Origin of the sequence: Brumicola blandensis (assembly GCF_031846165.1) — a bacterium.
Taxonomy (GTDB): domain Bacteria; phylum Pseudomonadota; class Gammaproteobacteria; order Enterobacterales; family Alteromonadaceae; genus Glaciecola; species Glaciecola blandensis.
Map to the genome: position 1 here is coordinate 691,647 of NZ_JAVRIE010000002.1, position 53,559 is coordinate 745,205.

Consider the following 53,559-nt stretch of genomic DNA (forward strand, 5'->3'; position numbering starts at 1 on the left):
GTGCCAATACAGATGTCGGTAAGGTCAGATATCGCCATGGTGGTATTATGGCCGCGGTTGACCCTTTTAAAATTGTGGTAAAAGGTAAGCAAGCCCATGGCGCATATCCGTGGAAGAGTGTTGATCCAATCACAACATCCGCTCAAATTATTATGGCGCTACAAACGGTTGTCAGCCGAGAAATCAAAGTAATCGACGATGCAGCTGTTGTCACCATTGGTTCAATCCATGGTGGTAACCGTTCAAATATCATTCCGAATGAAGTCACAATGGTGGGAACTATTCGCACGCTAAATAAAGCAGCGAGAGACCATATGTATGAAGCTATCCCACGCAAAGTAAAAGGTATTGCAGATAGCATGCGTGCTGAAGCCGAAGTGACATTACCTTTAGATTATAGCTATCCCATTACATTCAATGATCATGCTTTGATGGATCAGGTTTTACCAACGTTGGTACGGACCGCTGGACAAGAGAATGTAATTAACTCTAAAGCGGTTACGGGTGCAGAAGATTTTTCATTCTTCCAACAGGAAGTTCCGGGTGTGTATCTTTGGGTTGGTGGGAAACCACTAGATGTGTCGGAAGAAGACTCACCGGCTCACCACACACCAGAGTTTGTTGTGGATGATAGTGGCATGAAGTTAGGCGTGAAGCTTTTAACAAACATGACGCTGGATTATATGAAGAGCGCAAAATAATTCAGCAATTTTCGCTATAAAAAAGCACGATATTGCGTATAATATCGTGCTTTTTTAATGGTCGCAGAAAAGTCGCATTGGCCCTTTGCGTTCCAAGCTAACTTAAAGTGGTAAATAAAATGGCACAAGTTGCAATTGTAATGGGTTCAACATCTGATTGGCCAACGATGCAAAAAGCAGCAATTATGCTTAAAACGTTGGGTGTTTCTTTCGAAGCGAAGGTCGTATCTGCTCACCGTACTCCAAACCTATTGGTAGAATTTGCTGAAACCGCAGCAGACCAAGGTGTCCAAGTCATTATTGCTGGTGCCGGTGGTGCTGCTCACCTTCCAGGTATGATCGCCGCACATACTCACTTACCCGTTTTCGGATGTCCGGTGCGTTCAAGTCAATTGAACGGATTAGACTCCTTGCTCTCTATTGTCCAAATGCCAAAAGGGGTTGCAGTAGGCACCTTGGCAATCGGTGAAGCAGGTGCTGCTAACGCTGGCTTGCTAGCTGCGCAAGTGATAGCACTGCAAGAACCTGCTGTTCGTGACGCCATTATTACGTTTAGACAGAAACAAACAGATACGGTGATGAGCAACCAAACTTTGGAATTAGACGATTGAGAGTCTTAGTTTATGGTTCTGGCCAGTTAGCCCAGATGATGTATTTGGCCGCAGCACCATTAGGCGTGATCGTCAGTGCTGTTGATGTCTCAAACGAGACTGTTGTGCACCCCGTGTCGAAAGAGCCGACAGGTGTGTCACTACAAAATGCCATTGAAGATGCCAACGCCATTACTGTCGAGTTTGAGCATGTTCCAGAACATTTGCTATTAGATGCCGATAAAAGCGGGAAACTATTTCCTAACGTCGCTTCTATTTTAGCTGGGGCTGATCGCGTTCGTGAAAAAGCATTGTTAAGCAAACATGAAATCCCGAACTGCCCCTATTTGATTATCACTGATGTGACTGACCTCGATAATGTGATAGCCAGTTTAGGCGAGCGCGTTATATTTAAAGCAAGCCGAGATGGCTACGACGGCTATGGCCAATGGCGAATGCAGTCTGCTGATCAGCTGGAAAAATTGAAATCAGAATTTGCAAAACTAGACTTAGTAAAAGTTCCATTGATTGCTGAAAGAATGATGCAATTTGACCGCGAGATATCACTTGTCGGTGCGAGAGATAGTGAAGGTAACGTATCGTGTTTCAGCTTAGCTGAAAACTTACACTTTGAAGGCCAGTTGCATGTGAGTGTTGCCCCAATCACAGACTTGAGTGATTCGCTGCAAAGCCAAGCGAATGAAATATTCGAGAAGCTAGCAACAGCAATGGATTACGTAGGTGTACTGGCTGTTGAATTATTCCAATGTGGCGAAGAACTCTTAGTTAATGAGATTGCACCAAGAGTGCATAACTCCGGCCATTGGACGCAACAAGGATGTGATACCAGTCAGTTTGAGCAGCATATCCGTGCTGTTTTAGGCTTGCCTTTAGGAGCTGTAGATGTGCGCGGTGTTAGCGCAATGGTTAACATTATTGGTTGTACAGCATTTAGCCGAGACCTTATCGGTATAGCGGGTGCGCACTTGCACTGGTATGGCAAAGAAGTTAGAACGAAGCGTAAGATGGGGCATATCAATGTTGTGGCAGACTCCCACAGTCACTTAGGGAATAAGCTAGCTCAACTTTTAGCGTTCTTACCGGTCGAACACTTCCCAGAACTTGAAGCTGAAGCAAATAGATTAAAAAATTACACTAAGTAAAGAGGATTGCTTGACAAAAGCTAGTGATTCCCTAAAATACGCGTCGCTCGAGTAAGTGCTCGAGCAACCCTAGTGTGCCGACTTAGCTCAGTTGGTAGAGCAACTGACTTGTAATCAGTAGGTCACCAGTTCGACTCCGGTAGTCGGCACCACTTCCCCCCTTTTTTCAATACAAACCTGGCATATCGATCTATTACTTTTCCATAGCTTCTCAGGTTTAGTATCAAATAATAATACCTTCGGTAAAAGATGTCGCTACTTCAATATAAGCGCTTGCTGAACGTAGCGTTTGGTCGTACTCTGCCCACTCTAGTATCTATTTTGACAGGATTTTTTCGTGAACATCAAACGTTTTGTAATAATCACTTGCGCGGCATTATTGTTTTTATCAGGTTGCGCGACACAACAAATTCATAATAAAAGTAGTGTGATGGACTACTTATATCCGAAAGATGTTGAGCTTCATCCTGAGCCAACGATGCCAAGATTAAAAGTACCGTTGAAAGTAGGTATTGCCTTTGTACCAGCCACACAAAGTTATCAGCGCGGAGCAAATTTGTGGAGTGGTCCCATGGACTCTATTAAGTTCCCAGAGTCTACCAAAACGAGCATCTTGAACCGTGTCGCTGATAACTTCAGAGCATTGGAATTTGTTGAGAAGATTGAGGTGATTCCGACTACCTATTTAACACCAGGTGGAGGCTTTACCAACTTGTCTCAAATTGGCACCATGTATGATGTCGATGTGATAGCACTCGTATCTTACGATCAGATGCAATTTACTGATGATGGTGCACTTTCATTGTCTTATTTAACGATAGTGGGTGCTTACACCATTTCTGGTTCGAAAAATGATACTAATACGCTGATCGATACTGTTGTGTTTGATATAGCCAGTAAGAAGATGCTTTTTAGAGCGCCAGGCATCAGTCAAGTAAAAGGAAGATCGACACCTATTAACTTAAATGAGGAACTGCGTGCAGATAGCCTTCAAAGTTTTAATGAGGCTGCGGATGAAATGATTGTGAATCTTGATGACCAATTAAAAATGTTCAAAGAACGCATCAAGAACAACCCAGAAGAAGTGCAGCTTGAGTATCGTGAGGGCTACAGTGGTGGGTCAACAACCATATCAGCAGTCTTTGTTTTGCTTGCTATTTCGTTTTACAGAAGACGTCAGAATATTCGCTAATATAGTCACTTTTCACATAAACAGACATGCTCACTAGAGCATGTCTGAAAGCGCCGTCAACTGTTTTGCAACATGCCACTCCAGTTTTTGCGTTCTCCCACGCTGTTTCTTTAACTTTGTCGTGAGCACGCTATATCCACTCAATGCTAATTCGTCGAGGAGTGCAGCATCAGGCGTACTAATTGATGCATAGGTTTTATCAATGAAGCCGTTTTGGTCTATGTGTATTTGCTGTTGCTTCGATATGTGGGGACCATTCCACAATGATGTCGTTTCATCAAAATCCGCAAAGGTGATTAAGAAGAGCTTACCATTCAGTTTGACAGGCTTGATGTCTTTGTCAGTTAAACCCGGAATTTTACCTCGCCCGTCAAATTCAAGGTTATTTACTCCTTCAGGTAGCTCGATTCTAAGTTCGTAGGTATTGGCCAGTGACTCAGATTGAGTGACTTTACCCAACAACCATTTTATCGCGCCCTTGGGAATATTACTGACGATCGGAATATTGCTAGCCCTTACCATATCAACCACTCTGCTCAAGACGGCCTTAATCCCCTTGTCGAGCATTCGTTGATATTCATCTTCTTCATCGGCATTAAGTTTCGGACAATCTGGAATGGTCACATCGGCGCTGATAAGCTCTGCAGCCAGAAGCGCTTTCGTGGCGCAAAACTTACCAATTCCTAGGTCGACTGCGCGAGTACGTTCATACATAAAGCCCCCAAAAGCGATGAGCTTGTCACCCGGTAGCGCGATCTTTTTGGCTTGCTTTAAAGTGGGTGCCGAGGGCTCCTCAAATGGACCAATTGCAATGAAACGAGTGGTATCAGACTTTCCACTCAATCGCATGCTTTGATCAATTTGAATGAAATTTAACAGCAGGAACCAAGCGTAAGAGGCGCTAGTGGGAACTTTACTGTCGAGTAACTTTTCAAGGTCACTGTCTATATTGGCATATGAAATCTCGAGTATTGGGTGCAGAAGTGTCTGAGGAACCGATTCAGAAGTTGCTAGAACCTCTCTGTAGACACGCTTTGCTTCTGCTGAAAGACTGAGCGCGCTTGGTGGTAAGAGGATATTCTTTAGATCTTTCTGCATAACAGCATCAAGCTGTTGGCAAATCAGCGATAGGAGAGAGACTGAAACATCAGTGTCGCTAGCTTGCTCGGCAAAACTCTGACGGATCTTATCTCTGAGTTCCATCTGTTTGCGTACGGCAAAGACTTTGTCACCTTCAATCGCGCGTGCTTGCATGAATATCGCATTACCGATGGTAGCAATATGACTGAGGAGTCGATCTAAAGAGGCTTTAGCTTCTAGGTCGATACCATCGATATTGCCAATGATGTTGTCTCCTAAGATAGGAGTTGTAAGAGTAAACCGTTTTTGAACGGGTACCATAAAGCTGGTTTTAATGTCTGTTACCGCCGGGTCGACAAAAATAATGCATCGCTCAGTATCAAGTCGTTCATCATGAGCATCAATAAAAGACGCTAACTTAAAGGCATCACGGATTGGTTCGTTATTAAACACACCGCCATCAATATAAGTAAAGTCAAATTGGTCTTCATTGGCTAACTCTTTTGGCCACAAAGGACCATATTCGAATTGATAACGCTCGAGTACAACGGGTTCAAAAGCCATAGGAAATGCACCAGAGGCTATTGCTGTAGATATAATTCGTTTCCATACATCTTTTTTATCACCACGCATGTCCCCAATAACATTATTCTTGGGATCACCCAGATGATAACGTGTCCACCGTTCTGGGTACTTTGTTTTATCGTTAATATAGTCAGTATCGCTTTGGTCTCCAAAATATAAATCAAAAATTCTAGTTTCTCGGTGGGTGACAGATGTCATACCGTCAGCCAGTACATACTGGCTGCCTGACGAGGCGTCGAACTCTTGCCTAGCATCTTGTAATATTGGGGTTAAATTGGAGAGTGAGCTGGCAAACAAGACTCGTTCAGCAAGTACCTCTTGGTTTTGCTGTGTGTCGATACTGGAGGTGTTTTTAAGTAATTCGCTGGCGATATTTTCTAATGCGGCTCTATTCAATAGTCCCGCAGAAAATTTTAAGGAGTGGGGGTTATCAACTTCGTTTGAAATGGGGTCAAGTAGGGCGTCCATGCTCACTTTTTCGACCCAAACTTGTTCTTGCATTGTTTGCATTACTTGGACCGCTTGGAGTGCTGCCTTTTTGTTAGTAGAGCTAGGAAGGTTAGTATAATCCTCACCAAATTCATCCTTGAGGGCGCGATCTGCCTGCTGCAGTTGCTCTTTAGTGCTAGATGATAGGGCTCTAAGCATAATTGCCAAAGAAATTGAGCCAGCACTCGCACCAGAAAATACGTCAATTTCGACCTTGTCGTAGAGGGCACCCTTGCGGTCTTGCCCATACAATATTGCGAGTTTAATTGTTTGTGATAATGCGCCAGCATTGAAGGTACCGAGAGAAACGCCACCTCCCATTGCAAAACCAAGTTTAAGAGTTGTCATGAGCCGTCCTTGTGTAAGAGAAGACTCAGTTTCGGATTTGAGTCATCTGTAAAAAGCGAATAGTTTTAAGACAACTCACATAAAACCGCTGCTCAAATTATAAACAATAAAAGATGATCGTATCAAGTGGATTAGATATGCTACGCACACATCGAAAAAATCGATATATATCGAAATATAAACAGTATTTTTATTCGCTCCGTTTGCTCATACACTCTACACAATTAAATAGAAAAGGAATGTATATGAAAGCCAAGTTTAGACCACTCTCAACGGGTATAGCAGCATTATCCTTGATGTCGTTCAGTGCAAGTAGCGTAGCTGATGCCAGTTTTTCTTTTACAACGCAAGCTAGCACTCAAAAATCAACACAAATTGTGTTGTTAGAAGATACCGATAAATTAACAGGCGTGTTGGCTCAGCTCGATGAATCGACCGATGGGAGAGTCACCAAACTTTTAGCGCTTAATGATTTTACCAGTGAAAAAGGAAATACCTTGCACCTGCAGATGGTAGGTGACATTGAGTCCTTATTAATCGTAGGAACTCAGGATCCCGATGGTCTTTTGGATGGCCCGGATCTGCAGAATTTAGGGGGCAAGATAGCTGCAGCCCTTAAATCAACAAGTAAGAAAGTAAATGCGACAATTCATCTTGATGGCTTAGGTGCAACGGTGGATACACCTAGCGCACATTTAGCTTATGGTTATCAGCTAAGAGACTATAGTTTTGACCGATACTTATCCGACAAAAGTGAAGGTGTGTCTGACATTACCTTGGTGACTGAAGACGCCCAACAAGCGCGAAAAGTGTTTGTTGATGACCTTACTCATGTTGCTAAGGGTGTTCATTTAGCAAGAGATCTAGCAACTGAGCCCGGTAAGAATATGTACCCACAGGCCTTTGTAGATGTAGTGAAAGCAAAGTTCAAAGGACTTCGAAATGTAAAAATAGAAGTGCTTGATATGCGAGATATCCAAAAACTTGGAATGGGTGCGCTAGAGGGCGTAGGCAAAGGATCGATTAACGATCCTCGTCTTCTTGTCATTCAATATACAGGCGCAGACAAAAAAGACCACCCAATAGCGTTAGTCGGTAAGGGGATTACCTTTGATACGGGTGGTATCAGTTTAAAACAAAATACGGGTATGTGGGCAATGAAATCTGATTTGTCTGGTGCCGCAGCGGTAGCAGGTACGCTTTATGCTGCAGCGCAGCGCGGCGAAGCGATTAACCTTGTGGGTTTGATGCCGTTAGCCGAGAACATGCCTAGCCAAGATGCTATTCGTCCGGGCGACGTGCTTGAAACCATGAAAGGTGTCAGTATTGAAATAATGAGCACCGATGCAGAAGGACGACTCATCCTTGCGGATGCCGTGCATTACGCACAGGTCGAGTTCAAGCCCAGAATGCTGCTGAATATTGCAACGTTAACAGGCTCTGCCGCTCGCGCGCTTAGCGATGAGTATGCAGCTCTTATTACCAGAGACTTTGAACTCTCGACTCAAATGATGGGAGTGGGTGAGCGTTCTGGTGAGCATGTTTGGCCGCTACCTTTACACCCAAATCATTTCGAGCAAATTAAATCCCCCATTGCTGATATTAAAAACTCAGGAGCAGGTAACCCAGGCGCGAGTATTGGTGCAGCAGTCGTCGGGACCTTTATAGATGAAGACCTACCTTGGGTGCACTTGGATATCGCTGGCGTTGATTGGCTGGATTCAGATATAGATGTCGCGCCAAAAGGGAGCCAAGGTTGGGGCGTGAGGTTTATGGACCAGTTGGTGAGAGAGCAGGTAAAGTAAAAAAGTGAGAAGCATAAAAAAGGGACTCGTTTGAGTCCCTTTTTTTGCTATATGATACGTTAATAATGTATCGAATTGTTTATTTTGCTTTTCTCAGTCTGCATATTATAAGCAGTGAAATACCGAACAAGCCTAGTACACCCGGCGCAGATGCTACTTCAAATTGTCCATTTGGATTGGAAGAATAAATAACATTATCGAATGCTTGGAACGAAGTATTCTGCGCGTAGGAAATAGATGAGCCTAAAAATGTTCCATCGTCGGTAGCTACGCCAAAAAAAGAGCCATTAGCATTAGTGCCGCTATCAAACCCAAACAAACCCACGTTTCCCTGAGTTGCGCCGTTCGGATGACCATAGTCCAAGCCAAACGCTGTGATATTAAAGTTAAAATTAAATACACCAGAGCTGTAGGTCCATACCCAGTCATTGTTGCCATTTATAAATGGGTTGCCGCTAGAGCTACAGCCTGCACTGTCAGCACAAGCATAATCGCTCATCGTCCAAGAATAATCAGCGTTGCTCAGATCAAGACCGGAACCACTTAAATTCGTATTTAAGTCATCGGTTGTTGATGCACCTACATAGGTTTCAAAGGCAGCGCGATCATTGAAGGTAATAATTGCAGCTTGAGAAAGACCCGTTAATAACAGTCCGCTTGTAATCACAAACACTTTGATAAAATTTTTCATCGAAGGTACTTCTTAGTGAGTTAAAAATAAGATTTAGCTAGAATTATGCCATATTTTAAATTATTGATTTTAAAAGATAATATTCTTTTTTCTGAATATGCTGTAAATTTCTCTGACACTCGAGAATGTATATTTCTCGTATAAATTGACAATAAAAAAGGCTCAATAGAGCCCTTTTACAGTATTACCGATATGCAACTTAATTTATGGTACTTTCGCTTTAACTAACAAGCTCCCGACATCCGCTTGGATAACTTCGACCATAGTACCTCTGTTCAAGTCTTCCAGTGCGTTCAATTGCCAGTTTATGCCAGAGTATTGATAACTCGGCTTTTCAGCCAACGGCAGCGCGACTACAATATCTGCAGGGAGCACAAAAGAATGACCTATCAAGTCAGATTTAGCCCGTTTGGTATCGGTTTTATTCTGAAGTGCGGAGAGTTTCTTCCAAAGTGCCAATGCGAAGACCAAAGTGAAAGCTGAAACTGAAATCAATGTAGATAAGAACGTTTCAGGAATTAAGCCTAACCATATGATTAAGGCTGTCACTATGGCCGCTAAGCCCGTAAAGAATAAGAAAAACGTGCTAAAACCCAAGACAACAATTTCAATGATTAATAGCACCACACCAATGATCAGAATCGATTCAATTAAGTTGTTAGCAAACCATTCCATATTAAGCCCCTTTACCAGTTAAGCTGCTAATGATGCTGGTAGCTTGAGCGACGATAGAGGCAGCTTCTGTACCAGAATCGGGTAGCAACACGACGCTAGATTCTTTTGCAATGGCTTGCTTAGCTTCAATTGCTTTGGTTGCCAGGTCGAGCTGTATCGCTTTTTGGCCCGCTTCTGTATTCGCTGCCTCACCGACCTTATTCAGAGCTTCGGCCTGGGCTTCTGCAACAGCTACTATCGCAGATGCTTCACCTTGCGCTCTTAAAATTTGCTCAGACTTTTCAGCTTCCGCCGCGAGTACTACTGAGGCTTTTTCACCTTCCGCACGGTTGATGGCAGCTTGTCTATCACCTTCAGATTCTAGGATTTGAGCACGTTTAACTCGCTCTGCTTTCATCTGAGCTTCCATCGCTTCCATTATTGAACCTGGTGGAATAATGTCTTTAATTTCATAACGCATGACCTGTATTCCCCAAGGTCCAGATGCTTGGTTTATTGCTGTTACGATATTTAAATTCAAGACATCACGTTCTTCAAAAGTTTTATCCAGTTCCATTTTACCTAGCTCAGAACGCATCGTAGTTTGCGCTAACTGAGTAACAGCAAATACGTAGTCTTCTACGCCATAAGTGGCTTTGTATGGATCCATCACACGGAAATATAAAACGCCGTCTACCATGAGTGAAATATTGTCTTTTGTGATTGCGCTTTGCTCTTGCACATCTACGGCTTGTTCTTTTAGAGAGCGGTCAGCAGATACACGATCGATAAATGGCATAATAAAGTTCAAACCAGCTTCTTTGGTTGATTGAAACTTACCGAAACGCTCTATGACATAGGCACGGTTTTGGGGAACAAACTTAATACTGCTTTTTAACAGCACCAAAACGAGGACAATGATCGCGACTTCAACAGTCAAAATATAATCAAATAACATTTCCATATACGACTTCCTTATGTTGTATTCATATTACTTTTTGGTATAACAATAGTGAATAATAGCATAAAAGGTTTTGATTTGCACTAGCTTTCGTCCTTGCTAAATCTACCTTCTCAATTGTGATAGTCAGGCTTGATGGGAGATATAGGCGGCGAGCTAATAAAATAGGCTCCTCAATTACCGCCGTGTTTCACCCTATTATGACTTATGTAAACCGGTACTTTCAGGGTTTAAAATGCGTACTTCTCTTTGAGGGAATGGAATTTCAATACCATTTTCTTTCAAGGTTTCAAAGATGGTTAAAAGTAAGTCTCCGCCTACACGATTTTTTCCGTCGTCAATACCTTCCATCCAAAACTCAACAAACATATTGACGCCAGAGTCACCAAAACTATCAATTTCACAATCTGGTTGTTCTTCAAATGGTAAGTCATCTCCACTCAATACTTTCGGGTGCTCAGCAACAGCCACTTTAATGAATTCAACCATTTCCCGAATATTTGTAGCATAAGGTACGGAGAAATCTACTCGATAGCGCTGCTTGGGATCTTTGTGCGACCAGTTAATTAACAGGTTCGAAATGAATGTTTCGTTCGGGACTAAGATATCTTTGCCATCATAGGTTTCCAATACGGTGTATCGCATTCGAAATTCGCGAACAAAGCCTGTTTGTCCGGTTTCTAATTCAACGTAATCACCTATGGTGAGTGAGCGATCGAGTAAAATAATGATGCCTGAAATGAAGTTCGACGCAATCGATTGCAAGCCCAAACCAATGCCGACACCAAGAGCGCCGCCGAATACTGCCAAGGTAGTCAGGTTAATTCCCATGACATTCAGTAGTAGTAAGACAATGATACAGAACAAGACGACTTCGAATAATTTAGAGAAGATTTCTTTAGTAGGAACATCCAGTGAGGCTTGCTTCTTGATAACAGCTTTGCCAAATGAGTTGGAAACGCGGCCCAACCAAAACAAAAACGCACCAAATATCAATACTCTAAATATGCCATAGGCGGAAATATTCACGTTACCAACACTCATAGAAATACTAGTGAGTATTTCCACAAAGCCGCTGAGTAGCCCTACGATATGCAAAAATAGCAAAGGCAGACCAATCCAACGAAACAGTCGTGCGGGCAAGGGGTGTAAAACGAATTCCCGTATCACGGAATGAAAAAATATCAGTATTGCAATCGCTAAGGTTGTTTGAATTAGCCAGTGAGGAAGTACTAAAGCTATGGCAACTTCATCTAATACCTTTACTAGCAACAGAGCCAACAATGGCGCCATAATAGTACCGAGTTTGTATATCAGCTTGTTTATTGGATGAGCCGATTCTTGAGGTCGAGTTGCAAGTGCAGGAATTTTGGCGCGGACAAAACCAATCAACCAAAACGAAAACAAATAGATGCCAAACACAGCACCAATTTGAATATACGTTGCTGTATCTTGCATTGCAGCGGTCGCATGATTAGACCATTCTTCCAATGTTTTATTAATGTTTTCGATGTTCATCACAAGTTTATTATTCTCATTGTTCGTTTTAGCGTAATCTACTTTATTTATTCAGTATTGAATACATGATTTATTGCCAAATCATTGTGTTATTCACTACACTAACACTTCGTAAAGTTTTTGCATGGAAGTTGAGCCGGTTTTTAGCTCAGCAATATTAAATTGATGGTAGGAGCGGCATATGCGCATTAGTCAAAAATTGTTTTTCATTACCTTGATTTTCTCTTTATTTGCGGTTCCGCAATTCGCCAATGCCCACGAGCACAAAAAGGCAAAGGGAAAGGTAAGTATTGAAAATGTCTGGGCTCGAGCAACATTCGCCTTGGCGAAAACAGGCGCCGTTTATTTGAGAATTGATAACGCCAGCCAATCCGATATTACATTATTGTCAGTGAGAGTTGATAGCTCGGTTGCTGCAGAAGCGCAATTGCATGAAACTGTGATGGAAGATGAGATGATGCAAATGCGTGAATTAGAGTCAGGTATTAAAATTCCTGCGGGCACAAACCTTGAATTTCAGCCGGGTGGCAAGCATATAATGTTAATGGGGCTCAAAGAGCCTTTGCGTGCTTCCGATACTTTTGTTCTCACCTTAGTGTTTGAGAATAATAAAATAATGAGAGTGTCGGTTGAGATTAAAGACGCTCGTTAAACAAAAATATGGAGAAATCATGAGTCAAATAGATATTGGTATTAGTAAAGACAACAGAGAGCAGATTGCTGCCTCGCTGAGCCGTTTGCTGGCAGATTCATACACGCTATATTTACAAACGCATAACTTTCATTGGAACGTGACGGGTCCGCAATTTCGAGAGTTACATCTCATGTTTGAAGAGCACTACACTGAACTAGCCGCAGCGGTCGATGAAATTGCAGAGCGTATTCGTACTCTCGGGTGCGTTGCACCAGGCACATACCGCGCTTTTGCTGAACTTAGCAGTGTTAAAGAGGTGGATGGCGTCCCTGAAGCGAAAGAGATGGTTTCTATTTTAATGCAAGCGCATGAGACTGTCGTGAGAACTAGCCGAGAGGCCTTGAAAATCGCTCAAGAAGCAGAAGATGAATCAAGTGCATCTTTGATAGGCGACCGTATGCGAATTCATGAAAAAACAGCATGGATGTTGCGCGCAACCCTATAGCATCAGCGACATGATACAAATCGCCTACTATCCCGTAAGAGTAAGCATAAAATAACTGAAACAATAATGGAATTCGGTATGTTAAAACAACTAATGATAAGTGCTTTGGGTTTTTCATTCGCCATGAGTGCGGTTGCAACGGAAATAAACGTTGAAGAAGTGGCCACGGGCTTAAAAAACCCGTGGGGGATCACCTTTATGAAAAACGGTGATGCTTTGGTTACTGAGAGGGCAGGTGGTTTAAGAATGCTGACTGCTTCGGGTGAACTTAGCGAGCCAATCACTGGTTTACCTGAAGCTGCTGTAGTTGGTCAAGGCGGTATGTTAGGTGTGGCCTTGCACCCAGATTTTGACAATAATCAGTTAGTTTATGTTTGCTTATCTGTAGCTGATGGCAATGTACGCGGAAGCGAAGTGCATCGTGGCAAGCTTGTCGGGAACACCTTAACTGAAGTGAAAGAAATTTTTGTAGCTGAGCCAAAAATAGATAGCGCTCATCACTTCGGTTGCAGACTTGTTTTTGATGCGGATAAAAACTTGTTTGTTTCACTGGGCGACCGTGGTTCTAAAAAAGAAGAATCTCAAAATCCAAACAACCATTTTGGTGTTGTGGTGAGAGTGAAAGATGATGGTTCAGTACCGAGCGACAATCCATTTTTTGGAGGTCAAGCCCCCGAAGTATATAGCTACGGACATCGCAATGTTCAGGGTATGACGGTAAATCCCTCAAATGGCTCTGTGTGGACTCACGAGCATGGCCCTAAAGGCGGTGATGAAATAAACATACTAAGTAAAGGGGACAATTACGGTTGGCCAACCATTACTTACGGTGTGAATTATAACGGCTCGATTATTACCGATAAAACTGAGATGCCTGGTATGCGTCAGCCATTGACTTACTGGGATCCGTCAATTGCACCTAGTGGTATGGACTTTTACACTGGTGATGTATTTCCCGAATGGAAAGGAAATCTATTTGTAGGTTCTTTAAAGTTCCGCTACTTAAACCGTATCGTGTTAGATGGCGACAAGGTGACGAGCCAAGAACCATTGCTGAAAGACTTGAATGAACGTATCCGCGACGTTAAACAAGCGCCAGATGGGAGCTTATACGTTCTGACTGACAGCACCAACGGAAAGGTGCTTCGTTTAACGAAGAAGTAGTCTCTTAGGCTACAGCTGTCCCAGGAGTAATGTGAATACCCCCAAGAATAATACGAACGCCATTTATTCGGGGGTGTCACTCAAGTTGAAAGGGGTAGGAAGAGCGCGCATGTAGTGCTCTGTCGCGTCAATATCTAAGCCCTCGATACTGATCAATTCGCCTTCTGAAAATAGTTCGCTATTCATAATGTAGGCATTGCCTGCAACAGTATAGCTTGCATTTCTGTCAAGGGCTTTTCCCCGCCATAGTATCTGCTCTGTACCAATAGAAACATCACTACTCCAATGGTGTCTTGTGGTGATTGTTTCCATTAGTTGTTCACCCGAAAATTTTCGCACAAGGATCTGGTTCCCAAATGGCTGAACAGCGAAAAGTTGACCCCAAGTAATTGCTCCTGGCTCTAGCTGCGCTCTAACACCACCGTTATTCATCACAGCCATATCGGTTTTCAATACATACTGATGGCTATTCGCAATAAATTCGCCCAGTGATATATCGTTGGTTTTTGCCTCGTAAGTGTTTACGACTCTCTGAGTGTACTGCTTTGCAAAAGCAGTAGCCTGTTCAGCAATGCTGTCAATCTGCTTTAATGTCTGACGCGCTGATTCGCTCAATGCATACGAGTTTTCGCTATTGGTGAGAAGCACATTAGCAGAAGTGGAGACGACATCATTGCTTTTGCGACTAATTGCTACATCGATATCGGCATAAGCACGTCCGCTCGAGAATGCTTGAGTGACAAGGAAAGTATGCCCGTTAGTATTACTCACATAGGCGTTAGTAAAACGATGCGAATGCCCGGTAATAACAAGATCAACGGCATCCGGTAGGCTTTTGAGAAACCCCATAAAAGGACTCGTCTCTGGGATCTGATTGTTCGAGCGAGTTTGACCTTCATAATACTCTTCAGTCGTACCATCATGAATAATGATGAAGATGCTTTCTATCCCTTTCTCTTGTAGGGCTTTAACATAGTGTTGGGCAACCTCAGCTTGGTTTTCAAAACGTAAATCGTCTACTGAGCCAGGAATGAGAAGTTCAGGTGTTGAATCGAGTGTCAAACCTATAAAACCAATATCGATACCGGCGATATTATGGATAACATAGGGAGGTAGCAAGGTGGATTTTGACTCAAGGTCTATTACATTCGCACTCAGGGTTTTGTAGTTTGCGCCTGGCCATTTATTCTGCAAAAAAGGGCCTTTATTATGGTTTCCACCTTGCAGTAAACGAAGCATTTCAGCGCTCCCTTCATCAAACTCGTGATTTCCCGCGGTACCAATTATTTCACATGAAGGTGTATGACTTAGCTTGCAGTAGTCTTGTAGGTAATTTAAAAAGGCAATGGAAGGCTCGTCTTGCAGCAATGCCGATTCTGCTGGGCTTGCTCCGACATGATCGCCTGCATGGAGCACAAATGTTGGCTGGTTACCTATTTCAATGGCCTTGAGTAGGTGCAGCGCCAACTTCTGCATACCTCCATCTTGGCCTTTGGGTAAAACTTGGCCGTGAAAGTCATTAATACCTAAGACCTTAACCTTAACTATGTCTTGGTCAGTATTGTGCAGGTTGTTTACTGAAGATGATGTAGGTAAAGCGCAGCATGCACTTAAGCTTAGGCAAGCGATGGCAAACCCGAGGTTTTGAACTGCACGTTTACTTACCTTTGGGCGACTAAGCCCGGATAGAGATTTTACCAATGAGAATATCCTTAAACATTACCCAATCGCCCATTAGGCTGTAAAAGGGGTACTTGAAGGTCGCTGGCTTATTATGTTCATAGAAAAAGTGGCCGACCCAAGCAAAGCCATAACCGATAAGGGGAATTAGCCACAGGAACACTAAAGCGCCAGTAAGGATAACATACGCGATAACAGCAAGTACTAACCAACTACCTATAAAATGTAGTAGCCGGCAGGTAGTGTTTTCATGTTCTGATAGGTAGTAAGGATAAAACTCACTAAAACTGGTGTATTTTTTTTCCATGGACTTGCCTCGCGAGTAGCTGGAGTATGATGTTATCATAAATTTTATGGACTACAATCCTATCTATTATTATTGGGCCAGAGCTTGTAATTGCGTGTAACAGCCCAATATATTTTATTCCATGAGCGGATAATCCAAAGCTCACATCATTCCAAACATATATGAACGAGATGAAATAAATGCTACCCGAGCCAAATACAAACCATGTAGACATCACCTTAGAAAACTTCCAGCAAATTATTTTGGAAGAGTCGAAATTGAAGACAATTATGGTTCAGTTTTGGGCTCCGTGGAGCGAACCCTGTGGTGAATTAACACCGATTCTTCAAAGTATAGCGAGTGAGTACAACGACAATTTGCTGTTTGCTAGAGTGAACTGTGACGAACAACAAGAAATCGCAGGCCAATTTGGAGTACGTGGTTTACCGACTGTCATTTTAGTCAAAGACGGCCAACCCTTGGATGGTTTTGCCGGCCCACAAACTGAAGCGCAGGTTAGGGAAGTTATTGAAAAGCACCTACCCAAACCTGAAGATGGTTTCTTGCAGTCAGCGTTAGCATGCATTGAGCTTGGTAATTACCATGAGGCCTTCACGTTTGCTAAACAAGCCTTTGAGGCGAATAATGAGCGTATTGATATTCGCTTAACGATGGCTGATTGCTATGTAGAAGTGGGTCAGCCGGCGCTTGCCAAGAAGCTATTAGAAGCGGTGACAATGGTAGACCAAGATGCCCGTTATCACGCAATCGTTGGGAAGGTTGAATTAGCTGAGCAAGCGTCTGAATCGCCCGAAATAAAAGAATTGCAAGCTGCGCTGGAAGCCGACCCTGAGAACTTGGAGATTAAGGTGAAGTTGTCTGTTCAGTTGCATCAAGCACACAAAAACGACGAAGCGCTAGCACTACTATTGAGCGTGCTTCAAAAAGATCTGAATTTTGGTGAAGCTAAAAAATTCACCTTAGACATTATTAATGCGCTGCCAGATGGGGATGCCTTGAAGTCTCAATATCGCCGTAAAATCTATAGCTTATTGTATTAATGGGCGAAGCATTTCTACTCGCCATTTGTATTGTTTTCATTATCGAGGGTTTGATGCCTTTACTCATTCCCGATAAATGGAAGCAGTTTTTAATGCAGATGGCGCTGCAACCCTCTGAATCATTACGCAGAATCGGCGGTGTAATGGTTGTAATTGGTGTCGTTAGCGCATATTTCTTAATAAACCGCATATAAAAACAAAATATGGGGTGATTTTTTGCTCTGAATTTTGCTAAAATCGCGGCCTAATTTTCTGATGCAAAAATCTTCCATGGCTAAAAATGTTGTTGTACTCGGAACCCAATGGGGTGACGAAGGAAAGGGTAAGGTCGTTGATCTTCTAACTGAACAAGCTTCTTTTGTGGTTCGCTATCAAGGTGGTCACAATGCGGGGCATACTCTCGTTATAGACGGCGAAAAAACCGTTCTTCATCTCATCCCCTCTGGCGTACTGCGTGAAAACGTAAAGTGCGTTATCGGCAATGGCGTAGTGCTGAGCCCTGAAGCTTTGTTAAAAGAAATGGCGATGCTGGAAGAGAAAGGTGTTCCTGTTAAGGAGCGTCTTGTTATCAGTGAAGCGTGCCCGCTTATTTTACCTTTCCACATAGCGTTGGACGTTGCTCGCGAGAAAGCTCGTGGTAACAAAGCAATTGGCACTACCGGCCGCGGTATTGGTCCAGCTTATGAAGATAAAGTTTCTCGTCGAGGTTTGCGCGTTGGTGACTTATTCAATCCGGAAGATTTCGCAGTAAAACTGAAAGAAGTCCTTAGCTACCACAACTTCATGCTCACCGAATACTACAAAGAGGTAGCCGTTGACTATGATGAAGTATTACAACAAGCCTTATCTGTTGCTGACTTATTGAAGTCGATGGTTGTTGATGTAACAGACCTGCTTGAAACTGCTCGCAAGAACAAGCAATCCATCATGTTTGAAGGGGCGCAGGGCACATTGCTAGATATTGACCATGGCACATATCCCTACGTAACTTCCTCTAATACTACTGTTGGTGGTGTTGCAACTGGTGCTGGTTTTGGCCCGCTTAATATTGATTATGTATTGGGTATCGTCAAAGCTTATACAACACGTGTAGGTTCTGGTCCTTTCCCTACTGAGTTAGACTGCGAAGTAGGCCAACACCTTGGGGTTAAAGGCCATGAGTTTGGCGCAACTACAGGCCGTAAACGCCGCACAGGTTGGTTTGATGCGGTAGCAATGCGTCGCGCGGTACAATTAAACTCAATTACAGGCTTTTGCCTAACTAAGCTTGATGTTCTTGACGGTTTGAAAACCTTGAGCATTTGCGTTGGCTATGAAGATAAAGCGGGTAAGGTGAGCACTATTCCACCACTAGCTGCTGAAGGGTATGATTTAGTTACACCAGTTTATGAAGAAATGCCTGGTTGGACTGACAATACTTATGGCGTGACTGTCTACGATGACTTACCACAGGCTGCTAAGAATTATATCAAGCGTTTGGAAGAGTTGACCGGTGTTCCTATCGATATTATATCTACAGGACCTGACCGCGCAGATACAATGGTGCTTCGCAACCCTTACGCGGAATAAGCAATAAAATAACTTAAGTGTTAAGAAAAGCCGACGTTTTCGCGAGAATCCGTCGGCTTTTTGTTTCCCCTACTATTTGCCTTATGGTACGCCTTTGCTAGGATGTCAGTATTCGCATAATTAATGAGTAATGGAATGCCTGACGCAACCTTAGATTTACCAGAAAGTACCAACCACGCAGTAATGAGTATTGACGAATTAAAGCGTACTTTTTCCACTGGGCGAACAAAAACATATAAGTGGCGCATAGAGCAGTTGCAGGCTTTAAAGCGCTTACTAGAAGAGAAAAGCAAAGACATTGCTAAAGCGTTGAATCAAGACCTAGCGAAAAGTGAATCCGAAGCTTGGTTGACCGAAATTGGGTATTCTATTACTGATGTAGATGACAATATAAAACGCCTCAAGTCGTGGATGAAACCTAAAAAAGTAGGCACGCCTTTGGTTGCGTGGCCAGGTAAGAGCATGATCCAAAGTGAGCCATTAGGTGTGGCTCTGATTATTGGTGCTTGGAATTATCCCGTTCAACTTGTACTAACACCGCTAATCGCTGCGATCGCCGCTGGCAACTGCGCAGTAATAAAGCCTTCCGAACTAGCGCCTGCTAGCTCTGAACTTCTAGCCAAGCTTATCCCTCTTTATCTCGATAATGCAGCAATAAGAGTGCAAGAGGGCGGTAAAGATGAAACTACAGAGTTATTGGCGATGCCTTTTGATAAATATTTCTATACCGGCGGTGAGCATGTTGGACGCATTGTGATGACCGCTGCTGCTAAGCATCTAGCCCCAGTTACATTAGAGTTAGGTGGCAAAAGCCCGTGTATCGTCGATGGTGAGACAAACCTAGATATAACTGTTCGCCGCATCGTTTGGGGCAAATGGATGAATGTTGGGCAAACCTGTGTTGCGCCTGATTATGTGCTCATAGAAGAAAAGTATTTGGCAGACTTTACACAAAAGTTAATTGCTGAAATCAAGAAACAGTACTCCAAAGAACCACAAAGTAATAAGGATTATGGTCGTGTTATTAATCAAAGGCATTGCGCTCGTTTGATTAACTACCTAGAAGGTCTGAATATCATTCATGGTGGCAAACACGATGTTGACGAGCGTTTCATAGAGCCAACTGTTGTTGTGCAACCAAAACTTGATGACCTGATTATGCAAGAAGAAATATTTGGTCCCATCCTTCCAATTTTAACGTTTAAGTCAAAGCAAAGTATGATTGACTTTGTGCGAGCGCGCCCAAAACCCTTAGCGTGTTACGCGTTTACCTCAAATAAAGAATTTGAAAGCATGGTTGTTGAAGAAATCAGTGCAGGTTCAATTTGCATCAACGACACGAATATATTCTTAGTCAACCATGAATTGCCGTTTGGCGGTGTCGGTACTAGTGGTATGGGCAATTATCATGGTAAATCGGGATTCGACACATTCAGTCATCAAAAGGCCGTGATGAAAAGGAGCTTCAAGTTTGATGCTGCTATTCGGTACGCGCCGTTCAGTAAACTAAAATTGATGTTACTTAAGAAGTTGTCATAGGTAGACGGTAAAATTAGCAAAGAGGATCCACAATAATGTCAGAAAGAAACACGATGCCAGCATTTCATCTCGCCATTCCAGTGACTGATCTTGCTGAAGCAGAAGCTTTTTATGGCAAGCTTCTATCTTGTCAGAAAGGTCGAAGTAGCGAGCAGTGGATCGATTGGAATTTTTTTGGGCATCAGCTAGTGACTCACCTAGTCGCTGAGATGCCTTCAAGACCCAAGCCAAATTCTGTCGACGATAAGAACGTTCCAGTACCTCACTTCGGTGTTATTTTAGATATGCCTGAATGGCAGTTGCTTGCAGACCGTTTAATTGAAGAGCAACAAGCTTTTATTATTGAGCCTTATATTCGCTTCAAGGGAAAGACCGGTGAACAGGGCACTTTCTTTTTGCTTGACCCTGCGGGGAACGCTCTCGAATTTAAGGGTTTTGCAGATCAATCCCAAGTATTCGCTACATAACAATATTCCTTGGTTGTTATGTAGCTACAAGTGCTGATTCACCCTCAGAAAAGTACCTGCACGCTTAACAATAAGTAAGCAATGATAGTTAAACCGCCCACGAAAAGCGCATATGGCATTTGCGTTTTAACGTGTGTTAGTAAGTCGCAGCCAGCCGCTAAAGATGAAACGGCAGTGGTATCTGAAATGGGAGAGCAATGGTCTCCAAATATACCACCCCCCAAAATGGCTGCCAAAACGAGTGATGGCGGTAAGCCTAAACTAGCTACCAACGGCATGCCTATTGGAATTAAGATAGCGAAAGTACCCCATGATGTGCCTGTGGTGAACGACATGAAAGCGCCAGTTAAAAACAGCATAGGTACGACTAAAATTAAGGGGAGGTGTTCGCCAACAACACCAGAAACGAAAACACCCGTACCTAGCTCTTTCAGGCTGCTGCCCAGAGCGATGGAGAGTAAGACAATGGTGACTAGAGGTAATAGCTCCCCCATACCATTAAACCCTATTTTAAGCGACTGCTGATGCGTGAATCGTTTATGCCACAATAACTGAAGATAGGCGACGATACATGCTAAAAATGTAGCGTATAAAACAGATTTACTGCCGCTGCCTTTAGTAATGTCTCCTTCACCTGTTAGCAGCATAAAACCAAACATACCTACAATCATTACTATTAGCGGTACTAACATAAAACGTGACTTTGTCGCTTCACTAGAATTGAGCTTGGTATCTGTCGATTCAAGCTTAATTTCAGCCTCCTTCATAGGTCCGTGTACTTTATCTGCGAAAATGGTATAAGCGACCACTAGCAAGGTAAGCCATGCATAAACATTGTAGGGAAGAGTACCCCATAACACGGCTATTGGTGTTTCGTTTAGGTCATAGGCGCTGATTAGGGCTAATACATATGCGCCCCAACCATTTAGCAGGATAAGGATACAGATAGGCGCGCAAGTTGAATCGATAATATAAGCCAGTCTTGCTCGGCTCATTTTGTATTTATCAAACAAACCACGAGCAAAAATTCCTGCGGTAAGGACACTCAAATTTGATTCGATAAATATCGCCATGCCAGTAAACATGGTGACGCCACCAACTCGCTTTCTAGAGTTGATCAATCCACTTCCAATGAGTCTGTTAACCGTGGCTTTGACACCGCCAGAGTCGCGGATAAAAGCCAATAATGCGCCCACTAAGAGACTGAATATTAGAATCCGCGTTGTAGAGCCGCTGCCTGCAGTACTCACAATTCGCTCTATCGTATTAATGGGTGTAAGTAACCACGCACTTTCATTGGACATAGCCAACAGTAATTCAGACGACAGTACAGCCAAGAGTAAGGCTAATATCACTTCTTTTTTCCACAAAACTACTGTAATTGCGATAAGCGGCGGAAGTACGGTTAGCCAATCCATAGATTGTTTCCTATTGTATTTTTCTTATTGTTTTTCGGTTTTGAGCTTAATCAACGTTTCATAAACCAAGCTCACAATATTGCCATAACGGGCGAGTTCAGATGATTCCGCCTCAAACTCAAACTTATCTTCTATTGAGATAACAGGAGAGTGGCGTAAATTTGTAAGGATAATAACGGCTAAGTCATGCTCAGGATCAATCACGGTGGCTGTGCCAGTCCAACCGGTATGTCCAAACGCACTTTGACTCGCATAGGGACCAAAATGCCATTCTCTTTCCTTATCTCTCGCTAATTGCCAAGCCAGACCAATGGTATCCTGTTTACCAGAGGGACTAGTGAAACGGTCTAATATGGCATGATTGAATAGTTTTACATTGCCATAGCCACCACCATTGAGAAGTACTTGGCTTAAAACTGATAAGTCATCGATACTCGAGAATAAGCCTGCATGACCTGAGACGCCTTGCATAGAGTAAAATGCTTTTTCATCATGCACCTCACCTTGTAATACGTATTCTCTGATGTTTGGAAACTCGACATTGCCAGCTCGAGTATTGCCTTGAATTTCCGTGGCTGCAAATTGGTTTGCTTCAAATCCGTGCTTAAGTGGTGTAAATAGCGTGTTTTCTAAGCCAAGTGGCTGGTAAATGCTTTCTCGCATAAACTGGTCCAATGGCATATTCGTTAAGCGCTCTATCAATGTGCCAAGTATCATAAAGTTACTGTCACTGTATGTCTGTGAACCGCTATAAACTGAGTCAAAAGGGAGTGCTGTGAGCAGCAATCGTTGTGTCTTTATTTTATTCTGAGAATAAAAGTATTCCCCCCATACATTATCGGGACGATAAAACTTCAATTCAGGCGCATATCCACTGCTGTGCGACAACAAATCCCTGACCAATATAACCTCACGCCCGTTACCACTGAATTCAGGAATGTAGTGATTGATTGGTCTATCAAGCTCTAAGTCTCCCCGATTGACCAAGTGCATAATGGCCAAGCTGGTGGCAAAAGTTTTCGTATTTGATGCCAAATCAAACAAATGGTCGCTAGTTAAAGGCTCAAAATCCTCTAGTAACTGACCTCGATTATCATACTTGCGTGCATGTCCATAACTGGTGCGTTTTATAATCTTCCCTTTATGAACAACGGCGATACTTAAGCCAGGAAAGCCTGCATTGATACCCTTGCGTATAAACCTATCTAGTTCTGCAAAATCCTCTTTGTAGGGCGCAATTTCATAAGCAAGTGTTGGGTATGGAATGCTGATACGGATACTTGCATCAGCAGGTTGTATATTTTCAACTCGCAAAGTGTTCAGACCGTCGATTGTGCGCTTGTGTAGTGACACTCTATTGATATTACCTGCCTCAAAGTTGTCTAAGCTTAATCGTTGCTCATTAATATAAATCTCCGCTGAGCTAGCATCATCGGTTTCAATTAATAGCTCACCACGTCCTTTATATGCCTTAAATCTCGCCCGATTAGTTACCTTGGGTAATTTATCTGTGCTTTGATTTCTGAAGTCTTGAGAGATTTGTGATTGCTGAGTGTTAACAAAAACTTGCTGTTGCTTAATTTGATCTGCGAGTACTTCAGATTGGTACAAACGATTTAGATCTTGAAATTTGTCAGGAAAATACTTCTCAACTAAGGCGAATACTGCTGCCGCGGTTTGGTTGTCCAACTGGCCAGTCACTTGCCATGGCAAAAAATGCATCTGAAATGCAGATAAGGTATCGATACTCTGTTGGTCTAGCCGACCGGTTGCTATGAGTCCATAACCATAATCACTTAGCGCCCGCTGCACCAAGGCTAAACTCGGAGGTGTTTGATTAAACGCCAGCCAGTGCTGGTTGAGAGTCTCCGTATCGTACCAAGCACCTATGCCTTCTTGATAAAGTCGAAACCATGGAAATTTTGGGCCGGGGTCATTTTTGCGAGACGGCGCAATATCAGAGTGGCCAATAACGGCTGTAGGTTCAATATCAGGATTACGAGCCAAGATGTCTTTTGTCAAAGCGATTAACTTTTTGATTTGTGCTTCTTCAAAATCAGGGAATATACACAAATCGCGATTCTTTTCCGCACCCTCTATTTGAGGTGGAACTGCGGCCAATGAAGCGTCGAATGGAATATCTTCTTGGCATTCAGGTTGATTAACAATCTCAATTCCAATGCTATGATCGTTCAAACCTGAGCGCCCTTGCCAATAACTAACTCCAGCATGCCAAGCGCGATCGCTTTCCTTAACCAGTTGAAAAACCTTAAGTTCTTTTTGTGGGTACGTAGGGTCTTCTAGGCTGGGAATAAGGTAGTGAGAGCTTACATTGCCTTCGTCAACAAGTGCCTCGACGGATTCTTGATAATTTACCGCAGTAAAATGCATCACTAAAGATTTTATTCTGAAGCTATGATTTTTTGATGGCATTTGTTCGATTGTAGATACACTGGCGCAGCTCACGAGTAAGAACGAACTTAACACAAGACCAATGTTTAGGTGCCGCTTCCAATCTGGCATAGATGAATCCAAAAAAACCGAAATAAGGTTAAATAGCCCACTGAGAAAAGCGGCTACAGCTTTCCGTAAATTTAACAAGGCTCTCGGAATATAACAACCTGAATAAACTGCCAAATTAATAATAAAGGCAAATTCAACTCAGTTTCAATAGTCTCCCATTTATGATCGCAAACTCCCGTATGCCATTCCTGACTAGGAAGCCCGCAGCGACAGTACCTCTCGAAAGTTTGAAATCGTCATGCCAAATTTTAGGGTTATTGACGATGGGTAGCCCGCAGACGTTGTTTATTAAACTCGCTTCACCCACAAAATGTGTATAACCATCACGCAGAATGGTTAAGTAGCTTTCTTCATCGAGGACGAGTTTGTCGTCTACTAAAAACGATTGTCCAGCCTCATACACATATTGTTCAGCATCAAATTCAATTTCACCGGCAAAATCACGTAAATCACCAAGGTCATAGATTATCCACTCATTTGAATAGCGCGCTGGTTTCCGTATAGCGACATCTGCAGAGTAATGCTGCTCTTTAAAATGAAGGTTTTTAATCAACAAATCACACCATTTGTTTTCAATATTTAAAGGCAAATCAGCATACACACGTGGTTCACTGTACTCTCCTTTATCATCAAACAGAGCAGATTGTTCAGCAAGTATTGAAAGGCTTCGCACTAAAGCGACAAGGTTGGCGGAGCGGGCAACTTGTCTCGTTTCATCAGCTACGAAATAGCCGGATTCGATTAAAATCGTGCTAATTCCTTTGGCTGCGATTTGGTCCCCGAATGAACGTTCAGAAAATGTGTCATCATACTTTGCGATTTGCCCATTGAGCTCTTCTTGCAATGACTTTGATATTTCAGCTATCAGAGTCATGGCGTTTTGGCGGGCATGATTGAGTTCTTTTTGAGGATTATACGCTGGTGCCAAGAAGGCTATGGTAACTGGCTTTGCCTGCGCTCCACAGCGATAATAAGGGTCTTGGTCATGTAAGTTGAATGCGTATTGCGGTTTTGTTTCTTCAATCAAGGCATTCAGTACATTCCCTTCAGGTGTCTGCAGGGCTAATGCATCTCGATTAATATCTAAACCTTGCGCGTTATATCTCTTGCTGAATTTTGCGCCATCAGGATTCAGCATAGGAGCAATATGTATGGTGAATTTGTCTTCCCAATTTTGGAATAGCACGGAAGACGAATGCAATTTTGTTTCGGAAGCTTGTTTGGAGCTCAATAAAACATTAATAAAGTCCAATACTGCAGCGCTTGCACTAGATTCATCGCCATGCATTTGGGACCACATAGTGATGACTATTGGTCCATGACCGAGTGTGAAGCAGTGAAGATCTTGCTTCAAAAAAGATGTACCAATTACCCGATGTTTCACTTCAGCATGATCGCGCAAGCGCTCTATCTCATTATGGATATGTTCTAGTTTTAGTTGAAGGTGATCGATATTTTTAACTCGATACTCATTCAAGACCTGAAACAAACTCGCTGTATTGGACTTCATCGTCATTCCTTTACTTCCCGATGTGGACTTTGAATATAGTCCTAAACTGCTCAAAAAATCAACTATTGAAAGTTAAATACGAATTCAAGATAGGGGCTACATAGGTATGCGCAAGAATACCTCGATTTCATAGTGAACAGTATAGTATCTCCAACCTAATACCAAAAAATGCGCTCATCTCAATGTGACAGTTACCTGTTCAAGTGGTAATCAAATGTAGGTTTGTAGTTATATTTTACCGGTTTTCATAAGAGTCTTGTTAGGGTTGAGTGGCTAGTTTTTTAATTACGCACTGTTTAAATATTAGGACTTTTGGTGGTTTTCCTTGACTGTGAAGATGGGGTACGAGACGAAAAATTGATGTAAATATTTGAGCTGCAAGTACCAAATATCAATGTTGCGTTTTTTCTTGGTTGTTGAATGTGTAGAACGGTTAAATCAAATGATCATGACGTGACCTTTTGTGTCGTGATTGTCGCAAATTTGCGTCAGATATAACGTGCGAAAAAATATTCGATCTAGATCTATAACTTAATCATGCTATTAAATAAGTGCTCTTTAATTTCGAAATTAGCCTAAAAACTATGACCTAGATATTGTAATCCCCAACATTTTTAACCCGCTATGCCTTCTAAAATCCCGCTTATTCCTGATTTAAAAAGAACACGATGTGGTAAAGGCGATTTGTAATGTCAAAGTAACTAATTTAGCGCTTTATTTAGATATCCAGAATGCTTATCGAGCATTGCTTTGGATGTAGTTACATCGCTATTAGTTAAGATCATCAGTATGGCGAGTTTAGCGTTATTGTTAGATTCAGCCAGTGTGGCCTTGGCTTTCTCTGCTGAACAGGTAGTCGCTTGCATAACTATATGCACTGCTCTGGCAAGAAGTTTCTCGTTCGTGGCATTCACATCGACCATTAAATTTGAGTACGTTTTACCCAGTTTTATCATCGTTGTCGTGCTAATCATATTAAGGATAAGCTTCTGAGCAGTGCCGGACTTCATTCGCGTTGAGCCCGTTAGTACCTCAGGCCCAACATTGGCAACAATACCAATATTAGCTAACTTAAGTAGTGGGGCATCTGGGTTGCACACAATACAAGCTGTGGCGCAGGAGAGCGAATTTGCATATTCTATAGCACCTAACACATAGGGAGTACGTCCACTCGCGGCTAAACCGATGACGATGTCTTTTGAGCTCAGTGATATATTAATAAGATCTCGTTTGCCGCTAAGTGCATCATCTTCAGCACCCTCGACGGCATGAATTAATGCCTTCTCTCCGCCAGCAATAATGCCAACAACTAGGTCATCAGGCACACTGAACGTGGGTCGACATTCAACGGCATCAAGAATTCCTAAGCGCCCACTTGTACCTGCACCTATGTAGATTAGCCTTCCTCCTTGAGACAAGGCATGCGCGCTAGCATCAACCGCTTCGGCTATGTCATCTAATGAATTGGAAATAGCATATGGAACCGTTTTGTCCTGATCATTTATGACTTTTAACGCATCGATGGTGGACATGCTATCAATATCCATACTTTCACGCAGACGTGTTTCAGAAGGGATTGATTGGATTTCCTGTCGGATTTTGTCTGTTTTGTCCATGCTTAACTTCTCTCTTTTTCAATACTGATAGAGCCAGACGTCATTGCATTGCTTTTTCCTAGTAGACATACACATGTCGCGATGAAAGTCGCAATGACTAGTTGCCAAGAAAACCCAAGGCTAAATTGATATTGTTCATCAAGGTAAAGTGACATCACGCCGGGTTGCAATAAAACTGGGATACTAAAGCCAACAATCAATGAAAATAGAATGGATGTTGGTGAGCCTCGGCTGCTAAATAAGGCAGTGAAATACACGCCAAGCAATCCACTATACGAAAAAACCATTACACTCAGAGCAAAGGCGAGTAAAGGCATGTCTGTATGTTGCTGCCAGTAATAACAAAGTGCCGCCATCCCGCTTAAGCACAAGGCAACAATAACCATACTGATTCTGCCAGCTTTTACTATGTGTTGCTCACTAAGACGCTTGCCTCTATTCTCCATCAGTCCACGATATATATCTTGAACAGCCACAGAGGACATAGAGTTTAAGCCTGAATTCAGAGTTGACAGTGCTGCAGCAACTATCCCAATAGTCACAATCGCTTTAATACCATTCGGAAGGTCAGTGAGCACGTAGTACATGAAGATAGTCACTGTTTGACCCACAAAAGTGGGGGTCGGAACATCACCGTTTGCAACGGCCTGACTCATCAGGTCTGGGCGTTGATAATAAACATATAACAACATGCCAATAATAACGAAAACCAGTACGATAGGAATGCCGATGATAATTGACGAAGTCAGTGCTTTGGTTGCCTCCTTTGCGTTTTTGCAGGTAAGCATACGTTGGGTTACATCTTGGTCCATGCCAAATGCAGCTATATTAAGTAACACAAAACCGGTGATTATCGACCAAAAACCAAAAACGCCACTGGGCGAAAAGTCCAATGAAAAATCAATCAGTGTCAGTTTGGATTGGGAGCCGTCACTTGGGTTTTCCAAAGCATGAATAATGCTAGTCAGGTCTGCAGGAATACTATATAGAAGATAAATGAGTACTAATAGCGCTGCGCCCACATAAACAATGCATTGAATCACATCACTATAAATGACCGTTCTGATACCGCCATAAGCGGTGTAAAGAAGGCCAATCACAGCGATTAGGCCAATAGAAAACAATACGCTGGTCGTTTCAATATCACCGAATAAAATCATAGCAATGGCAATTGCCGCCATATACAAGCGGGCACCACTCGCAAATAATCGGCCTACAAGATAAACCATACCGGCTTGGTACTTTGCATTATCACCAAAACGTTGCGCCAGCAATTCATATACGGTGTACACCTTAAACTGATAAAATCTTGGCAATAGAACTGTTGCCACGAAAAATGCTGCGATAAAACCCGCGATATTTGTAGCTAAGTAGCTTAAGTCACCCCGGTAGCCTTGGTCTGGCCCACCTAAGAAAGTGGCTGCGCTTTGAGATGTTGCAAGAACTGAAATCGCGACTACCCACATAGGCATCGTATTTCCACCCAGGAAATAGTCCGTTGAAGTTGCAGCCTTGCGATTGTAGAACCAACCGCTAACAAGCAGAACGAGTCCATACGTGGCAAATACGAACCAATCGATAGCAGAGAATTGATCAATCATAGTTTTGTTATTACAGCCTTTTTATTATTATTTTTGCTTTAATCATCAGCATGCTCGTAATGTGATATTCAACATAGAGTTGATTGACACATTTTTCTTATTAACCCATTTATTGTGTTCAAACACAAGTTGTCCTCGGAAACTGAGTTGGCAATCAGCAATACAATGTGTACTACCTTTGCGTTCATTGATGTAGAATAAGCTAGTATGATGATTTTGAGTCGTTTTTTATCCAGTCTCTACTCTGTTCATCGCTTTTTTAGGCGGTAGAGTTGGACAGAATACTATAGCTACACTAGAGGAAAATATTGTTGGCGAGATACACCCACGCGCGAATCAACCTAGACGCACTTCGATACAACTTTACATCAATGAGTGAGCTTGCTCCTGCGAGTAAGCAAGTGGTGGTAATTAAAGCAAATGCATATGGCAATGGTGCTATTGAAGTTGCGCGTTGTCTACAGAGTGAAGTTGATTTGTTCGCAGTTGCTTTCTTAGATGAGGTGTATGAACTTCGAGAAGCCGGTATCACGACACCTATTCTAGTGCTACAAGGGCCCCATCAAGAACAAGAATGTGAGTTAAGCTCTGTGCTCAATGTAGTTTGGATGCTACATTTAGAGAGGCAAATAAATTGGATAAATAAACGCATTGAAAACAGAGAGATAAAAGCTAACCAACATTGGGTGAAATTTGATACGGGCATGCACCGCCTCGGACTGGACCCCAGTGAATATGATCATCTAGCTGAAAGTTATCCCTATGTTTTTACTGAAGATGCGGTCATTGCGACTCACCTTGCGCGGGCCGATGAGCCTGAGTGTGAGAATGCTCAAGACGTTGTGAACGCTTTTTTATTATCAATGCAAGACAAACATCAAAACCTATCAATTGCGAATTCGGCGGCAAATATCAGTCTGCCGTCGGCAGCAGCGGTGTATAACCGTATGGGGATTTCGTTATATGGCAGTTCACCTTTCGAAAAAGAGCAGGTGTCACCAGATTTAAAACCCGTTATGACCTTAAAAAGTGAGGTCATTGCTTTGCGTGATCTCGCAGCTGGAGAGTCTGTGGGATATGGTGCAACTTGGACAGCGAGTAAACCATCTACTATTGCCACAGTTGCTATCGGCTACGCTGACGGCTATCCGCGCCATGCGCCTATAGGCACTCCTGCTTTGTTTAACGGGAAAAAGGCTTTCTTAGTCGGGCGCGTTTCAATGGATATGCTTACATTCGATGTAAGTGGGTTAGATGATATTGATATTGGTACTGAAGTGGAGCTTTGGGGTGAAAACTTACCAATAAATGAGGTGGCAGCAAAGATTGGCACTATCGGATATGAGTTAATGACAAGGGTGTCGGCGCGCGTGCCGCGTAAATATGACTAAAAGAATTATATGAACGAAGAATTTTATGTGGGTATCGACGCGGGAGGGACTCATTGCCGCGCATGCCTATACAACAGTGAAGGCAACGAGCTCGGCAATAGTATGAGCGGGCCAGCAAATGTGTTTAGTGATTTTGATTCAGCTATTGCAAATATTCGTCTGTCAATTAATCGAGTATTAGCGCTGACAGACAAAAATATTCAAACAGCAGATCTGCACATTTGTGTCGGTAGTGCAGGAGCTCAAGTAGAAGGTGTGCAGCAGTCCTTTGGTGAATTATCTCATCCTTACGCTTCGTTCTCATTGATAAGTGATTTACATGCGGCATGTATAGGTGCAAATGTTGGTAGTGATTGCTCACTAGTAATCGTTGGTACGGGCTCATCGCTTGCGTCCTTTGAGAACCAACAAGTAAAGCAGTATGGTGGACATGGCTTGTTTCTGGGCGATGAAGCAAGTGGTGCTTATATTGGTCTGTCAGCAATAAAATCAACGCTTCGATATTTCGATGGTTTACATAATGACAAAGCATTTAGTGATGCGATCTTAACGGCACTCTCATGTACTAAACCAAAACAAATCGTGGAGCATTGGACACGTAGACCTGCAGCTGATTATGCGGCTTTGCTACCTGTCGTGCAGCGTTTGGCAGAGGAAGGCAACAAAAGTGCGCAAGATTTGATTACTGCCGGACTCGATTATTTGCGAGATGTGATTGTTGGCAATGGATTACACGCTAAAGCGCCTTTATACATGCTCGGCGGGTTAAGTGACATGTACAAAGGTGGCTTGGAAGCAGCTCTCGGAGTATGTATCGCCAGCCCACAGCATAGCCCAGAATATGGTGCATTTTTGTATGCCAAGTTGATGTTAAACAAGTAGTCTGCTTGTCTATTAAAAATTTTAACCCGCCAGCTTTACCATGCCAAAGACAAACGAGTATGATAGCAATACTGTTTTCACGATTAAGAGAAATACATCATGCTTAGCCATTGGGACGACCTACTATTGCTGGATAGCCAGCTCAGCGAAGAAGAAAAACTAGTCCAAACTAGCGCAAGGGAGTTCGCCCAAGCGGAACTCATGCCTGGTATTTTAATGGCTAACAGACATGAATCCTTTGATCCAACAATTATGCGTCGAATGGGGCAGGCTGGTCTGCTTGGCTCAACGATTGAAGGTTATGGTTGTGCAGGCATTAACTATGTTTCCTATGGCTTAGTTGCTCGCGAAATAGAAAGAGTTGATAGCGGCTATCGTAGCGCGATGAGTGTGCAAAGCTCGCTAGTCATGCATCCCATTAATACCTTTGGTAGTGAGCAACAAAAACAGAAGTATTTGCCCAAGCTAGCAAGTGGAGAATGGATAGGGTGTTTTGGTCTAACCGAACCAGATGCTGGCTCGGATCCAGCGAGTATGTTAAGTGTAGCAAAGACAGTCGATGGCGGTTATTTGCTAAGCGGCAACAAGATGTGGATTACAAATTCACCGATAGCAGATGTATTTGTTGTGTGGGCCAAGAAACAAGAAGACGGTAAAATTTATGGCTTCATTTTAGAAAAGGGCATGGAAGGCCTAAGTGCTCCAAAAATTGAAGGGAAGCAATCGCTAAAAGCGTCAATTACCGGTGAGATTGTGATGGATAATGTATTTGTCACCGAATCTCAACTATTGCCAAAAGTATCGGGTTTAAAAGGCCCCTTTAGCTGTTTAAACATGGCGAGATATGGTATTTCCTGGGGTGTTTTAGGTGCCGCTGAATTTTGTTGGCATGCAGCAAGGCAGTACGGTTTAGATCGTAAACAATTTGGTAAACCTTTAGCGCAAACGCAGCTTTTTCAAACCAAATTGGCCAATATGCAAACCGAGATCTCCTTAGGCTTACAAGCGTCATTGCAGGTCGGGAGGTTGATAGATAGTAAACGCTTCGATCCAGCAATGATATCTATGGTAAAAAGAAATAACTGCGGGAAGGCATTAGATATAGCCCGGCATGCGAGAGACATGCATGGAGGCAATGGCATTAGTGACGAATTCCATGTGATTCGCCACATGATAAACCTCGAAACCGTTAATACCTACGAAGGTACATATGATGTACATGGTTTAATTCTAGGCCGCGCACAGACTGGCCTACAGGCGTTTTTCTAGTGAGTGGTGGTAGGCCGTTAACGTTACCACTTGCGCAACATATCGGTGTAAATTCTATCGTCCAGTAAACTGTCGCGCTGCAAATTGGTTTGCATCAGTTTATCGTATTCACCATTGCTACGAAGAGAACTGATACCTGTTTCGAACGTTGATATGATCTTGTTAGCCTCAGCATTTGCCTTTTGTATCGCTAGGGACACATCGACTTGCACAATTGCTTGCTTCGAAATATAGACGGGTTTTTCACCCACACTCGCGAGCAGGATGTTCATTTCATCAATCATTCGCTTGTCGACAAGTAGAAAATCAACTCTATCTTCAGCTAATTGTTTGATAACATCGAAAAATGATGGCGCTCTTGCCCAGCTGACGTCTCTTTCAGCGCGCAATACATCGGTGTTTGCGAAGCGGTTTTCGATACCGACTCGTTCACGGTACATTTGCTCTAAACGAATAATATTCTCAGCGCGTTGGTACCTTGATACGATATGCAAATTGACTTTCATATACGGCGCCGAATATACATAGTCGTCTTTCACATCGTTGAGTGAATAGTGGTCGTAATATCCTATAAATTTGCCCGATTTCAAACCGCTTCCTTTCCAAGCTTGAGTCGTTGCCGTCAATTTGAGTGCTTCCGGTAGGTTGGCTAATGCAGCTCTCACTAAGTCCATTTGTCTGGCCGGTAGCTCGTGCTCGTCAATGTAGGTGGCGACTTTGTTGCCAACCAAACTTACGGTATTGGCGTTAGCCACATTAAGTTGAACGTTTAGCAGCAAAAAACAGGCACAAATTAACTTTACACAAGCGGCTAATTTTAGTTTTGCTAGCAAAGAGATACGCTGAACATTTACAGGATACTGAAAGGTCATTTTCTTACCTAAAAACCAAAGTTACTATCAATACGCTTAATTGCCCCATTTTGGATTTATTCTCCAAAGGCGCCCGCTGCGCCTGGATAAACCACGGGGCTCTCAAAACCATCTTTGCTTACACTGGCGACACCAAAGAAATAATTATCAATGACAACATTCTCTAGTGTTGCAGTAGTTACGTTTCCTACGTACTTACTAAATTGCCACTGAGGGGCATCGGTTAAACGCCAATAGATCTTATAGCCCATAAGTTGTGGATTCTGTTCAGGATCAGCAGCAGCCCAGCTTAAGGTTGTAGAAGGTTGCACCGCACCGGCTATGCTGACTTCAGCGGGTGGTGTTGGTGCATTCGCCATACCTGCCAATGATACCGCGTTTAGCGCCGTCAATTTGGCCGCGTAATCAAAATTCACGCCATCGATGGTATCACCATATTTAATACCATTCTCTGTACGTAAGTCTTGATGCTGACGTTGATAGTGTTCATTGGTTTCCATGATCCGTACACCAGGGTAACCTAAATCGTTGAATGGGCGATGATGGCCCCCGCGACGAAAGCGGTCTAAACGGTATATCACCATTGTGTCTAAGTTCTCGATATAACGGTCTGCCATTAAATCAATATATCTGGCTAGATTGCGGCTTGGGCTATCAACTTCTCCACCAGTAAACCGTCTAAGGCGCGCCTCATCAGCCGTTTCGGTCTGGCGAGTGCCTTCTGCGAAGATTCGAGCGGTCGTATTATTTATGACGCCGTTGATACCTTCAATATTACCGATCATGTCGTTATTCAACACAGCTTTTAAACGCCAATTATTCTCTTGTGCGTATTCAGCTAGAATCTGTCCACCGAATAAGCCTTGCTCTTCCCCAGATAATGCCGCATATACGATACTTCCGTGGAACTTATGCTTGCTGAGTAGACGTGCCGCTTCGAGTGTTCCTGCTACACCTGATGCATTGTCGTTGGCGCCAGGTGAGTCTGAAGTTGCGTCCATCACGTCACTGACTCGTGAATCGATATCGCCGCTCATTAGAACGTATCGACTAGGGTCACTCATGCCTTTTTGAATCGCAATAACGCTTACTACTTCTGTTGCATTAGGAATTCGGCGTTCGCCAGAAATGACTCTACTTTGAAAGAACACCTCCAAACAACCACCGCAATCAGCCGATATCTTTTCGAACTCTTCCTTTATCCAGCGTCTAGCCGCACCAATGCCGCGTGTTTCAGACTCTGTTTCAGATAAGGTATGTCTGGTACCAAAACTGACTAAGGTTTGAATATCTTGTTCGATGCGTTGAGCAGAAGCAGAACGCCCAATCTCATGAAGTAGTGCTTGGTCGGTGTAGGTTAAGCCTTGGGACCTTGAGGAGCTCTCTTGGCTCTGTGCATTCACCATTCCTGTGCTCACACTCACACTGAATGCGAAAACTCCAAGCAGTAATTGCAGTAAGCGCTTGTTGCCTTGCTGTCTTGTTTTGATTGTTTGCACAGAAATCTCCTTTCTTATTTTTTATTTAAATAAACGCAAATGCATCGCCGAACAGATTATTAGTTAACAGGCCCGCGGCGCTAAATTCATCACGAATTGTTGCCGACATTTCGAAGCGACCTGCTGTATAGACTTGATAATCTGCAAAGTTATGCACATCGTTTAATACTGCTTTATGCACCCAACCGACATGCTCTTGCCAGCTCTCGTCTGGATTTTCTACCACAGGTTTAAAGCTGAAATTTTGATGTGTTACTGCTAAAGCACTCAATTCTTTTGATTCATAAAGGTCGTCTGGGTTCTTTGCACCCCAGTACAATACGAGTTCACGATCGGGTTGAGTAGCTAAACAATCCAGTACTATCGACTTAGCGTAGGAATATCCAGTTCCGCCGGCAACCACAATAGCCGGTAACGTGGACTCACGAAGGTAGGCGTCACCATGGGCAACCTCAACGTTTAATTCACCCAGATTACGGCACTTTTCAAGCACTTCGTAGGCATATGCATTGCTCGGCTCAGCACCAATATGCAGTTCAATGATGCTACTGTCTTGTGGCGCATTGGCAATCGAAAACGGTCGTTTGTCTTTTTCGCCCATGACCACCTGACAATATTGGCCAGCTTTAAATTCAATGGGGTTTTCCGGCTTAAGTATGACTTTGTACACAATTGAGGTAAGTGCTTCTATACTCTCTACTGTGCAGTTTACTACGTTCATGTATATCCTTTTCGTGCTTTAGTTGGCCCTCTGCATTGAGCCTTATATAGTTATTTGCCCATTATGACTTAAAAAAAGCCCTGAGCGGGAGTTTATTTGTCGAACAGATTTAATTCGTCCCAAATACTATCGACTTTTTGTTTGACAGTTTCGTCCATCACAATTGGCTCACCCCACTCTCTATCGGTTTCGCCCGGCAGCTTATTCGTTGCATCCATTCCCATTTTTGAACCTAAACCTGATACAGGTGATGCGAAATCTAAATAGTCAATCGGGGTATTTTCTACCAATGTTGTGTCTCTGGCTGGATCCATCCTAGTTGTGATCGCCCAGATGACATCATTCCAATCACGTGCGTTAACATCATCGTCACAGACAATGACGAACTTTGTGTACATGAACTGGCGCAGGAAAGACCAAACCCCCATCATGACTCGCTTAGCATGACCTGGGTATTGTTTCTTCATGGTGACAATCGCCATTCGATACGAACAGCCTTCTGGTGGTAGATAGAAATCAACAATTTCAGGAAACTGCTTTTGTAAAATAGGAACAAACACTTCGTTTAGTGCAACTCCAAGAATAGCCGGTTCATCCGGCGGTCTGCCAGTGTAAGTGCTGTGATAAATTGGATTATCACGATGGGTAATATGAGTCACCGTGAACACGGGAAACTCATCAACTTCATTGTAGTAACCGGTGTGATCACCATAAGGCCCCTCTGGAGCCGTTTCACCGGGCGCAATGTAACCTTCTAATACGATCTCCGCACTTGCTGGCACTTGTAAATCGTTAGAAATGCTTTTAACAACTTCGGTTTTATCACCTCTTAGCAAACCTGCAAATGCATATTCGGACAGGGTGTCTGGTACCGGCGTCACCGCGCCTAGAATGGTTGCCGGATCAGCACCTAAAGCCACAGAGACAGGATAGTTTTCGCCCGGGTTTTCCTGGCACCATTCCTTAAAGTCTAAAGCGCCACCTCGATGCGATAACCAACGCATGATGACCTTATTCTTGGCAATTACTTGCTGGCGATATATGCCCAAGTTCTGACGTTTTTTGTGCGGGCCTCTGGTGACGGACAGCCCCCAAGTAATGAGTGGAGCCGCGTCACCCGGCCAACACCGTTGTATTGGCAGCATGCCGAGATCGACATCATCTCCGCTGATGATGTTTTGTTGGCAAGGTGCTTTTTTAACTTCTTTAGCGGGCATGTTAAGCACCTGCTTAAACACGGGTATTTTGCTCCACAGGTCTTTTAACCCTTTAGGTGGATCCGGCTCTTTAAGAAACGCCAGAAGTTTACCAACCTCTCGTAATGCTTCTACTGATTCTTGACCCATGCCGAGCGCGACGCGCTTGGGAGTACCAAATAGGTTAGCTAATACTGGAACACTTGAACCTTTTGGGTTCTCGAATAAGATAGCGGGACCGCCGGCTCTGAGTGTGCGGTCTGCTATTTCCGTCATCTCTAGCTCGGTATCTATCTCCATTGAAACTCTTTTTAATTCACCCATTTTTTCAAGTTGAGCGATAAAGTCTCTGAGGTCCTTGTATTTCATTTACTCTCCGGTTTGTAACTACTGTAGTTTAATAATGGTTTCTTACATATCTCTTTCGATATCGAGTCGCGTTTGCGCTGGCAACTATTCATTACTTTTTTATTGTAAGCAAGCTTACGTAAAACAGGGAATGAACGTTCACTTCTTTGGCTATTAAATGCAGCGGAAATCACAGCTGACAGGAAAAAAATGAGTTACGCAAACAAGCCACACTACTTAGAAGCCTTAAGTGTAGCAAAGATCCCCAGTCGCTAGTAAAAATATCTTGTCCAGTGCAAGACGTTCAGGGCACTAGCATGTTAATAAATCTTCTTGATTAGAGTTTGCTTTGATACGGTTTTATGAATCCTAATGATGAAATTATTTTTCACTTTTTGTTATTTTAGCCGATAGCAATCTTATATCACTAGCAACAAGATTCGAGGCAAATTAGTGCAAAAAATAATAAATACTCTCCAAGCAATTACGCTAGCCCTTTTTGCATGCAGCCTGATGCCATCCAAAGCGTATTCTCAGCAATTAGAAGCAGTGCAAATTTATAGTCAAGATGAACTCATTAAACTCATTAACGATAATGAACATTTGGAGAGAGTTGTCGCTGATCGTTGCCAACTAGTTCAGGATATTGAGGCGAGAGCGGAAGTACTCATGGTGCCAGCTTATCAATTTCTCTGGGGCGACATGTTGGCCTGGGGAGTTTGTGTTGATGCAGAACCTGAGCGCGGTATTTATTATATGCGAGAAGCCGCCTCCCAGGGCTTAGCGGCAGCGCTAGAACAGCTAGGGCGATATCATGCGAGTGGAAAATTGGTACAAGAAGACAAAAAACGGGCTGTGATTTACTTACGGGAAGCATCTGCGCTGGGCAACCTACGAGCCCAGCTTCAACTTGCGGAGCTATTTATTGATGGATACGGTAGTCCTTATGATTTCGAAGACTTATATCATTGGCTGTATAATGCGATAACTGACGATTCTCGCACGCATCAACGGATAGCGATGTACATGGGTGAATTAGAGTCTTTAATGCATCCAAGAGCTGTGAGGAATGCAAGAAAGCCCCTGATTAACTAGTACACGCAATTAAAAACCTTAATGCAAAATTACAGGCCGCTGAAATAGTATGGTTTCAGCATTCCGTTTGTGATGCCGCCTATAAAATTGAATAGCCACGCGCTCTAACTTCCAACTAATTCGTAAAAACGGCTAACTCTTTGTCGTTTTGACCATTTATTTTATTCTAAAACTCATCGTTGAATTTTAAGTATTTGATTTTTAATTATTTATTATTTGGCACTCTAGTTGCTATATCTACTTTATAAAGCAAAAGAGTCATTTGGTCTAAGGTGTTCTTGCCCAGTAACTCGCTTTTAACTTAGGAGAATGTAATGGAATTGATTTTTGGATTTTTTGGTTTTATCTTGTTTGTTATATTTTGGGCAATTCCCGTAATTGCTATTTGTGTGTCTTCACGGACAAGTGGTGGTGAAAAAGTCGCTTGGATCCTAGCGATGATATTTGTTTCTTGGTTCGCCTTTATATTTTATCTGCTCCTTGCACCACTTAAAGATAACAGATCACGAGCCTAAATTAACTTCACGCTTGTGGAATTCAAAACAGTATTACTAGATAAACTTAGAGGACAGTGATAATGCCAGTCATATTAGAAGACAGACCAATCGAGCAAGTGAAAGAGGAAGTTATCGATATATTGGTACATAACTACAGTCATGCAATTATTTCAAACGAAGCCTTTGAACGTAGGTTAGACAATGTGATTAGTGCAACCACGAATCAGCAAATGATGGACCAAATTGCTGATCTCGACGGGCGCCCAGATCCAGACTTACAAAAACAGAAAGAAGAGCATTTCAGCGTCAATTATGCGAATGAACCCACTGAAGATACAGAAACCTTAGTCAATGTGCTGGGAAGTTCAGACCGCACTGGTCAATGGACTGCGCCAAAAGAAATAAGAGTCTATACTTTTCTTGGTGGTGCAAAAATAGATTTCACTGATGCACGATTTTCGTCACCGAATACAGTAGTAAAAATTTTTAGCGTGCTTGGTGGTGATAATATATACGTGCCAGAAAACGTTAATGTGGTTTCAAAAGCCGTTTGTGTTCTTGGTAGCTCTGAAAATGCAGCACCATCAATAGCATCTCGTCAAGCACCTACGATTACGATAGAGGGTGTTATGATACTGAGCAGCTTAGAAATAAAAGTGAAAACCAAAATTAAAGAGAAATTGATGGCATTTGCCAACGAAATGAAAGCAATGTTCACAGGCGATTCAATCAGATAATCGCCTGTTCATAATTTTGTCACAGACTTGTTAGTAAAACGTTGGTATACTACCGTCGAATTTAATAAAGAAAAGAATGAATGACAGAAGATCCGCATTACTCAAGAGAAAAAGAAAAATACGAAAATCCGGTTGCAAGCCGCGAATACCTACTAGAAATACTTTCCTCATCAAAAAGTCCCCTTAGCTTCCTAGACATTTGTCAGCTTGTAAATGCGAGCGACGAAGACAGCCGTATTGGTGTTCAGAGACGCCTACGCGCAATGGAGCGAGAAGGGCAGGTTAAGTTTACCCGAGACAAAAAATACGAAGTACAACAAGCCGCAGAATTAATCCGTGGGCGTGTAATCGGCCATCGTGATGGCTTTGGTTTTTTGAAACACTCAGATACTGAAAAAGATCTATTTATACACGCCGCGCAAATGCAAACTTTGCTGCATGACGATATCGTTGAGGGCACAGAAAGCGGGGTTGATCGCCGCGGACGTATAGAGTTCAGACCTAATCGCGTAATAGAGCCCCGTAAAGAACCTATCGTTGGCCGTTTCTTTATGGAACAAGGTGTGTCGATAGTTATCCCCGATGATAACCGTATTAGCCATGAAATTGTAATACCACCAGAGGCTCGAAATAGCGCGAGACAAGGCCACGTGGTGATTGTCGAAATTACTCAACGACCACGACGCAAAGTGAATGCTATTGGTAAAGTGATAGAAGTACTCGGCGAACATATGGCGCCAGGCATGGAAATCGAAATGGCACTGAGAAATTTCGATATTCCACATAATTGGCCGAAAGCGGTCACCAAACAAATTGCTAGCTTAACGCCAGAAGTGCCAGAAGAAGCAAAACAAGGTCGTATTGATCTTCGTCAACTTCCTTTAGTGACTATTGACGGCGAGGACGCTCGTGATTTCGATGACGCTGTTTATTGTCAGCCAAATGAAGATGGTGGCTGGCAGTTGTGGGTAGCCATCGCTGATGTGAGTTCCTACGTCAAAATAGGGACTGCGCTAGATGGTGAAGCACAGAATAGAGCCACTTCGGTGTATTTTCCTGAGAAGGTCATTCCGATGCTGCCTGAAGTGCTTTCAAATGGTCTTTGCTCGCTAAATCCTGATGTAGATCGCCTATGTATGGTCTGTGAAATGACTATTACGAAGCAGGGTAAACTGAGCGATTACCAATTCTACGAAGCAGTAATGCGTTCGCATGCTCGCTTAACTTACAACAAAGTGTGGGGCATTTTACAAGGTGATGAAACCTTGAAAGAACGCTACAAGCAGCATGTACCCTACCTGAACGATCTTTACAGTTTGTTTAAGTCCTTAAAGACTGCTCGTCAGGGGCGTGGTGCTATAGAATTTGAAACGATCGAGAGTAAATTCGTGTTCAACGCTGAGCGCAAAATTTCCCATATTATTGCAATAGAACGCAATGAAGCACATATGCTGATTGAAGAGTGTATGATCATGGCGAATGTTTGCGCTGCGCAGTTCATCGAGAAAAATCAGGCTGAAGCTTTATTTCGTATCCATGATAAACCTGACGAAGATCGTTTAACGACATTTAAAACCTACTTGGCCGAAGTTGGGATACCATTTACGGTCAATGAAACACCATCACCAGCAGATTTCACTGCGGTAATGAAGAAGATTCAGCATCGACCAGATAAAGAATTAATCCAAACCATGCTACTTCGGTCCATGAAGCAAGCTGTTTACGCGCCAGACAATGTGGGTCATTTCGGTTTGGCGCTTGAAGCCTATGCGCACTTTACATCGCCCATTCGTCGCTATCCTGACTTAGTTGTGCATCGTGCGATAAAAGCAATTGTCGACAAGCAGAATGGCCGCAAGTCTAAAACGGGTGGTAAAGCCTATTCGGTCGATGAGGTTGAGCAGCTCGGTGAGCAATGCTCCATGGCAGAAAGAAGAGCAGACGATGCTACACGTGATGTTTCAGACTGGCTTAAATGCGAGTTTATGCAAGACCATGTTGGCGATGCTTTTGAAGGTGTAGTAGCTTCCGTTACCAACTTCGGATTGTTCGTGCGTATTACTGAATTTCAGATAGATGGCCTAGTCCATATTACGTCGCTACCAAGTGACTATTACCACTTTGATGAACAAAAGCAGTGTTTAGTCGGCGAAGGCTCAGGAATGGTCTACCATCTCGGCGATGAAGTGAAAATCAAAGTCGCAGGTGTCAATCTCGATGAGAGAAAAATTGACTTGTTGATTGAGGGCACGACGAAAGCGAGAGCTTCAGTAAAACCACCAAGAAAGCGGAGTCGTTCTAAAGGCGGTGCGAAAAAAGGCAGCGCTAAGTCAAGCATGAACGAAACTGCCTCAAAAGATAAAACTCAAACACCTAGCACTGGTGATGCGAATACCAAAGCACCATCAACGAAAAAGCCAAAACGCACTGGGCGTAAAAAATCAGGTCCAAGGACCAAAGGCGGTAAAGCGTCTAAGAACAAACAACGGAGATAAGTAATGGCACAGCAAGAATTAATATATGGTTTGCATGCCATGACAGCCGTGATTGATAGGGAGCCCGAGCGCATTATTGAAATGTTTGTGCTTAAAGGCCGAGATGATGAACGCTTAACACATATCATTAACCAAGGTCGTCGACATGGGATCAGTATTCAGTTTTGCCAGCGTAAGACACTAGATGATAAGGCTGGCGGTGAGCAACATCAGGGCGTGATCGCACGTGCGAAGCCAGGTAAAGTCTTAGACGAACATGACTTGGACGCCATTCTGTTGAATCAGAGCTCTCCATTTTTGCTATTGCTCGACGGTGTTACTGACCCACATAATTTAGGCGCTTGTTTACGTACAGCCGATGCTGCTGGTGTACATGCGGTGATTGTGCCGAAAGATAAGAGCGCAGCGCTTTCTCCAACCGTGCGCAAGGTTGCGTGCGGAGCTGCGGAAGTGATTCCTCTGATTCAGGTCACAAACCTATCTAGAACAATTAAAAGTTTGCAAGATGCGGGTGTATGGGTAGTTGGGACAGCAGGTGAAGCTGAACAATCTATATACCAGTGCAAGCTAACGGGGCCAACTGCCTTAGTAATGGGCGCTGAAGGAAAGGGCATGCGCCGCTTAACCAGAGAAAATTGTGACGAGTTAATTAAACTGCCTATGGCGGGTTCTGTATCTAGCCTCAATGTATCGGTGGCAACCGGTGTTTGTTTGTATGAAATTGTTAGGCAGCGAGGCGAATAGACTCGTTGCTAATCCCCCCTCTACTTGAGTTTTTATTCAAGGTCTCCATATACTTATGCATGCAGCAGAGGACGCCGCGAAATATAAGTAAATAAACTCAATTCAATTGAAAATTAAACTACCGTTTATGCTTATTTTCTGTTATAGTTTCGCGCCCTTTTTGTAGGGGTGTGGTCTATTTTTTCTGAAATTTCCTTTGAAATCAATGACGAAATAGCAGCTTAGAGGCTCGTGAGAGTCATAATATTTAACAGCGGAGCACTAAACATGATCCAAATGCAAACTAACCTGGACGTTGCCGATAACTCGGGAGCTCGCAGGGTTCAGTGTATTAAGGTTCTTGGTGGCTCGCATCGCCGTTATGCACATATCGGTGACATCATCAAAGTTACTGTCAAGGAAGCAATTCCTCGCGGTAAAGTTAAGAAAGGTGATGTTCTGAATGCAGTGGTGGTGCGTACTAGAAAAGGCGTTCGTCGCGCTGATGGTTCAACCATTCGTTTCGACAACAACGCAGCTGTTTTGCTTAATGCAAACAAGCAACCAATTGGTACGCGTATTTTTGGCCCGGTCACAAGAGAACTTCGTGGAGATTCATTCATGAAGATCATCTCATTGGCCCCAGAAGTACTTTAAGGAGTCACGATAATGGCTAGAAAAATTCGTCGTGATGATGAAGTAGTCGTATTAGCGGGTAAAGACAAAGGAAAACAAGGCAAAGTCTTGAAAGTACTTGCGTCTGAAGACCGTTTAGTAGTTGAAGGTGTGAACATCATCAAGAAACACCAGAAAGCCAATCCACAGATTGAGCAGCCTGGCGGTATTATTGAGAAAGAAGCAACCATTCATGTGTCTAATGTAGCGTTAGTTAACCCAGCAACGGGTAAAGCTGATCGCGTTGGTTTCCGTGTTGAAGACGAGAAGAAAGTTCGTTTCTTTAAGTCTAACGGCGACTTAGTATAATTATTGGAGAGTACGATGGCGAAACTGCATGATTTCTATAAAGAAACAGTAGTAGCTGAACTTGCAAAGCAGTTCGGGTACAAAAGCGTCATGCAAGTCCCTCGGATTGAAAAAATCACCTTAAACATGGGTTTAGGTGAAGCAGTAGCGGACAAGAAAGTTCTTGAAGCAGCGCAAGCTGATATGGCAGCGATTGCCGGTCAAAAACCTATTGTTACTGTTGCTAGAAAATCTGTTGCGGGTTTTAAAATCCGTGAAGGTTATCCGATTGGCTGTAAAGTAACCCTACGTGGCGAACGTATGTGGGAATTCCTTGAGAGATTAATCTCAATTACTATTCCACGTATCCGTGACTTCCGTGGTCTTAACCCGAAATCTTTTGACGGTCGAGGCAACTACAGCATGGGTGTTCGTGAACAAATCATCTTCCCTGAAATCGATTTCGATAAAGTGGATAAAGTACGCGGTATGGATATCACTATCACTACCAGTGCAGATACTAACGACGAAGCACATGCTCTTTTGAGTGCGTTTAGCTTCCCGTTTAGAAAATAGGGTGTAAGGGTTATGGCAAAAGAATCAATGAAGGCACGCGAAGCAAAACGTGCCAAGCTGGTAAAACAGTATTCAGCGAAACGTTCAGCGCTTAAAGCGGTGATCAGTGACGTTAACGCTTCTGAAGAAGAGCGTTGGGATGCTGTTCTTAAGCTGCAAAAACTTCCACGTGATTCGTCACCGTCACGTCAGCACAACCGCTGTCGTATAACGGGTCGTCCACATGGTTTCCTTCGCAAATTTGGTCTTTCTCGTATTAAGCTTCGTGAAGCTGCAATGCGTGGTGAAGTCCCTGGCCTTAAAAAAGCTAGCTGGTAAGGAGAGCAGACTATGAGCATGCAAGATCCAATCGCAGATATGTTTACTCGAATTCGTAACGGCCAATTGGCTTCTAAAGTTGCGGTTTCTATGCCTTCTTCTAAAGTACGTGTTGCTATTGCAAAAGTACTAGAAGCTGAAGGATATATCGAAGGTTCTTCGGTAACTGAAGGTGTTAAGCCTGTTTTAACAGTTACTTTGAAGTATTTCGAAGGTAAAAAAGTAATTGATACAATCGAACGAGTTAGCCGTCCTGGTTTACGCATCTATAAGAAAAAAGATGAGTTACCAAAAGTGATGGGTGGACTTGGGATTGCTATCGTGTCTACCTCAAAAGGTGTGATGACTGACCGTGCTGCGCGTAATGCAGGCATGGGTGGTGAGATCATCGGTTATGTAGCGTAACAGGGGAAGAATTATGTCACGTATAGCAAAAGCACCTGTCGACATCAAATCTGGCGTTGAAATTAAAATCGCCGGCCAAGAAGTCACAGTAAAAGGTAGTAAAGGTACATTAACTCGCGTATTTAACGACGCTGTTGAAGTAGTACAAGAAGAGAGCCAGTTAAAAGCACTTCCTCGTGAAGGTTTCGCTAACAACTGGGCTCAAGCTGGTACCGCTCGCGCATTGTTAGATCAGATGGTAGTTGGTGTTACTGATGGTTTTGAGAAGAAACTTCAACTTAATGGTGTTGGTTACCGTGCACAAGCACAAGGTAGCAAACTTAACCTTACGTTGGGCTTTTCACACCCTGTCGTCTACGAAATGCCACAAGGCATCAGCGTAGAAACCCCTACACAGACTGAAATCGTTGTTAAAGGCACCGATAAGCAGGTTGTAGGTCAGGTTGCAGCTAACATCCGCGCCTATCGTCCACCAGAGCCTTATAAAGGTAAGGGTGTTCGTTACGCAGATGAAACTGTGCGTCGTAAAGAAGCTAAGAAAAAGTAGGTAGGTAATACGATGGATAAGAAATCAGCTCGCTTACGTCGCGCCACTCGCGCCCGTAAGAAAATCAGTGAGTTAGGTGCACATCGCTTGGTTATTAACCGTACACCTCGCCACATCTATGCTCAGTTAATCGCGCCAAGTGGTTCTGAAGTATTGGCAGCAGCTTCTACTGTAGAAAAAGATCTTAAGGGTTCTTTAAAAGCTACAGGCAACGCAGAGGCAGCAGCGGCAGTAGGTAAAGCGATCGCAGAACGTGCTATCGATAAAGGCATTAAGCAAGTTGCCTTCGATAGAAGTGGATTTAAATATCATGGTCGTGTGAAAGCACTGGCTGATGCCGCTCGTGAAGCGGGTCTTCAGTTCTAGGAGTTTAAAATGGCTAAAGTAGAAGTTCAACAACAGGGTGACTTGTTAGAAAAGCTAATCGCCGTAAACCGCGTATCAAAAGTTGTTAAAGGTGGTCGCATCTTTAGTTTCACAGCTTTGACAGTGGTTGGTGATGGCAATGGCCGCGTTGGTTTTGGTTACGGTAAGGCACGTGAAGTACCTGCTGCTATCCAAAAAGCAATGGAAAAGGCACGTCGTAACTTAGTCGACGTAGACCTTAACGGCAATACATTACAACACCCAATTAAAGGTCGTCATTCAGGCTCTAAAGTTTACATGCAGCCTGCATCTGAAGGTACCGGTATTATTGCCGGTGGTGCGATGCGTGCAGTACTTGAAGTGGCTGGTGTTCAGAACGTACTTTCAAAATGCTACGGTTCTACAAACCCAATTAACGTTGTTCGCGCAACAGTCAACGCTCTAGTGGAAATGAATTCGCCAGAGAAGATTGCTGCAAAACGTGGTTTGTCAGTCAAAGATATTTTGGGGTAATCGAACATGTCTAAGATGATTAAAGTAAAGCAAACTAAAAGCTCTATCGGGCGTCTTCCTAAGCACAAAGCCACTTTGGTTGGTTTAGGTTTACGTAAAATCGGACAAGTACGTGAGTTGGAAGATACTCCGTCAGTTCGTGGCATGATCAACCGTGTTCAATACATGGTTGAGATAGTTGAGGAGTAATCTATGAGACTTAATACTCTTGCTCCTGCCGAAGGAGCTAAACATTCAGGTAAACGTGTTGGTCGCGGTATCGGTTCTGGCTTAGGCAAAACTGGTGGTCGTGGTCATAAAGGTCAAAAGTCTCGCTCTGGCGGGTCTGTTAAACCTGGTTTTGAGGGCGGTCAAATGCCTATTCAACGCCGTTTGCCGAAATTCGGTTTTACGTCACGTAAATCGTTTGTGTCTGACCAAGTTACACTTAGTGAAATTGCTAAGGTAGAAGGCGATATCGTTACTGTTGATACTTTAAAAGCAGCAGGTCTCATCAAGAAAGAGATCATGTTCGTTAAAGTGATGAAGAGTGGCGAAATTAATCGTGCTGTTACCTTAAGCGGGATCCGAGTGAGCAAAGGCGCACTTGAAGCGATTAACGCGGCTGGCGGTAAAGTAGAGGAATAAGCTAAATGGCAAAACCAGGACTAAATTCAGGAGCAGGTGGCGGACTAAGTGAACTTAAGTCTCGCTTGTTGTTTGTTCTTGGAGCAATTATCGTGTTTAGGCTAGGTTCGTATGTGCCTATCCCTGGTATTGATGCAAACGTGTTAGCTCAGTTATTTGAGCAACAGAAAGGCACTATCGTAGAAATGATGAATATGTTCTCCGGTGGTGCTCTTGAGCGCGCTTCTGTACTTGCTTTAGGGATTATGCCTTACATTACAGCTTCTATTATTGTGCAATTGCTTTCGCATATGTACCCTCCATTGATGGAGCTTAAAAAAGAAGGTGAAGCGGGTAGACGTAAGATTAGTCAATATACAAGGTATCTAACCTTAATATTAGCGATATTCCAGTCAGTGGGTATTGCTACTGGTTTGCCAAACTTAGTGCAAGGTTTAGTGATTAACCCTGGCCTAGGTTTCTATTTTACAGCTATCGTGAGTTTGGTTACCGGCACCATGTTTTTGATGTGGTTAGGTGAGCAAATTACAGAACGCGGCATTGGAAATGGTATTTCGATACTTATTTTCGCTGGTATCGTAGCGGGTTTACCAACAGCGATTGGTCAAACTGCAGAGCAAGCAAGGTTGGGTGAAATAAACCTTCTGTTCTTGTTTGTTATCGGTGCCATCATTATTGCACTTACCTATTTGGTTGTTTTCGTAGAGCGTGCGCAACGTCGCATCGTTGTAAACTACGCTAAGCGCCAGCAGGGACGTAAAGTATTTGCAGCGCAAAGTTCACATTTACCGCTTAAGGTAAACATGGCTGGTGTTATTCCACCAATCTTTGCGTCTAGTATTATACTTTTCCCGAGCACGTTAGCGGGTATGGTTGGCCAGAATGAGTCTTTCTCTTTCTTGACTGACATCTCATTGGCGTTGTCTCCGGGTAATCCTTTATATGTAATGCTTTATGCTGCAACGATTATTTTCTTCTGCTTCTTCTATACAGCATTAGTTTTTAATCCTCGCGAAACAGCTGATAATTTGAAGAAATCTGGCGCTTTTGTTCCTGGCATTCGTCCAGGCGAGCAAACCTCTCGTTATATCGATAAGGTGATGACTCGTTTAACACTAGCCGGTGCTCTCTATATTACTTTTGTTTGTTTGGTGCCTGAGTTCTTACTATTGTGGTTTAACGTTCCGTTTTACTTCGGTGGTACATCACTACTCATTATATGTGTTGTGGTAATGGACTTTATGGCGCAGGTGCAGACCCATTTGATGTCACATCAATACGGGGATGTTCTTAAAAAAGCTAATCTTAAAGGCTAGTCCTTTAAGTTAGCCAATTACGGAGTGATGTAATGAAAGTTCGTGCATCCGTTAAAAAGATTTGCCGTAACTGCAAGATCATTAAACGTAACGGCGTTGTTAGAGTGATCTGTGTAGAGCCTAAGCATAAGCAAAGGCAAGGTTAATCACTACTCTTAGAAATAAGAGTAACAGTTGGTTTTTAATATCGGGTTGCTGTACTAGCGCCCGAGCCTTAAAACCTTTATTTGCAATTTAGTTGCTGGGTAAGTATCCTATCGGGCTTTTTAGGCTAGCAACAATAATTTAGAGGAGTGCTGTTAATGGCCCGTATCGCTGGCATTAACATTCCTGATCACAAACATGCCGTCATCGCTATCCAAGCGATCTTCGGTATCGGCGCAACGAGAGCGAAAGTAATCTGCGCAGGTGCTGGTGTATCAGAATCAACCAAGATCAAAGATCTTGATGAAGCGACTATTGATAAACTTCGTGACGAAGTTGCTAAATTCACAGTTGAAGGTGACCTTCGCCGTGAAGTATCAATGAGTATTAAACGTTTGATGGACCTAGGTTGCTTCCGTGGTATTCGCCACCGTCGTAGCTTACCTCTACGTGGTCAACGCACTAAAACAAATGCGCGCACCCGTAAAGGTCCTCGTAAACCTATTAAAAAGTAAGCGAGGGTTACAATGGCTAAAGCTCCTACTCGCGCCCGCAAGCGCGTAAAACGTCAAGTTGCTGATGGTATGGCTCATATCCATGCTTCTTTCAACAACACAATTGTGACTATCACTGACCGTCAGGGTAACGCTCTATCTTGGGCAACTTCTGGTGGATCTGGTTTCCGTGGCTCACGTAAGTCAACTCCTTTTGCTGCACAGGTTGCTGCTGAAAGAGCTGGCGTTGCTGCTCAGGAATACGGCTTGAAGAACATTGAAGTGTTCGTTAAAGGCCCAGGTCCAGGTCGTGAATCTGCAATCCGTGCATTAAATGCAACGGGTTACAAGATCACAAATATTACCGATGTGACACCTATACCTCACAACGGTTGTCGTCCACCGAAAAAACGTCGCGTTTAATCGACGGACAGTTGGAGAAAGATCATGGCTAGATATTTGGGTCCAAAACTCAAACTAAGTCGTCGTGAAGGAACTGATTTGTTCCTTAAGAGCGGCGTAAGAGCAATTGAAAGCAAGTGTAAGATTGATACAGCACCAGGTCAGCACGGCGCCCGTCGCGGTCGTTTGTCTGATTACGGCGTTCAATTGCGTGAAAAGCAAAAAGTACGTCGTATGTACGGTGTATTAGAAAAACAGTTTAGAAACTACTATAAAGAAGCAGCGCGCCTTAAAGGCAACACAGGTGAAAACTTGTTGCAGCTTCTAGAACAGCGTTTAGATAACGTTGTTTACCGTATGGGTTTTGCAAGCACTCGTGCTGAAGCTCGCCAACTAGTTAGCCACAAAGCTATCGTAGTGAACGGTAAAGTAGTGAACATTCCATCTTTCAACGTAAAAGCTGAAGATGTGGTTGCTGTTCGTGAAAAGGCGAAAAAACAGGCTCGTATTGTTTCTGCACTAGAATTAGCAGACCAACGCGAGAAACCAACTTGGTTGGAAGTTGACAACACGAAAATGGAAGGCGTTTTTAAACGTATTCCAGAAAGAACGGATTTGTCTGCGGACATTAACGAACAGTTGATTGTCGAACTTTACTCTAAGTAAAGATTAACTAAAGAGGATACATTGTGGGTTCAGTGACCGAATTCCTAAAGCCAAGATTAGTTGAAATTGAAAATGTTTCACCTACTCGTGCAAAAGTAACACTTGAGCCTTTAGAGCGAGGCTTCGGCCATACTCTAGGTAATGCATTACGCCGTATCTTACTTTCGTCTATGCCAGGTTGTGCAGTGACTGAAGTGGAAATCGATGGTGTATTACATGAGTACAGCACTAAAGAAGGTGTTCAAGAAGACGTAATCGAAATTTTGCTTAACCTTAAAGGACTAGCAGTTCGTCTTGAAGGTAAAACCGAAGCAACGCTTACACTAGTTAAGTCTGGTGCTGGCCCTGTTGTTGCCGGCGATATCCAGCACGATGGTGACGTTGAGATCGTAAATCCAGAGCATGTAATTTGTACTTTAACTGGCGAAGCTGAATTAAGCATGCGCATTAAAGTAGAAATGGGCCGAGGTTATGTTCCAGCTTCAACTCGTCGTTCCTCTGAAGATGATGATCGTCCAATTGGTCGTTTATTAGTTGATGCTTCATACAGCCCTGTAGAGCGTATTGCTTATTCTGTTGAGTCTGCTCGTGTTGAACAACGCACAGATTTAGATAAGTTAATCATCGATATGGAAACTAACGGAACACTAGATCCGGAAGAAGCCATTCGTCGTTCTGCTACTATCTTAGCCGAGCAGTTAGATGCTTTCGTAGAATTACGTGACATCTCTGAGCCAGTTGAGAAAGAAGAGAAACCAGAATTTGATCCAATTCTACTTCGTCCTGTGGACGACTTAGAACTGACTGTTCGTTCTGCAAACTGTTTGAAAGCGGAAGCTATCCAATATATTGGTGACCTGGTACAGCGTACTGAAGTAGAACTTCTGAAAACGCCTAACTTAGGTAAGAAGTCGCTTACAGAAATTAAAGATGTACTGGCATCTCGTGGACTGTCTCTAGGTATGCGCCTAGAAAACTGGCCACCAGAGTCAATCGCTGAAAAAGATTAATCAGGTTTTAGATAAACTGATTTGTAAAGAAGGATATAGCTATGCGCCATCGTAAGAGTGGTAGACAGTTAAATCGTAACAGCAGCCACAGACAAGCAATGTTTAAAAACATGGCTAGTTCGTTGGTTAAACACGAAGTTATTAAAACTACGTTGCCAAAAGCGAAAGAACTGCGTCGAGTAATAGAACCGCTAATCACTTTAGCTAAGCAAGACAGCGTTGCAAACCGTCGTCTTGCAATGGCAAGAACTGGTGATAAAGAAGTGGTAGGTAAATTGTTTAACGAATTGGGCCCGCGTTACGACGCTCGTCCAGGCGGCTACAGCCGTATTTTGAAGTGTGGTTTCCGTGCAGGTGACAACGCTCCAATGGCTTTCGTTGAATTAGTTGACCGTCCAGTTGTTGAAGCTGAAGAAGTAGCTGAAGCAGTTGAAGAATAAACAAGCCTTTGGTTTGTAAATAAAAACCCAGCTTTTAGCGCTGGGTTTTTTTATGTCCAGAGATTTCTTTAAAATAGGATACTTATCGGGTTCTGTTAGTTCTATTGAAATTTAAGGGAAGGGCGTTAAAGTGAAAAGGAAGCTAGAGATGAAAAGTATTTTTGGTATTGTAGCGTGTTTGTGCCTGCCCTCATGTGTCACGATAGAAAGCCCTGATAATCTAATATCAGACACAATTAAAGCTGGTAAAGAAGTCTATCAAGATATAAAAAAGAGTAAAAATAACAGTGAGTCGGAACAGGAAGCTAAAAAAGAGCCTGCTGATACTTCTGTTGTGGTCGCGTCTGAAATGGATAAAGAAGAAAATACCTTTATCAACACATATCCGCTAGAAAACATGGATAATGAATTAAACGCAATGCAATCATGTATGTCTGAACTCATTGAAGATACAAGAAGGTCTTTGAATTTGTATTCGCTAGATGTGCTAAGTAGGACTTACGAGAACATTACTGCTGATAATGTTGACGTTGTACAGTGTAAAATTACTATAAAACGATAGTGCCATTGATCATGTGCCAGTTTGCTATTTAAAGCATGCTGGTATTACTCTTGGTTTGAAAGCAGTGTTGGCTTATTGGTTTTTATAATACTTACCAACAAGAACACTAGCTTGTACATCGCTTAACCCGCCTCTTTTAGCGCTCGCACTCACCAAGTCTTGGTTTATACCTCTTTGTTCTGCAAGTTGCACCAACCTTTCAACAGCTTCGGGATGTTTAGCTAATTGTTCAACTGAAATGATAATCATCGACTCAGATTCAGTGGAATCTTCAGGAAATAACGCCAAAAGAGCATCAACAACATACTTACCGACTAAGGGTACCTCTTGAATCGTGGTAACTAATACGTCAATCGTTTTATTTGGGTAAGACTTCGCCAGCGTTTTCGCAATTTGGTCAGCAGAGTCAGGTTCCATATTAACCGCTGTGCGGACAATTTCAGTAAATTGATCAGGTGAGAACTTACACGCAGCTTCAGTAGCATACTCTGCATAGCTAGGTTCTGCGTTGATAGCTAGGGTGACTAACTCCGTTGCCGGTGCTAGCCTTTTCTCTAGAGCGAGTTTTATAACATCGTCAACATACGCTGGTTGTGTTGAAACTGCTGCCGACACAATTTGTCTATATTTCTCTGGATATGTATCTAAAGCAATATTCACTAATTCGTAGGTGTTTTCTGGGTATCGAGCCAAAACGGTTCGGATTGCTCGACCAACGGAGTTACTGCTTCTAACTTGTTGCTTTAAGAAATGACTAGACTGTGCAAAAGATTCTTTGTCTTCTGTCTCCTGTGCAAGGCATGGAGCGCTAACTAATAACAAAGCACTAAGGGTAACTGCAGCTAATTTCATCTCTATAAATCCTCTTCCGTTTTACTCTTATCGGCACAACAAGATTTTGTAACAGGAATGTTAAGGTACGCCTTTGGTGAAAAATATCAACTTTTATGCGTATTAGGGTTGACCTATTCGTATAAATGACTACAATGCGCGTCGCTTTCGGGGATTAAGTTCCCGTCTAGCAAGTTAAGACTGCTTTAACGCTGTTAAGTTCATTCATACATTACTGTTTATCAGCAAGTATAAGAGCTTAAAATGCAGTTAAACAAAAATCTAAAATAAATTGATTTTTAGT

At 43.0% G+C, this 53,559-nt stretch carries 56 protein-coding genes and 1 tRNA gene (1 of these 57 cut by a window edge); 40 read left to right on the forward strand and 17 right to left on the reverse strand.

All coding sequences use genetic code 11. The features are described from left to right. From RM544_RS08245 to rhlP, 5 genes are all read left to right on the forward strand, one after another. Nucleotides 1–701, forward strand: the 3' portion of a protein-coding gene (locus RM544_RS08245; RefSeq protein WP_432264478.1) for a M20 metallopeptidase family protein. 517 nt of this gene lie to the left of the window's left edge; 701 of the gene's 1,218 nt are visible here — the last part of the coding sequence; its start codon lies beyond the left edge, outside the window; the stop codon is at nucleotides 699–701. Between the two features lie 119 nt (nucleotides 702–820). Continuing rightward, the gene (gene purE, locus RM544_RS08250) at nucleotides 821–1,312 is read left to right on the forward strand and encodes a 5-(carboxyamino)imidazole ribonucleotide mutase (protein ID WP_311361287.1); all 492 of its coding nucleotides are present in this window, start codon (nucleotides 821–823) and stop codon (nucleotides 1,310–1,312) included. Beyond that, nucleotides 1,309–2,454: a 5-(carboxyamino)imidazole ribonucleotide synthase gene (locus tag RM544_RS08255; RefSeq protein ID WP_311361288.1), complete on the forward strand. Its 1,146-nt coding sequence runs from the start codon at nucleotides 1,309–1,311 to the stop codon at nucleotides 2,452–2,454. The genes purE and RM544_RS08255 overlap by 4 nt, the downstream gene beginning before the upstream one ends. Before the next feature lie 76 nt (nucleotides 2,455–2,530). After that, nucleotides 2,531–2,606: transfer RNA gene (locus RM544_RS08260), tRNA-Thr, on the forward strand. Between the two features lie 185 nt (nucleotides 2,607–2,791). Beyond that, nucleotides 2,792–3,646, forward strand: coding sequence for a rhombotarget lipoprotein (rhlP, locus tag RM544_RS08265; protein WP_311361289.1), 855 nt, complete (start codon nucleotides 2,792–2,794; stop codon nucleotides 3,644–3,646). 33 nt (nucleotides 3,647–3,679) lie between these two features. Here rhlP and RM544_RS08270 read toward each other — a convergent pair whose 3' ends face one another. After that, complete coding sequence (locus RM544_RS08270) at nucleotides 3,680–6,148, reverse strand: patatin-like phospholipase family protein (RefSeq protein WP_311361290.1); 2,469 nt, start codon at nucleotides 6,146–6,148, stop codon at nucleotides 3,680–3,682. 245 nt (nucleotides 6,149–6,393) lie between these two features. On the opposite strand from RM544_RS08270, the gene RM544_RS08275 reads away from it, so the two are divergent. Then, nucleotides 6,394–7,953, forward strand: a complete 1,560-nt coding sequence (locus tag RM544_RS08275) for a leucyl aminopeptidase family protein (RefSeq protein WP_311361291.1) — start codon at nucleotides 6,394–6,396, stop codon at nucleotides 7,951–7,953. A 79-nt stretch (nucleotides 7,954–8,032) separates the two neighbouring features. Here the strand turns inward: RM544_RS08275 and RM544_RS08280 are convergent, their stop codons facing one another. From RM544_RS08280 to RM544_RS08295, 4 genes are all read right to left on the reverse strand, one after another. Then, on the reverse strand, nucleotides 8,033–8,644 hold the full coding sequence (locus tag RM544_RS08280) for a hypothetical protein (protein WP_311361292.1): 612 nt from the start codon (nucleotides 8,642–8,644) through the stop codon (nucleotides 8,033–8,035). A gap of 204 nt (nucleotides 8,645–8,848) precedes the next feature. Next, nucleotides 8,849–9,319 (reverse strand): NfeD family protein, encoded by a 471-nt coding sequence (locus RM544_RS08285; protein WP_311361293.1) that lies wholly within the window; start codon nucleotides 9,317–9,319, stop codon nucleotides 8,849–8,851. Between the two features lies 1 nt (nucleotide 9,320). Continuing rightward, complete coding sequence (locus tag RM544_RS08290; RefSeq protein ID WP_311361294.1) at nucleotides 9,321–10,262, reverse strand: SPFH domain-containing protein; 942 nt, start codon at nucleotides 10,260–10,262, stop codon at nucleotides 9,321–9,323. Nucleotides 10,263–10,457: 195 nt separating this feature from the next. Beyond that, nucleotides 10,458–11,777, reverse strand: coding sequence for a mechanosensitive ion channel family protein (locus tag RM544_RS08295; protein WP_311361362.1), 1,320 nt, complete (start codon nucleotides 11,775–11,777; stop codon nucleotides 10,458–10,460). 181 nt (nucleotides 11,778–11,958) lie between these two features. Between RM544_RS08295 and RM544_RS08300 the strand changes: the two genes are divergently transcribed. The 3 genes from RM544_RS08300 (at nucleotide 11,959) to RM544_RS08310 (ending at nucleotide 14,080) form a co-directional block, all read left to right on the forward strand. Beyond that, nucleotides 11,959–12,429 (forward strand): copper chaperone PCu(A)C, encoded by a 471-nt coding sequence (locus tag RM544_RS08300; RefSeq protein ID WP_311361295.1) that lies wholly within the window; start codon nucleotides 11,959–11,961, stop codon nucleotides 12,427–12,429. 19 nt (nucleotides 12,430–12,448) lie between these two features. Next, nucleotides 12,449–12,916: a Dps family protein gene (locus RM544_RS08305; RefSeq protein ID WP_311361296.1), complete on the forward strand. Its 468-nt coding sequence runs from the start codon at nucleotides 12,449–12,451 to the stop codon at nucleotides 12,914–12,916. Between the two features lie 78 nt (nucleotides 12,917–12,994). Next, nucleotides 12,995–14,080: a PQQ-dependent sugar dehydrogenase gene (locus tag RM544_RS08310; protein WP_311361297.1), complete on the forward strand. Its 1,086-nt coding sequence runs from the start codon at nucleotides 12,995–12,997 to the stop codon at nucleotides 14,078–14,080. Between the two features lie 63 nt (nucleotides 14,081–14,143). Here the strand turns inward: RM544_RS08310 and RM544_RS08315 are convergent, their stop codons facing one another. Together RM544_RS08315 and RM544_RS08320 are read right to left on the reverse strand one after the other, a co-directional pair. Then, nucleotides 14,144–15,781, reverse strand: a complete 1,638-nt coding sequence (locus RM544_RS08315) for a bifunctional metallophosphatase/5'-nucleotidase (protein WP_311361298.1) — start codon at nucleotides 15,779–15,781, stop codon at nucleotides 14,144–14,146. Further along, complete coding sequence (locus RM544_RS08320; protein ID WP_311361299.1) at nucleotides 15,756–16,067, reverse strand: Mpo1-like protein; 312 nt, start codon at nucleotides 16,065–16,067, stop codon at nucleotides 15,756–15,758. The genes RM544_RS08315 and RM544_RS08320 overlap by 26 nt, the downstream gene beginning before the upstream one ends. 179 nt (nucleotides 16,068–16,246) lie before the next feature. On the opposite strand from RM544_RS08320, the gene RM544_RS08325 reads away from it, so the two are divergent. The 5 genes from RM544_RS08325 (at nucleotide 16,247) to RM544_RS08345 (ending at nucleotide 20,682) form a co-directional block, all read left to right on the forward strand. After that, complete coding sequence (locus RM544_RS08325; protein ID WP_311361300.1) at nucleotides 16,247–17,107, forward strand: tetratricopeptide repeat protein; 861 nt, start codon at nucleotides 16,247–16,249, stop codon at nucleotides 17,105–17,107. After that, nucleotides 17,107–17,301: a DUF2065 domain-containing protein gene (locus tag RM544_RS08330; protein ID WP_311361301.1), complete on the forward strand. Its 195-nt coding sequence runs from the start codon at nucleotides 17,107–17,109 to the stop codon at nucleotides 17,299–17,301. The genes RM544_RS08325 and RM544_RS08330 overlap by 1 nt, the downstream gene beginning before the upstream one ends. A 76-nt stretch (nucleotides 17,302–17,377) precedes the next feature. Beyond that, the gene (locus tag RM544_RS08335) at nucleotides 17,378–18,676 is read left to right on the forward strand and encodes an adenylosuccinate synthase (protein WP_311361363.1); all 1,299 of its coding nucleotides are present in this window, start codon (nucleotides 17,378–17,380) and stop codon (nucleotides 18,674–18,676) included. Nucleotides 18,677–18,811: 135 nt separating this feature from the next. Beyond that, the gene (locus tag RM544_RS08340; protein ID WP_311361302.1) at nucleotides 18,812–20,215 is read left to right on the forward strand and encodes an aldehyde dehydrogenase family protein; all 1,404 of its coding nucleotides are present in this window, start codon (nucleotides 18,812–18,814) and stop codon (nucleotides 20,213–20,215) included. Nucleotides 20,216–20,250: 35 nt separating this feature from the next. Then, complete coding sequence (locus tag RM544_RS08345) at nucleotides 20,251–20,682, forward strand: VOC family protein (protein WP_311361303.1); 432 nt, start codon at nucleotides 20,251–20,253, stop codon at nucleotides 20,680–20,682. A 44-nt stretch (nucleotides 20,683–20,726) separates the two neighbouring features. On the opposite strand, the gene RM544_RS08350 is transcribed toward RM544_RS08345, so the two are convergent. The 5 genes from RM544_RS08350 to RM544_RS08370 form a co-directional block, all read right to left on the reverse strand. Further along, a complete protein-coding gene (locus RM544_RS08350; RefSeq protein ID WP_311361304.1) occupies nucleotides 20,727–22,100 on the reverse strand; it encodes a Na+/H+ antiporter NhaC family protein in 1,374 nt (457 codons plus the stop codon). 24 nt (nucleotides 22,101–22,124) lie between these two features. Continuing rightward, nucleotides 22,125–24,623 (reverse strand): penicillin binding protein PBP4B, encoded by a 2,499-nt coding sequence (gene pbp4b / locus RM544_RS08355; protein ID WP_311361305.1) that lies wholly within the window; start codon nucleotides 24,621–24,623, stop codon nucleotides 22,125–22,127. A gap of 133 nt (nucleotides 24,624–24,756) precedes the next feature. Beyond that, entirely contained in the window at nucleotides 24,757–26,133 is a 1,377-nt protein-coding gene (locus RM544_RS08360; protein WP_311361306.1) for a M14 family zinc carboxypeptidase, read from the reverse strand. A 701-nt stretch (nucleotides 26,134–26,834) separates the two neighbouring features. Beyond that, nucleotides 26,835–27,749: an N-acetylmuramic acid 6-phosphate etherase gene (gene murQ, locus RM544_RS08365; RefSeq protein WP_311361307.1), complete on the reverse strand. Its 915-nt coding sequence runs from the start codon at nucleotides 27,747–27,749 to the stop codon at nucleotides 26,835–26,837. Between the two features lie 2 nt (nucleotides 27,750–27,751). Beyond that, on the reverse strand, nucleotides 27,752–29,350 hold the full coding sequence (locus RM544_RS08370; RefSeq protein WP_311361308.1) for a sodium:solute symporter: 1,599 nt from the start codon (nucleotides 29,348–29,350) through the stop codon (nucleotides 27,752–27,754). Nucleotides 29,351–29,661: 311 nt separating this feature from the next. Here RM544_RS08370 and alr point away from each other — a divergent pair, with 311 nt between their 5' ends. From alr to RM544_RS08385, 3 genes are all read left to right on the forward strand, one after another. Then, nucleotides 29,662–30,741, forward strand: a complete 1,080-nt coding sequence (gene alr / locus RM544_RS08375; RefSeq protein WP_311361309.1) for an alanine racemase — start codon at nucleotides 29,662–29,664, stop codon at nucleotides 30,739–30,741. Between the two features lie 9 nt (nucleotides 30,742–30,750). Then, a complete protein-coding gene (locus tag RM544_RS08380) occupies nucleotides 30,751–31,623 on the forward strand; it encodes a glucosamine kinase nucleotide-binding domain-containing protein (RefSeq protein ID WP_311361310.1) in 873 nt (290 codons plus the stop codon). 99 nt (nucleotides 31,624–31,722) lie between these two features. Continuing rightward, nucleotides 31,723–32,892 (forward strand): acyl-CoA dehydrogenase, encoded by a 1,170-nt coding sequence (locus RM544_RS08385; protein ID WP_311361311.1) that lies wholly within the window; start codon nucleotides 31,723–31,725, stop codon nucleotides 32,890–32,892. A gap of 23 nt (nucleotides 32,893–32,915) precedes the next feature. On the opposite strand, the gene RM544_RS08390 is transcribed toward RM544_RS08385, so the two are convergent. The 4 genes from RM544_RS08390 to ubiD all read right to left on the reverse strand — a co-directional run bounded on the left by RM544_RS08390 (nucleotide 32,916) and on the right by ubiD (nucleotide 37,549). Next, complete coding sequence (locus RM544_RS08390; RefSeq protein ID WP_311361312.1) at nucleotides 32,916–33,764, reverse strand: type 2 periplasmic-binding domain-containing protein; 849 nt, start codon at nucleotides 33,762–33,764, stop codon at nucleotides 32,916–32,918. 56 nt (nucleotides 33,765–33,820) lie between these two features. Further along, a complete protein-coding gene (locus tag RM544_RS08395; protein WP_311361364.1) occupies nucleotides 33,821–35,170 on the reverse strand; it encodes a M28 family peptidase in 1,350 nt (449 codons plus the stop codon). Between the two features lie 118 nt (nucleotides 35,171–35,288). Beyond that, nucleotides 35,289–35,984 (reverse strand): NAD(P)H-flavin reductase, encoded by a 696-nt coding sequence (gene fre / locus RM544_RS08400; RefSeq protein WP_311361313.1) that lies wholly within the window; start codon nucleotides 35,982–35,984, stop codon nucleotides 35,289–35,291. 92 nt (nucleotides 35,985–36,076) lie between these two features. Beyond that, nucleotides 36,077–37,549 (reverse strand): 4-hydroxy-3-polyprenylbenzoate decarboxylase, encoded by a 1,473-nt coding sequence (gene ubiD, locus RM544_RS08405; RefSeq protein ID WP_311361314.1) that lies wholly within the window; start codon nucleotides 37,547–37,549, stop codon nucleotides 36,077–36,079. Nucleotides 37,550–38,041: 492 nt separating this feature from the next. On the opposite strand from ubiD, the gene RM544_RS08410 reads away from it, so the two are divergent. The 23 genes from RM544_RS08410 to RM544_RS08520 all read left to right on the forward strand — a co-directional run bounded on the left by RM544_RS08410 (nucleotide 38,042) and on the right by RM544_RS08520 (nucleotide 52,424). Further along, nucleotides 38,042–38,623: a tetratricopeptide repeat protein gene (locus RM544_RS08410; protein ID WP_311361365.1), complete on the forward strand. Its 582-nt coding sequence runs from the start codon at nucleotides 38,042–38,044 to the stop codon at nucleotides 38,621–38,623. 314 nt (nucleotides 38,624–38,937) lie between these two features. Beyond that, a complete protein-coding gene (locus RM544_RS08415; RefSeq protein WP_311361315.1) occupies nucleotides 38,938–39,138 on the forward strand; it encodes a PLDc N-terminal domain-containing protein in 201 nt (66 codons plus the stop codon). Nucleotides 39,139–39,200: 62 nt separating this feature from the next. Beyond that, nucleotides 39,201–39,857, forward strand: a complete 657-nt coding sequence (locus tag RM544_RS08420; protein WP_311361316.1) for a LiaF domain-containing protein — start codon at nucleotides 39,201–39,203, stop codon at nucleotides 39,855–39,857. An 80-nt stretch (nucleotides 39,858–39,937) separates the two neighbouring features. Beyond that, nucleotides 39,938–42,352: a ribonuclease R gene (gene rnr, locus RM544_RS08425; protein WP_311361317.1), complete on the forward strand. Its 2,415-nt coding sequence runs from the start codon at nucleotides 39,938–39,940 to the stop codon at nucleotides 42,350–42,352. A gap of 3 nt (nucleotides 42,353–42,355) precedes the next feature. Next, entirely contained in the window at nucleotides 42,356–43,096 is a 741-nt protein-coding gene (gene rlmB / locus RM544_RS08430; protein WP_311361318.1) for a 23S rRNA (guanosine(2251)-2'-O)-methyltransferase RlmB, read from the forward strand. Nucleotides 43,097–43,363: 267 nt separating this feature from the next. Beyond that, entirely contained in the window at nucleotides 43,364–43,732 is a 369-nt protein-coding gene (gene rplN, locus RM544_RS08435) for a 50S ribosomal protein L14 (RefSeq protein WP_008846203.1), read from the forward strand. Between the two features lie 12 nt (nucleotides 43,733–43,744). Next, nucleotides 43,745–44,059, forward strand: coding sequence for a 50S ribosomal protein L24 (gene rplX / locus RM544_RS08440; RefSeq protein WP_311361319.1), 315 nt, complete (start codon nucleotides 43,745–43,747; stop codon nucleotides 44,057–44,059). Between the two features lie 15 nt (nucleotides 44,060–44,074). After that, on the forward strand, nucleotides 44,075–44,614 hold the full coding sequence (rplE, locus tag RM544_RS08445) for a 50S ribosomal protein L5 (RefSeq protein WP_195733722.1): 540 nt from the start codon (nucleotides 44,075–44,077) through the stop codon (nucleotides 44,612–44,614). A 12-nt stretch (nucleotides 44,615–44,626) separates the two neighbouring features. Beyond that, complete coding sequence (rpsN, locus tag RM544_RS08450) at nucleotides 44,627–44,932, forward strand: 30S ribosomal protein S14 (protein ID WP_311361320.1); 306 nt, start codon at nucleotides 44,627–44,629, stop codon at nucleotides 44,930–44,932. Nucleotides 44,933–44,944: 12 nt separating this feature from the next. After that, nucleotides 44,945–45,337 (forward strand): 30S ribosomal protein S8, encoded by a 393-nt coding sequence (rpsH, locus tag RM544_RS08455; RefSeq protein WP_311361321.1) that lies wholly within the window; start codon nucleotides 44,945–44,947, stop codon nucleotides 45,335–45,337. A gap of 13 nt (nucleotides 45,338–45,350) precedes the next feature. Then, the gene (gene rplF / locus RM544_RS08460) at nucleotides 45,351–45,884 is read left to right on the forward strand and encodes a 50S ribosomal protein L6 (protein WP_311361322.1); all 534 of its coding nucleotides are present in this window, start codon (nucleotides 45,351–45,353) and stop codon (nucleotides 45,882–45,884) included. 12 nt (nucleotides 45,885–45,896) lie between these two features. Beyond that, on the forward strand, nucleotides 45,897–46,250 hold the full coding sequence (rplR, locus tag RM544_RS08465; protein WP_311361323.1) for a 50S ribosomal protein L18: 354 nt from the start codon (nucleotides 45,897–45,899) through the stop codon (nucleotides 46,248–46,250). Between the two features lie 9 nt (nucleotides 46,251–46,259). Further along, nucleotides 46,260–46,763, forward strand: a complete 504-nt coding sequence (rpsE, locus tag RM544_RS08470; protein ID WP_110428000.1) for a 30S ribosomal protein S5 — start codon at nucleotides 46,260–46,262, stop codon at nucleotides 46,761–46,763. Between the two features lie 6 nt (nucleotides 46,764–46,769). Further along, a complete protein-coding gene (gene rpmD / locus RM544_RS08475) occupies nucleotides 46,770–46,952 on the forward strand; it encodes a 50S ribosomal protein L30 (protein WP_014107681.1) in 183 nt (60 codons plus the stop codon). Between the two features lie 3 nt (nucleotides 46,953–46,955). Further along, nucleotides 46,956–47,390 carry a 50S ribosomal protein L15 gene (gene rplO, locus RM544_RS08480; protein ID WP_311361324.1) on the forward strand — a complete coding sequence of 145 codons (435 nt, stop codon included), beginning with the start codon at nucleotides 46,956–46,958 and terminating at the stop codon, nucleotides 47,388–47,390. A 5-nt stretch (nucleotides 47,391–47,395) separates the two neighbouring features. Beyond that, entirely contained in the window at nucleotides 47,396–48,706 is a 1,311-nt protein-coding gene (secY, locus tag RM544_RS08485) for a preprotein translocase subunit SecY (RefSeq protein ID WP_311361325.1), read from the forward strand. Nucleotides 48,707–48,738: 32 nt separating this feature from the next. Beyond that, on the forward strand, nucleotides 48,739–48,852 hold the full coding sequence (gene rpmJ / locus RM544_RS08490; protein WP_075607266.1) for a 50S ribosomal protein L36: 114 nt from the start codon (nucleotides 48,739–48,741) through the stop codon (nucleotides 48,850–48,852). Between the two features lie 156 nt (nucleotides 48,853–49,008). Further along, nucleotides 49,009–49,365, forward strand: coding sequence for a 30S ribosomal protein S13 (rpsM, locus tag RM544_RS08495; protein WP_195733731.1), 357 nt, complete (start codon nucleotides 49,009–49,011; stop codon nucleotides 49,363–49,365). Nucleotides 49,366–49,377: 12 nt separating this feature from the next. Beyond that, nucleotides 49,378–49,767: a 30S ribosomal protein S11 gene (gene rpsK / locus RM544_RS08500; protein ID WP_311361326.1), complete on the forward strand. Its 390-nt coding sequence runs from the start codon at nucleotides 49,378–49,380 to the stop codon at nucleotides 49,765–49,767. 24 nt (nucleotides 49,768–49,791) lie between these two features. After that, on the forward strand, nucleotides 49,792–50,412 hold the full coding sequence (rpsD, locus tag RM544_RS08505) for a 30S ribosomal protein S4 (RefSeq protein ID WP_311361327.1): 621 nt from the start codon (nucleotides 49,792–49,794) through the stop codon (nucleotides 50,410–50,412). A gap of 20 nt (nucleotides 50,413–50,432) precedes the next feature. Then, a complete protein-coding gene (locus tag RM544_RS08510) occupies nucleotides 50,433–51,422 on the forward strand; it encodes a DNA-directed RNA polymerase subunit alpha (RefSeq protein WP_311361366.1) in 990 nt (329 codons plus the stop codon). Between the two features lie 41 nt (nucleotides 51,423–51,463). Beyond that, nucleotides 51,464–51,862, forward strand: coding sequence for a 50S ribosomal protein L17 (gene rplQ / locus RM544_RS08515; RefSeq protein WP_311361328.1), 399 nt, complete (start codon nucleotides 51,464–51,466; stop codon nucleotides 51,860–51,862). 148 nt (nucleotides 51,863–52,010) lie between these two features. Further along, complete coding sequence (locus RM544_RS08520) at nucleotides 52,011–52,424, forward strand: hypothetical protein (protein ID WP_311361329.1); 414 nt, start codon at nucleotides 52,011–52,013, stop codon at nucleotides 52,422–52,424. Nucleotides 52,425–52,496: 72 nt separating this feature from the next. On the opposite strand, the gene RM544_RS08525 is transcribed toward RM544_RS08520, so the two are convergent. Then, on the reverse strand, nucleotides 52,497–53,276 hold the full coding sequence (locus RM544_RS08525; protein ID WP_311361330.1) for a hypothetical protein: 780 nt from the start codon (nucleotides 53,274–53,276) through the stop codon (nucleotides 52,497–52,499). Nucleotides 53,277–53,559 lie beyond the last annotated feature (283 nt).

Excerpts from the sequence above, each read along its gene's own strand:
- rplO (WP_311361324.1), top strand. The coding sequence starts at position 46,956 with ATGAGACTTAATACTCTTGCTCCTGCCGAAGGAGCTAAACATTCAGGT.
- RM544_RS08280 (WP_311361292.1), bottom strand. The coding sequence starts at position 8,644 with ATGAAAAATTTTATCAAAGTGTTTGTGATTACAAGCGGACTGTTATTA.
- rpsK (WP_311361326.1), top strand. The coding sequence starts at position 49,378 with ATGGCTAAAGCTCCTACTCGCGCCCGCAAGCGCGTAAAACGTCAAGTT.
- RM544_RS08420 (WP_311361316.1), top strand. The coding sequence starts at position 39,201 with ATGCCAGTCATATTAGAAGACAGACCAATCGAGCAAGTGAAAGAGGAA.
- rplQ (WP_311361328.1), top strand. The coding sequence starts at position 51,464 with ATGCGCCATCGTAAGAGTGGTAGACAGTTAAATCGTAACAGCAGCCAC.
- rpmD (WP_014107681.1), top strand. The coding sequence starts at position 46,770 with ATGTCTAAGATGATTAAAGTAAAGCAAACTAAAAGCTCTATCGGGCGT.
- fre (WP_311361313.1), bottom strand. The coding sequence starts at position 35,984 with ATGAACGTAGTAAACTGCACAGTAGAGAGTATAGAAGCACTTACCTCA.
- RM544_RS08360 (WP_311361306.1), bottom strand. The coding sequence starts at position 26,133 with ATGAAGTCCAATACAGCGAGTTTGTTTCAGGTCTTGAATGAGTATCGA.
- RM544_RS08370 (WP_311361308.1), bottom strand. The coding sequence starts at position 29,350 with ATGATTGATCAATTCTCTGCTATCGATTGGTTCGTATTTGCCACGTAT.
- rplR (WP_311361323.1), top strand. The coding sequence starts at position 45,897 with ATGGATAAGAAATCAGCTCGCTTACGTCGCGCCACTCGCGCCCGTAAG.
- RM544_RS08310 (WP_311361297.1), top strand. The coding sequence starts at position 12,995 with ATGTTAAAACAACTAATGATAAGTGCTTTGGGTTTTTCATTCGCCATG.
- RM544_RS08340 (WP_311361302.1), top strand. The coding sequence starts at position 18,812 with ATGCCTGACGCAACCTTAGATTTACCAGAAAGTACCAACCACGCAGTA.
- RM544_RS08270 (WP_311361290.1), bottom strand. The coding sequence starts at position 6,148 with ATGACAACTCTTAAACTTGGTTTTGCAATGGGAGGTGGCGTTTCTCTC.
- RM544_RS08330 (WP_311361301.1), top strand. The coding sequence starts at position 17,107 with ATGGGCGAAGCATTTCTACTCGCCATTTGTATTGTTTTCATTATCGAG.
- RM544_RS08285 (WP_311361293.1), bottom strand. The coding sequence starts at position 9,319 with ATGGAATGGTTTGCTAACAACTTAATTGAATCGATTCTGATCATTGGT.
- RM544_RS08345 (WP_311361303.1), top strand. The coding sequence starts at position 20,251 with ATGTCAGAAAGAAACACGATGCCAGCATTTCATCTCGCCATTCCAGTG.
- RM544_RS08305 (WP_311361296.1), top strand. The coding sequence starts at position 12,449 with ATGAGTCAAATAGATATTGGTATTAGTAAAGACAACAGAGAGCAGATT.
- rpsD (WP_311361327.1), top strand. The coding sequence starts at position 49,792 with ATGGCTAGATATTTGGGTCCAAAACTCAAACTAAGTCGTCGTGAAGGA.
- RM544_RS08395 (WP_311361364.1), bottom strand. The coding sequence starts at position 35,170 with ATGGTGAATGCACAGAGCCAAGAGAGCTCCTCAAGGTCCCAAGGCTTA.
- ubiD (WP_311361314.1), bottom strand. The coding sequence starts at position 37,549 with ATGAAATACAAGGACCTCAGAGACTTTATCGCTCAACTTGAAAAAATG.
- RM544_RS08525 (WP_311361330.1), bottom strand. The coding sequence starts at position 53,276 with ATGAAATTAGCTGCAGTTACCCTTAGTGCTTTGTTATTAGTTAGCGCT.
- rpsN (WP_311361320.1), top strand. The coding sequence starts at position 44,627 with ATGGCAAAAGAATCAATGAAGGCACGCGAAGCAAAACGTGCCAAGCTG.
- RM544_RS08290 (WP_311361294.1), bottom strand. The coding sequence starts at position 10,262 with ATGGAAATGTTATTTGATTATATTTTGACTGTTGAAGTCGCGATCATT.
- RM544_RS08325 (WP_311361300.1), top strand. The coding sequence starts at position 16,247 with ATGCTACCCGAGCCAAATACAAACCATGTAGACATCACCTTAGAAAAC.
- RM544_RS08385 (WP_311361311.1), top strand. The coding sequence starts at position 31,723 with ATGCTTAGCCATTGGGACGACCTACTATTGCTGGATAGCCAGCTCAGC.
- RM544_RS08410 (WP_311361365.1), top strand. The coding sequence starts at position 38,042 with ATGCCATCCAAAGCGTATTCTCAGCAATTAGAAGCAGTGCAAATTTAT.
- rpsM (WP_195733731.1), top strand. The coding sequence starts at position 49,009 with ATGGCCCGTATCGCTGGCATTAACATTCCTGATCACAAACATGCCGTC.
- RM544_RS08520 (WP_311361329.1), top strand. The coding sequence starts at position 52,011 with ATGAAAAGTATTTTTGGTATTGTAGCGTGTTTGTGCCTGCCCTCATGT.
- RM544_RS08380 (WP_311361310.1), top strand. The coding sequence starts at position 30,751 with ATGAACGAAGAATTTTATGTGGGTATCGACGCGGGAGGGACTCATTGC.
- RM544_RS08295 (WP_311361362.1), bottom strand. The coding sequence starts at position 11,777 with ATGAACATCGAAAACATTAATAAAACATTGGAAGAATGGTCTAATCAT.
- RM544_RS08275 (WP_311361291.1), top strand. The coding sequence starts at position 6,394 with ATGAAAGCCAAGTTTAGACCACTCTCAACGGGTATAGCAGCATTATCC.
- rplF (WP_311361322.1), top strand. The coding sequence starts at position 45,351 with ATGTCACGTATAGCAAAAGCACCTGTCGACATCAAATCTGGCGTTGAA.
- rplX (WP_311361319.1), top strand. The coding sequence starts at position 43,745 with ATGGCTAGAAAAATTCGTCGTGATGATGAAGTAGTCGTATTAGCGGGT.
- rpsE (WP_110428000.1), top strand. The coding sequence starts at position 46,260 with ATGGCTAAAGTAGAAGTTCAACAACAGGGTGACTTGTTAGAAAAGCTA.
- rplE (WP_195733722.1), top strand. The coding sequence starts at position 44,075 with ATGGCGAAACTGCATGATTTCTATAAAGAAACAGTAGTAGCTGAACTT.
- RM544_RS08320 (WP_311361299.1), bottom strand. The coding sequence starts at position 16,067 with ATGGAAAAAAAATACACCAGTTTTAGTGAGTTTTATCCTTACTACCTA.
- RM544_RS08335 (WP_311361363.1), top strand. The coding sequence starts at position 17,378 with ATGGCTAAAAATGTTGTTGTACTCGGAACCCAATGGGGTGACGAAGGA.
- rpsH (WP_311361321.1), top strand. The coding sequence starts at position 44,945 with ATGAGCATGCAAGATCCAATCGCAGATATGTTTACTCGAATTCGTAAC.
- rplN (WP_008846203.1), top strand. The coding sequence starts at position 43,364 with ATGATCCAAATGCAAACTAACCTGGACGTTGCCGATAACTCGGGAGCT.
- purE (WP_311361287.1), top strand. The coding sequence starts at position 821 with ATGGCACAAGTTGCAATTGTAATGGGTTCAACATCTGATTGGCCAACG.
- rnr (WP_311361317.1), top strand. The coding sequence starts at position 39,938 with ATGACAGAAGATCCGCATTACTCAAGAGAAAAAGAAAAATACGAAAAT.
- RM544_RS08415 (WP_311361315.1), top strand. The coding sequence starts at position 38,938 with ATGGAATTGATTTTTGGATTTTTTGGTTTTATCTTGTTTGTTATATTT.
- secY (WP_311361325.1), top strand. The coding sequence starts at position 47,396 with ATGGCAAAACCAGGACTAAATTCAGGAGCAGGTGGCGGACTAAGTGAA.
- RM544_RS08350 (WP_311361304.1), bottom strand. The coding sequence starts at position 22,100 with ATGGATTGGCTAACCGTACTTCCGCCGCTTATCGCAATTACAGTAGTT.
- pbp4b (WP_311361305.1), bottom strand. The coding sequence starts at position 24,623 with ATGCCAGATTGGAAGCGGCACCTAAACATTGGTCTTGTGTTAAGTTCG.
- RM544_RS08390 (WP_311361312.1), bottom strand. The coding sequence starts at position 33,764 with ATGACCTTTCAGTATCCTGTAAATGTTCAGCGTATCTCTTTGCTAGCA.
- rpmJ (WP_075607266.1), top strand. The coding sequence starts at position 48,739 with ATGAAAGTTCGTGCATCCGTTAAAAAGATTTGCCGTAACTGCAAGATC.
- RM544_RS08300 (WP_311361295.1), top strand. The coding sequence starts at position 11,959 with ATGCGCATTAGTCAAAAATTGTTTTTCATTACCTTGATTTTCTCTTTA.
- murQ (WP_311361307.1), bottom strand. The coding sequence starts at position 27,749 with ATGGACAAAACAGACAAAATCCGACAGGAAATCCAATCAATCCCTTCT.
- rlmB (WP_311361318.1), top strand. The coding sequence starts at position 42,356 with ATGGCACAGCAAGAATTAATATATGGTTTGCATGCCATGACAGCCGTG.